Below are 57671 nucleotides of genomic sequence, written 5' to 3' on the forward strand. Positions count from 1 at the left end.
GCTTATCTGTGTGGAAGGATGAACTGCGATATGCTTTCTGCTGAGACAGATGAGGATCATATACACATGCTTATCTCCATGCCTCCGGATGTTGCTCCGGTAAAACTGATAAACACCTTAAAGTCCCAGCTCTCTAAAGAAGTCAGAATCAAATATCGTGAACATATAGAAAAATATCTGTGGGGAGATGCTCTTTTCTGGAGCAGGAGTTATTTTTGCGCCACAACCGGATCCGTTTCACTTGAGACAGTGAAAAAATATATAGAAAGCCAGCGCACGGATGACCACAAAAGAAAATATGAAAAGACAGGACGATATAGTAAAGCAAAGCACTGAGTGTCAGCGATTCATCCCCCACCGACTATGTAGGAAGGAGTTTTCTCGCTGATACATCATAAATATTGGACTATTTTTTATAGTTTTTTGTACAGTTAAATCTATGATATAGATATAAAAAGAATGCATTCAAAAAGGTATGACCGAAGCCATACCTTTCCATAATTAAATCCTTATGATTACTATGAATATTTATCAGCTATAACGATTATGCTGACATCTTATCAAGTGAGAAGAAATCCATCTTCTCATTAAGTGTTTCAGCCATATCACGAAGATCATTAGCCGCATTGCTTATAAGCGCAAATGTAGAATTAAGCTCTTCCATTGAAGCATTTGTTTCCTCAGTAGATGCTGCATTCTGCTGAGAAATAGCTGAAAGCTCTGAAATAATATCAGTAAAGCTTGCCTTAAGCTGGTTAAGGAGATGAATCTTTTCAGAAATCATTCTGGTTGAGTTATCAACGTTATTTACATTGGATACAACAACATCCATATCATCCTTTGTAGATGTAAGCTGTGCGTTCTGCTCCTGCATGCTTTCGCCAAGTCTCTGCATAGTCTCAACACTCTTTTTTGATTCTGCTACAAGAGTCTCAACTATCTGACTAATTGAAACAGCAGCCTTCTTTGACTCTGAAGAAAGAATACCGATTTCTGAAGCAACAACTGAGAATCCCTTACCATAATCTCCTGCTCTTGCAGCTTCTATTGTTGCATTAAGAGAAAGAAGATGTGTCTGCTCTGCTATCTGTGTGATTACATTTGACGCCTCGGCAATGTCCATAACTGAATCATTTGTAAGACGAATCTGATCATTGATATCCTTCATGGATGTCATAACATCCTCATTTTTATTCATAAGATCGCTAAGTGTATCAACTGTGCGATTTGCACCTGTTAACATCTCATCTGCTGCAGCTGAGAGACTCTCGATTCTATCTGTAATCTCATCGATACTGTCGCCCATCTCATTTGTATTGTTTACAGAGCTTTCCATGCTCTCAGCCTGTGAAGCTGCTCCGCGGCTGATATCTTCAACAGCGCATGTAACCTGCTCTGCAACACGTGAAGCTGACTCTGCTGAACTTGCAAGAGTCTCACCTGACTTAGTTACATCTTCAGAAAGCTTCTTTGTAGCGCTGATAACATCCTGAAGCTTGTCACGAACCTGCGCTGAACTTGCAGCAATAACACCAAGCTCGTCCTTACGGTTAAATGTACGATCTTCAATATAGAATGAAAGCTCACCATCTTCCAGCTTCTTAAGACCATCTGTGATGTCTTTGATGGAATTTGAAGTTTTTGTGATAAGAATACGTGCAACTATAAGATTAAATACAAAGAATATCAAAAATGTTGCTATTATTGCTAAACCTGCAGCTCTCATGTTACCGTCAACAATTGTTGTATCACGGCCGGCAAAAATCATACCAATAACTGAGCCATCAGCGTTTTTAAGAGGAAGATAATATGCATACCAGTTCTGATTTGCGATTTCAAAATTAGCAGCAAGATACTCATCACCTTTTCTTAATACTTCATCTACTACAACGTCTGATGCCTTAGTGCCTTCCATACGCACCCCTGTTTCAGCATCTTTAAGTGAAGTAATATAACGTGTATCACCAAAGAATACAGTATAGTGCATACCTGTCTTTCTATTAAGTTCATCAAGCTGTCCCTGATACAAATCATGTACAGGTGTCTCACCCTTTAAGAGCTGACCATCTTCTCCCAATGTCCAGTCTCCTGAAATCTGATTGGATAATTCATCTTCCAAAAGGATAGCTGCAGCATGCAAGCCTTCCTGGAAGGAAGTGAAATAAGCCTTCTTAATATGATTAAAGCCAATAAGGCCTATGAAAAATGACATAAGCAGTGCAAGGATAGAGGCTATGAGAATAATACGACGGACCATGTTTCTACTTTTTGTGTTCATAAAATACCTTTCCGATTGTCATTTGCAATCTTGAATAAAAAACGGTGCATTTGCCTTATAGAAACAGTAACGGCATTTCTATAACGCAAGTAGTTATAGCCACATATAATCATGTGACCAGATTTTTGCAGGCAGGATAACTCTCCCGCGATACATTTTTGCTTCAAAAAGAATAATCTCTTAAAAAGCAAAAAAAGCATGGAATCATGTCCCATGCTTCAAATCTTAATATTTAAGATGCAACTGGCTGACATTTTAAAGTCCCTATAGCTTTGCGCCACAGGCTTTCACCTGCTTTGCCCTGAATATTACAAATTGGAATTATAATTGAGAGTATTTGCTTGCGCAACAAAAAATTATATAAGATTTAATTTTTCTACCATATGTCACATTCGGTACCCTAAAACTACTATCTATTTGTTAAAAATGTATAAAACTTATATAAAATTTTTACTATGTTAACTTTAGACAACAAAAATAATCCGGCCCATGCTTCCCTGTCTTTCTGTAATTGCCTTATCTGTGACGTTATCATATACTAACAATATTAGCGTCAATTACTATTCTTACAGAATCAGGGCAGTATTTATAAAAAAATTCTAAATTCACATATTTGCATAGTAATAATAATTTTTAGAGCTATTTATAAATTTTTAAGCCTTCCGATGCAGAATCTACACAATTTGTGACTATGCTTTATACAACACAAGAAGTGTGTGCATTTTTACATTTTGAGGTATTTATCATGAAACCGTATGATAATAAAGATAAAATCATAGATACTATAGAATATAACGGAAAGTACAGAAATGTGAGCGACATCAGAAACAGAATACTCGCTGCCGTTGGTACGATTGTTCTTGTCGCAGTTTTCATTACTCTTCCTATACTTGTACTGTGAGTCTTAATATGAAAAAAACAAATGAAATAAGCTACAACATAACTGAAGATCAGATCCGGTATATCCAGGAGCATACTTTCAATATGCTCTACCAAGACACCATGTACTGGTTGTTTACAGAAAGAATGGCTATGTATTTACCGTTCCTGCAGAAAAAGAAGGAATCACTTATTTCTCTGCAGGAACTACTTACATATTGCAAAAATCACTATATTGAAGTTTATCCTATGCCCTTTAAAAAGGGAAAACTCCGTACAGCTATTGCTTCTTATATTGAGTCCTATAAGATGTACCGCGATGGATTACTCATAAAAAGCAATAAGGTTGCACGTCTTATAGTAGAATACTCCAAATTCTGCCTCGCAAATTTCCCGGCTGTTTAATTGTTATCTTTATCAATGGTAACATTCACTCCGTCCCCGCTAAGGTTAATGTTCTTGTTAACCTTGGCATCATACGTGCCGGCTCTCATGATTTCTGTGAAATCAACACCTGTTGCCTCTGACATGGTATCAAATACCTGCTTCATAACAATCGGCATGTTTCCTGAAATCTGACTTGCACCATTTGAGCCATCCCCTGTTCCATAGATGTTAATCTTATCAATCTGTGAAAGAGGCTTAGCAATCTCAGCAGCCATCTGAGGCATGATTTTGATCATCATCTCAGCCATAGCAGCTCCGTTGTACTTCTTGTATGCTTCCGCTTTTTTCTCCATAGCTTCTGCTTCCGCGATACCTTTTGCTCTGATTGCTTCAGCTTCTGCCTTACCTTTTGCAGCGATACCTGCAGCCTCAGCATCATATTTTGCCTTGATACCTGCAGCTTCCTGCTCTGCAGCGTACTTCTGAGCTTCAGCCTGTGCCTTCTTTGCATCAGCCTCACGCTCCTGCTCGTACTTGGCAGCCTCAGCCTTTTTCTGTCTCTGAACCAGCTCTGCTTCAGCCTTTTTCTCAGCCTGATATTTCTCAGCATCAGCCTTCTTCTCAATTTCAGCGGCAAGTTCCTGCTGTTTTACAATAACTTCCTTCTGTTTAAGTTCTGCTTCACGTTCAGCCTTTGCAATCTGAGCATTAACAGTTGCTGTCTGAATTGACTTCTGCTGTTCCTGAGTCTGAATCTCATAAGCTGCATCAGCTACAGCGCTTGCTGTATCAGCTTCTCTCTTAAGTTCTGCCTGCTTGATGGCAAGTGCATTGTTTTTTTCAGCAATCTCTGTCTGTGCAAGAACTCTTGCATCATTAGCTGCCTTGTCAGCCTCAGCTTTTGCTATAGCCACGTCCCTGTCAGCCTGAGCTTTCGCAATTGCTGCATCCTTCTTGATCTTAGCTGTGTTATCCATACCAAGATCACTGATAAGACCATTTTCATCTGTTACATTCTGGATGTTACAGGAAAGAATCTCGATACCAAGCTTATTCATGTCTCTTGAAGCCTTCTCCATAACCTGATCTGAGAAGCTGTCTCTATCGGTATTGATAGTCTTAAGAGCCAAAGTACCGATAATCTCACGCATATTACCCTGCAGTGAATCCTGAAGATCCATAGTAATCTGCTCAGGAGACTTGTTTAAGAAGTTCTTAGCAGCGAGTTGAATTGCTTCAGGAGTTGTTCCGATCCTTACCTTTGCTACTGCATCAACATTTACATTGATGAAGTCATTGGTAGGAACAGACTGCTCTGTTTTAATGTCTACTGTCATTTGTCCAAGATAGAGTTTATCAACTCTTTCGAGGAATGGAACTTTAACTCCTGCTCTACCAATAAGAATACGTGGAACTCTTCTGATACCGGATATGATAAATGCCTTATCCGGCGGAGCTTTCACATAGCCTGCTGCTATGATAAGAATTGCCAAAATAATAATGGCTGCAATGATGATTGTGACTGTTGTGTTTGTCAACATGGATTTCACCTTCCCTCTTAATAATAATATTGTCTTGTTACAGTTATTATTTTAACAATCTGTACTGAAACAATATATCACAGGTTTGGCGAATTTATGCATTTTATTTTCATCTTTTGGTGACTAATTGCATTATTAAAGGCTGCCACACGAATTACGCATGACAGCCTGAATATTTAAGGGAGGAGCTGTCTGGTTCTAAACCAGACAGCGTTATGAAAAAGATTATTGTTTCTAATTTCATCAAAGGTCTTCGTCCTTCGATATAGTTATCTTATCAGCACTTCCTTAACTCAAATTTAATAGGATGTTAACAGTTTGTGTACTTATTTTGAACAGGGTATGTCACAAACAGCTTAGCCCTAACCACTTTAATTACAGGGTACAACAGAAATGAGATATTGATTTAATCATGCTCTTATAAATCCTTCGTCTGATTCAGGCATAATGTCTGATGTATATCTTTCAACTCTCATGTGAAGATCATATTTTTCACGCAATTCAATTATAGTTTTCATCATCGGTGATTCATGATGAATATCAATCGCCTCCTGGCTGTCCCACGCATCGATCAGTAGCACTGTTTCCGGATCATTCATAGGGAAAAAGTATTCATATCTGACATTTCCCTTTTCAGAACGTATTTTTTGCGCAGTACCACTTTTCTCCATATCCTCTGCAAACTTGCGTGCACTTCCATTAGTTCCTGTGTAATAAATATTTACCGTGATCATATTCTCTCCTTTTACAAAAAAATGCGCTTAAGTGAACGGAAACATGTTTACCTTTAAGAATTCATCTCCTGCTCCAAACCCGGAAGATTGATAGTTGCGTCATTTAAGCTCTTTTTCCATGTCAAAACAGCTACAGGAAGTCCTAATAATTCCGCTATCACAAATGCTATCCACACAAAACTGATATTACCGAATTGACTGATTGTATATGCAAAAATCAAAGGTAATATTGCTTGTCTTATCATTGTAATGAACATGCTTCTGGTTCCGTAGGAAAGTCCCTGAAGACCTGCCGCGAACACAGTTCCGGGTATATACAAAAGATATGCTATCGCAAGAATTCTGATAGCTACTATTCCTATTCCCATCATGTGCTCAGAATTCTTAACCTTATCAGGTCTCTTTTCACCAAGTGCCTTGGATATTACTGCATTTAGTCCTACTGCATTTCCAAGTCCAAGCGATGAAACAATTAGCTGGACAGGGCCTGCAAGAGATAATGCTGTTAACGCATCTTCAGATATTCTTGAAACGAATACTGAATCCACAAGATTATACAGTGAATTTATCAAAAGACTCAGCATGAGTGGGATTCCGGTTGAGATAACAAGTTTGCTGACCTTTTCAGTACCCATGAAATTTTCTTTTACCTGTGCCCTCTTTGCCATTTTAACTCCCTCATATATGTACCGTTTGTGTCGTACTACTTATAGTGCCATTCCTTTTTAGATTTGACTTTTCATTACTCTGACTAAAGAGGGAATTGTTTTTAGAAACATTGAGCTTTACATTTTTTTCATCGCTTCAGAAAAATCAATCTGATACTGCTCGCGTTCTTTTCTGATAGTTTCTAAAAGTTCTTCATCCTGACCTGCATCAAAGGCTCTTTGCCAGACTAGCTGATCCAAAGCCTTCTGGGTCTTTATCACTACCTGAGTATATTCAGGACCGATCATCAGAAGAGAAAGAGCTTCGTCGCTGCTTAAAAAGCCGCTTCCAATAATCCCCAGAGTATCAAATAATGTGTCATTGGCGATGGGACCTATCACTATATCAGCAGGCAGAGTATCCTCAAGACGCCTGTTTTTCATGATTTTTTCAAACCAATCAGCATTCCTTGACAGACGGATTATCTCAAGACCATTTTCATCAAGTTCGTATTCGTTTATAAGTGAATCCTTTACAGCCCATCTTCTGGAAAACTCCAGGTCAGAAGATAAGTAGAAACCTTGCCCAAAGTCCGCATTTTTCCTGCCTCTTGTGATACTGGGATCTTTAATAATCACATCGCTTGTATGATAGAGTTTCATACAGTTCTCCTTTGAACAATTAATCTATTTTCATATTTTCCACAGCATCCTCTGCGGAGCGCATAATAGCATCCACGTCAGCGCCATAGATATCCAGGCCGACAGCCTTTATGAGACGTACATCCTCAATGCCATAATAGCTCTGTGCCAGCGCCTTAACATATTCGAAACCGTAGGCTTTGGGGACAAAATTCCCACCTGCTGTAGTCACATAGAATATTCTGGATGCTTTACACAGACCGATAGGAATGCCCTCTTCCGAATACCTGAATGTGATTCCTACGACATTAACCAGCTCCAGATACTGCTTTAACATGGCAGGGAAAGATAAATCCCAAAATGGAGCAGCTATAACAATGCACTCTGCCTCTGCGAAACGACGGGCAAGATCAAACATAGAATTATTAAAGTCACCCTCTGAAATAAGCTTATCGCGCTTACCAAGATAGTCCTCATTAACAGTAGGAAAAGTAAGACCTTCAAGTCTAACCTCATCATAAGGCTGCTCCAGCTTTTTAAGAAGCTTTTGAGCGAGGATAGCGGTTCTTGATTCTTTTCTTACACAAGCATTAATGTACAATATCGGATTTGCCATATTTTACCTCTAAGCTTGAATCAGTCAACGATCATAGCACAGTTCCATATGAAAAATTGAACCAGAATAGATTATAATGTTTCAATATTATTTTAATGACTATTTATAAGATGAGTGTTGATGTTTTCTTAATTAATTATTAACAATTATTTACCACGCATATTATGTATGGCTGAAAGTCATACTATTTTTATTACTTGATGGAAGCTTTCTTGGATTTTTAATGTAGGAATGTCATAATGTTAGATATAAATGTGAATTGCTTGGAGAGATAATATATGGAACTTAAAAGTCAGGAAATGAGGAAAAAAGCACCGGAAATGGACCCTTTACGCCTGGGAACAGGCTGGTCAAAGGAGGATTTGTCCAAGCCACAGATTTTTATCGAAAGCACTTTTGGTGACAGTCATCCGGGAAGCGGTCATCTTGATAAATTAGTCGAGATGGTGAGAAAAGGCGTAAAGGATGCAGGTGGATTCGGCGCCCGTTATTTCTGCACAGATATGTGCGATGGTGAAAGCCAGGGGACAGATGGCATCAATTATAGTCTTGCCAGCAGGGAGATGATCGCCGGTATGATCGAGATTCAGGCCATGGCAACTCCTTTTGATGCAGGAGTGTTCATTGCAAGCTGTGACAAGGGCGTACCCGGGAATCTTATGGGGATGATGCGAGTTGATATGCCTTCTGTTTTTATCTCCGGAGGAACGATGAATGCAGGCCCTGATATGCTGACTCTTGAACAGCTTGGTATGTATAGCGCAAAGTTTGAAAGAGGAGAAATAGGGAAAGAAGAGTTTGATTTTGCCAAACGTAATGCCTGTCCAAGCTGCGGAGCTTGTTCTTTTGTGGGAACAGCCTCAACTATGCAGATTATGGCAGAGGCTCTGGGATTGTCACTTCCCGGAAGTGCTCTGATGCCAGCCATGTCTGCAGATTTACTGGATTATGCATATGAATCCGGAAAAAGAGCTGCCCTGATAGCTGGAATGGATAACATGAGACCATCAAAAATTGTTACGATGGAAAGCTTTGAAAACGCTATCCTGGTTCATGCTGCAATATCAGGATCCACAAATTGTCTGCTTCATTTACCTGCCATTGCACATGAGCTTGGTATAGAGATAACAGGAGAAACCTTTGACCGATTACACAGAAATGCCCATTACCTTCTGAATGTAAGACCTGCAGGTAAATGGCCTGCAGAGGTTTTCTATTACGCGGGCGGTGTTCCTGCAATAATGGAAGAACTAAGGCCACTTTTACACCTTGATGCCATGACTGTTACAGGTAAGACTCTCGGTGAAAATCTCGATATGTTAAAAAATAACAACTTTTATGAAAAGTGTGCAAAGCTTCTTGCTGCTTTCGGAGAAAGATATGGTGTGAAGATTTCAAAGGAGGATGTAATAAGGCCCTATGACAATGCGATAGGAACGGATGGAAGCATTGCAATCCTTAAAGGGAATCTTGCGCCTGAAGGGGCTGTTATAAAGCATACAGCCTGCCCTAAAGAGATGTTTAAGGCTATATTGACTGCAAGACCTTTCGACTCAGAAGAGGAATGCCTTGATGCAGTGCTTCACCACAGGGTTAATAAGTCAGATGCGGTATTTATCCGATATGAAGGCCCTAAGGGTAGTGGAATGCCTGAAATGTTCTACACATCCGAGGCAATTAGCTCTGATAAAGAGCTTGGTAAAACTATCGCACTTATTACGGATGGAAGATTCTCCGGTGCATCCACCGGTCCGGTGATCGGTCATTGCTCACCGGAGGCTGCAGATGGTGGTCCCATTGCACTTGTGGAAGAAGGAGACCTCATAGAACTGGACGTATTTGAGAGAAAGCTCAATATCATCGGTGTAAAAGGTGAACGCAAAACCGAGAAGGAAATTGAAGACATTCTTATTGAGAGAAAGAAAAACTGGAAACCCAAAGATATGAAATATAAAAAGGGTGTTTTGAAGCTCTTTAGTGAACATGCCGTAAGCCCAATGAAAGGGGCATATATGGAATGAATCACTAAAGCCGACTGCATTGGAAGATGGTGTTTATCTCACACCATCTCCTCCACTTTTTTTCAGTTCATTTCTCTTATGAGATTCACCATCTCTATGGCTCCCTGAGCACATTCAAAGCCCTTATTTCCAGCCTTTGTGCCTGCTCTCTCCACTGCCTGTTCAATGGTATCCGTGGTAAGAACTCCAAACATTACAGGAACTTCCGAATTCAGACTCACCTGCGCAATGCCCTTTGATACCTCAGAGCAAACGAAGTCATAGTGGGAGGTCGCTCCGCGGATTACTGCTCCAAGGCAGATTACAGCATCATATTTCTTGCTGTCAGCCATCTTTTTAGCAATAAGCGGAATCTCAAAAGCCCCGGGAACCCATGCCACCTCAATATCCTCTTCCTTTACATTTTCACGCTTAAGGCCATCAATTGCACCTCCAAGGAGCTTGGATGTGATAAACTCGTTGAACCTTGCCACAACAATGCCGACCTTAACGCCTTCTGATACCAGTTTTCCTTCATAGATTTTCATACAATTACACCTCCAGTAAGTGACCCATGCGGATCTTCTTTGTTTTTAGATAAAAAATGTCATAGCTGTTGGCTTTTATCTCAATCGGAACTCTTTTTGTAATCTCAATTCCATAATCCTCCAGCTGATAAACCTTGTCAGGATTATTCGTAAGCAGCTCCAGAGAATGAATTCCCATATCTCTCAAAATCTGAGCGCCTGTATAATATTCTCTAAGGTCTCCGGGGAAACCAAGGGCTATATTGGCATCAAGGGTATCCATTCCGCCATCCTGAAGCTTATAGGCTTTGAGCTTATTAACAAGGCCGATTCCTCTGCCCTCCTGTCTCATATACAAAAGCACTCCTCTGCCATTTTGGGCAATTGCCTTCATAGCAGCATCAAACTGCTGTCCGCAGTCACATCTAAGGGAGCCAAATACATCTCCTGTAAGGCACTCTGAGTGCACTCTGCAGAGGACATCTTTGCCGTCACTTATATCTCCGAGTACCAGTGCTACGTGATGCTCGCCGTTTAGCTTGTTGATATAGCAGTGCGCCGTGAATTCTCCATATTTTGTTGGCATTTTTGCAATCGCAACACACTCAACAAGTTTGTCGTATACCTTTCTATATTCCACCAGCTGAGGAATAGTAATAAAAGTGATTCCCATGCGCTCAGCAAGCTTTCTAAGGTCATCTCCTCTCATCATTGTGCCGTCATCTGCCATGATTTCACAGCAAAGACCACATTCCTTAAGTCCTGCAAGTTTCATGAGATCTACTGTCGCCTCAGTATGGCCGGGGCGCTCTATAACTCCGCCCTTTTTAGCAACAAGAGGAAACATGTGTCCGGGTCTTCTGAAATGCATAGGATTTACATCATCCTGCACGCAGCTTCTGGCTGTAAGTCCCCTCTCCGCAGCTGATATTCCGGTGGTTGTTCCTACATAATCAATTGAAGTCATGAAGGCTGTCTCATGATTATCAGTGTTATGACTTACCATAGGCGAAAGTGCGAGCTTTACTGATATTTCCTCACTCATTGGCATGCATATAAGCCCCTTTCCCACAGTTGCCATTAGATTAACGTTTTCTGTAGTCGCATATTCTGCTGCACAGATGAAATCTCCCTCATTTTCTCTGCCTTCGTCATCCATCACCAGGATAACATTTCCATTTTGTAAATCTTTTATCGCTTTTTCGATTAGTTCTTTTTCCATATATTCCCTTCCTTAAAGCAAGTAATCAATATCCGTTTGCCATCAGAAATTCTTTGGTCAGACCGCTTTTTTGCGCACCTTCAACAAATTTCTTTACATATTTACCGACTACATCATTTTCAAGATTAACAGTGTCTCCATTTTTTCTATGCCCTAACACCGTTTCCTTTAAGGTATGAGGTATTATTGACACTTTGAAGCTGTTACTTGTCACATCTGCAACGGTAAGGCTTATTCCATCAATAGCAACAGAGCCTTTTTCAACTATTCCGTCAAGAATCTTTTTGTCTGTACTTATTTCAAACCAGACAGCATTTCCATCCTGCCTTATACTCTTTATTTTTCCTGTTCCATCTATATGTCCGCTGACGATATGGCCTCCGAACCTTCCATTTGCAGGCATCGCCCTCTCAAGGTTGACAAAGCTCCCACTAACCAGCGCTCCAAGCCCTGATCTGGAGAAGGTTTCATTCATAACATCCGCTACAAAATAGCCGTTGCCATGATCAACTACCGTCAGACAAACTCCATTGACAGCAATACTGTCTCCCAAATGAATGTCATCAAGTATTTTGTTGCAACCGATAAAAATCTGCTGTTCCTTACTTCCTCTGGTTATTCTCTGAACTTTTCCAAGCTCTTCCACAATACCTGTAAACACTAGTAAATCACCTCGTTTTCTATAACAAGATCATTTCCGCACCAGCTGCTATTAACAGGATTCAGCTTTATGGCATTTCCTATGTCGCTAATGCCTACACCTTCAACAGGAGATTTGCTTCTTCCTCCAAATATCTTTGGCGCCATGTGGATGTGAACCTCATCGACTATCCTGCTCTCAAGTGCGCTGAAGTTCACGGTTCCACCGCCTTCAAGTAAGACACTGTCGATGCCGATTTTTCCAATTTCCTTCATAAGGTAATTCAGATCTATTCCATTCTTTCCCTGAGGAACCCTTAAAACTCTGCATCCACGCTTCTCATACTCTGCGATTTTGACATCATCCTCTGATGAAGTCGCAATGATTGTCTCCCCCTCATTTGCAGTTTTTACAACAACAGAATCAAACGGTGTTCTGAGATTTGAATCACAGATGATCCTTACAGGATCTTTTGAAGGCTCGTCAAGTCTGCAGTTAAGGCTTGGATCATCAGCTATAACCGTAGATACACCAACCATTATTCCTGAGAGATTTTTCCTTAGCCTGTGTACATTTTCTCTTGCTTCATCCCCGGTTATCCATTTGGACTCTCCTGAGGTAGTGGCAATCTTGCCATCCGCAGTCATGGCATACTTCATAACCACGTACGGAAGCTTTGTAGTCATATATTTGTTGAAAACGCGGTTAAGTCTTCTGCATTCTTTTTCAAGAACTCCCACTTCTACTCTGATTCCGTTATCAGCAAGGATTTTAGCGCCTTTCCCTGCTACAAGTGGGTTCACATCAAGCGTTCCTATAACTACTCTGGATATCCCGCTTTCAATAATTGCCTCTGTACAAGGCGGTGTTTTTCCATAGTGACAGCAGGGCTCCAAAGTAACGTATATTGTGGCGCCTTTTGGCGATTCCTTGCAGTTTTTAAGGGCATTTCTCTCAGCGTGTAGACCGCCGTACTGTTCATGGTAGCCTTCACCTATGATTTTCCCGTTTTTCACAATTACAGCTCCTACCATTGGATTAGGATTAACAAATCCTGCGCCCTTTTTTGCAAGTGTAAGAGCTCGTTCCATGAAGCTTTTGTCTTCCATTTCTCCTCCTTTTCCTTACTTCATGCTCCACCAGCAAATGGACTTGCATGACTCGCACTAAGTTGCAAATAGCTCAGTGCAGAACAAAGAGTCGTTCGCAATTCTTTGCGCGCTGGTGCGCGCAAGCTTTAGCTTGCAAAATTCATCTGCGCACCAGTCGCATCCATAGCGGAGCGCTTTTTATTCAATAGGAAATCCGAAGGAATTTCTATTGAATAAAATAAGCCCCGGAAATAACTCCGGGGCAAACATGTTATATAAAACAAAAAACTCTGAGATATACAATCTCAGAGCAAATGTTCCTGGATTCCCGTTTTTATTCAGAAAAATTGGAATCAATACAAATATAACACTAATCTTCTTCCATCCAGACTATACTGTCGGCTTCGGAATCACACCGAATCTTGCCTTACGGCTCGTGGGCTATACCACCGGTAGGGACTTGCACCCTGCCCTGAAGATGCTATTCAATTGTGTACATGATACATCACAGCACCGCGTCAGTCAACTAAATTTTTTATTCACGCCATGACACGAGCCAGAGGGGATTTGACAAAAAAGATGTTGACACGGGTGTGTTATAGTTGTATATATAACACATGAACAGTTATATGTAACAATGTTTTGCTATCAGGAGGAAAAATGAAAATATTGCAATCGTCGGGAGTCCCGATTTATCAACAGATTGCTGATAGCTTCAGGACCGACATACTTGAAGGTAAGCTGCAACAGGGAGAGTATCTGCCTTCCATACGCGGACTTGCCAAGGACCTTAAGATTAGTGTTATCACTACTCTTAAGGCATACGAGCAGTTGGAACAGGAGGGGCTTGTTACAGCGGTTCAGGGCAAGGGATATTATGTTAATGCCCAGGACACACAAATGCTCATGGAGCAGCACCGGCGCAAGGTTGAGGATGCTTTATTAAGCGCAATCTACTCAGCCAAGCTCGCAGGTATGACTCAGGAAGAGCTTGTTGACACATTACAGACGCTATTGAGACTGGATGTTATGTGAAATCAATCATGCAAACATTATACTGACCTAAGGAATCAACGCAAACGATACTCCTTAGGACATTTGGAGGGATGAATTATGGAATGCAACTATGTTTTAGAGGGACAAAACATCATTAAGAAGTATAAGAATTTCACTTTGGATATTGAGAATCTGCAGATTCCCAAGGGCTTTGCCACAGCGCTCATAGGCGAGAACGGAGCCGGCAAAACTACCCTTCTTGATATCCTTGCCGGAATAAAGCTTGATTACAAAGGTAATTTAAAGTTTTTCGGACAGTACAATGATAAAGACAGAGAGAAGGATTCTGCTGTAAAAAGCAGAATCGGTTATACAGGAACAAATAATTATTTCTTCCCGCATTGGACTTTAAATCAGGTAGAAGATCTCCAGGAACTGCTGTTTGACAATTTTCACATTGACAGATACAGACAATTATGCAGAGAACTTGCACTCTACACCGGTGCTTCTTTTGAAAAGAACAGGAAGGTCAGCAGCCTCTCTGATGGTAACAGAGTTAAGCTGATGCTTGCCGGAGTCCTTGCAAGAGACACCGATCTTCTTCTTTTGGATGAGCCTGCATCTCCTCTTGATCCTCTTATGAGAGACAAGCTCTGCAACATGCTCAGAGACTATCTTAACGAGAACGAGGGTGAAAAGAGTGTACTGTTCTCCACCCATAACATCACTGATATGGAGAGCATCACCGACTACGTAATAATAGTTGAACAGGGAAAAATCGTAGAGCAGGGATTTGTTGAGGATCTTAAAGAAAAATATATCGTTGTAAAGGGTGAGAAAAAAGACGAAAGCTACGCTTCCAGGATCATCCAGAACATTTCCTCAAGCTCCTTTGGATTTGAAGGAATCTGCCTGTCAGATGATCTCGATAAGCTTTCAGGCATAGATATCGCTGTTGAGAGGCCGACGCTTTCTCAGATTTCAGTACATGTCATGAAAAAATACTCTATCCTTGGGAAAAACGATGTTGATAAGAGGGCCGCATCATGATCCAGACAATAAAAACTTACAATCTATTTCATAGCATATGGGATAAGCTTATTTTTGGATTTGCTGTTCCTGTGGTGATTATACTGTTTCACGCTCTGGTCTCTTTAGAATTAGCGGAGATGACAATTACCTTTACGGTTGTACATACAATGTATTCAGAGGTCATGAGGGATTATTTTATCTTTAACGGTATTTATTCCAGGGACTCACATCATTTAATCCTAAGAAGCTCCTACAATGGAAAAAAGCTCTTTTTAAGAGGTATCATGAGTGAGCATATGCGAAGCCTTATCCACTTATTCGCAGTTGTTATGATATGCACCGTTATAACATCAATTCTAAATAAGCCTGATTTGTATTACATTCCGGTGAACGTGATCATAACACTTACTGCATATGCTCTTTATACTATATCAATAAATATAGTTCGATATTTTGATAATTTTACACTATATCCATTTATTGCAACTCCTTTCATCATCTTAGCTATACTATGCGCCATCGCTTTGACATTCACCGGTATAAAGCTGGGAACTCCTCTGCTGATACTCTTTATTGTATTAGCAGTTGTTCTAAGCATACTGGTTACAGCGTTAAGCTATCTTCATGCTAAGCGCTGCTATGAGAATAGCTTTTATGATAAAGGCAACTGACTTTTTGGTAAGATGAGGTTAAAGAATATGAATACATTTATTAAATGCTTAAAGCTTATAAAATACGGAACTCAGGTAAAAACACAGCTTATATTCATGGCTATTTTTGCAGCGATAGGAATCTTTTTTGAGTTCTTTTCAGACTCGAATACTATGCTGGGAGGATTTTACATTTTCCTGCTCCCTGTAATATTGGGCCAGCTTTTAACAACACTATCAATTTCAGGTCTGGTTCAGTCTTCACCGCTTAAGAAAAAGCTTCAGACCGTCTTCCCTTATATGGTTTCAACTCCCTTTATGGCTCTATCATTGCTTATAATAATTGCGCATCGTGCATTTATGCTGCATACAGGAGTTGAAGGGATGACAGACGCTGAAAATTATACAATGCAGTCAGCATATGTAATGCAATTAGGAATTATGATATTCTTAGCCCTTATATATTTTGCATTTGCTTACAAATTCTTTCTTGTAGCCATGATAATATTTGTTTTATTCACTGTTCCCTCCATAAGTATTTTGTCGAATCCTTTTTTTGGAGCCTATTATTTTATCGGTCAGAATTTTACGGTATCTGTTATTGTAGCTATTTCATTATTTATCATAGGAAATATCCTTTCCTTTATTTTCACAGGCCTATGCTACAAGTACGATATATCTAAATACATGGCAAGAAGAATGTTAGGAAAAATGGCATGATACTGAATACTTTTAGTGAAAACAATCTTGAAAAGCTTTTATATGAAATTCATATGCCGGACGAAGTGACAAGTGATATCCTGAATTATGCAAAAACAGGCTCCTTCTCTCTTCCGGGAATAGACGAGCTGACACAGCATATTCTCAAATCCCTCGAAAGCAGAGAAAACGGTGAATGGCACAATTTACCTGAAGATATATTCATTGCCACCATGGGCTGCTTTTCCAGATTTGTAAATGAATATAAAGTCTCCTGCAACAGCTATGGCTTTGACAGAGCCTTTTGGACCACCAGGCAGGCAAGTGCAAAGCTATTCCGCATAGGAGAGCTTGAATATGAGTTTGCTGCTGATGATGCACATAATATCCATCTCCATATACCTTCCGATGCAAATTTAGATCCGAAGTATCTAAATGACTCTGTCCGTAAGATGAGAACTTTTTTGGGAAAATATTATCCGAAAAGAAAAGATGATCCTGTATGTGTAGATACCTGGCTCTTATCACCGGCTTTAAAGGAGCTTTTACCTGATGGCTCACGCATTCTCTCATTCCAGGCCGCCTTTGATATTACAAAATATGAGCCTGAGGCTATGGATTGCATTGAATGGGTTTTCAAGATTCCAAGTAGCGGAATAGGTAATGTATCAATATCTGATCTTCCGGAAAACACAACCCTTCAGCGAAATATGAAAGAATATCTGCTCCGTGGAAAAAAAGTAGGAATTGCCTATGGTATTCTTGTTCGGGATTTCTAGAAAAATTATTTAAAAACGCTGCCACATATGACCTATATGTGACAGCGTTTTAATATTTTAGCTTATTCAATTACGAAATATCGATATTCTCTTTTCCTTTGGACACCAATTCCAGTTTCTTCTTTCTGGGAAGCTGCTTTATGTGCCATTCCCGGCTCATAGCTTCTTCTTTTGTGTCAAAGGTTTCAAAATACACAAGCTTAACAGGAAGCCTTGGTTTTGTATATTTTGCGCCTTTTCCGGCATTATGGTCATCGATGCGCTTTTCCAGGTTGTTCGTCCACCCGCAATATAAAGTTCCATCAGCACATTCAACAATATACATGTAATTCATAGATTATAAGACCATTGAACCTGGCTCAGATCAGATAGCTGTCCATCCTCCATCAATATACAAAATCTGTCCCGTTGTGTAGGAAGAAGCATCAGAAGCAAAATAAAGAACTGCTCCATTAAGCTCTCCTTCTTTACCTGCTCTTCCCATAGGGCAATATGCCTGTGCCACCTGGTCAAATCCACCGGTACTAAGAATATCGTTTGTCATCTCACTTCCGAAATAAGCAGGTCCAATGGCATTGACTGTGATACCTTTTCTTGCCCATTCAACTGCAAGTGACTTTGTGAGCATCTTTACGCCGCCCTTTGCTGCCGTATAAGCAGGCACCGGCCATGTTCCCGGAGGCATAACAACCTCAGAATGAAGTGAACCCACATTCACAATCTTACCATAACCGTTTTTAAGCATTACTTTTCCGACTTCTCGTGCCACATAGAATACAGCATCAAGATTTGTGCCGATTACATTGCGCCATGTGTCATCAGTAAGCTCTTCTGAAGGAGTAGCATCACCTACTCCGGCATTGTTGATCAAAATATCAATCTTGCCAAAATGCTCTTCCACTGCATTTACCATTTCACGGATCTCATCAGTGTTCAGAACATCACATTTGTGAGCAAAGCACTTAACCCCGAGTGCTTCAATTTCCTTTTTTACAGCTTCAAGCCTTTCCACTCTTCTTGCGCATATAGCGATATCTGCGCCCTGTTCTGCAAGAGCTTTTGCAAACTGTACCCCTAATCCGGAGGAAGCGCCTGTAACCAGTGCTACTTTCCCACTAAGATCAAAATAGTTTTTCATTATACCTCCTTTTAATTGTAACCCCATTAGTTTTTATATTAATAATTCTAATAAGCAGCCATCATGCAGTCAACAATATAATTGGAGGTAATTAAATATTTACCTTCCGCAGGGACAAACAATATATCTTTTTGTGCGTATTCCGATAAGTCCAAGTAACATTCTGATTATTCTCATAATTCTGTCCTCCTACTCTTAGTGAAAGTGCGCTACATATGCGCCTTTACAGTAAAAATGTCATTTCCTTACTTCCAAGAATAGTTTATCAGTCAAATTATCACAGAATTGTCACTCATTATCCCTACTGCAATTTATTAATTGTAAACGACAGATATAGCTGCGTTTACTATAGCAATCAGCCTGTCTTAACTACCAGCTGTTCAAGAGACGCTCCCTGCTTATGGGCATGACTATATATCTCCGTGCACTTCTTATATTTATCAAAAGTCTTTAGTGCAGCGTCTTTATCCCCGTAAACCTTCCAGAATCCTGTGTACTTTACCCCTTCCTCAGGACTTTTCATGAATCCCAGCACATCCTCCACAGGATAGCCCAGGAAAAGTCCTATCTCATGAGGAAAAGACGGATCACTTGAAAGATGCCTTGCAAGCTGAGCCACGCACAGATCCGCGTTTTTGTAAGAATACCCCTTTTCCTTAAGAATCTTGCAGACCTCTTCATTTGCAAAATCCCGTTTCAAAAAGGAAGGTCTGTATAGATAAATAAGCACATGCCCCTTTGAGTATTTGACAGGTATCATTCTCAGACCTTTACCGCAAAGCCTTGAATTAAACTCCCTGACTTCACAGTTAAACCTGTCCCTGTCATCAATTTCTACAGAAAAAAGATTTCCTGTCTTAAGTCCCGCCAAGGTAGGCGAGCACAGCCTGATAAGCAGCTGGTCCCCCATTTTAACCTTCCTCCTTTAGTAAAACTCTACATTTATTCCACCCTGATACGGATACCGTAAACTTCTGCAAAAATGCATTCTCAGTATCCAATCGCTCTTTGTTAGTTATCGCTAACATCAGTTTTAAAATTCAGCTTCCTGTAACAAACAGGAAGCTTTTAATAGTCTATTACTCAACATTTTTAAGCGCTTCATTCATAGGAATTTTACTAATTCTCCTATATTCAATCACTGCCACAACTGCATATGTAATTACTCCCATAAAAAACATCTTTACATACACAGAAGGATCAAGCCAAATGATCAGCCACCCACTCATCATCTGCTTCAACATCGCCTTAAATATTCCCACCATAATAACAGACAGAATCGGATAAGAGATAAGCAGCGATAACACTATAACAATTGCAGTAGGTATTATATATAGCGCAGCTATTTCCTTTTTGGAATATCCAAGAATCTTGATCATGGATATTGACTGCACATTTCTTTCTATAATTAGTTTGGACAAGAGATAAATCAGCACTATAAACATGATCACTGAAAAACCATCAACCATGTACATCAGATTCCCCATAGATATCATTAGCTGCCTTGATACTCTGGTAAGAGCCTCTTCATCCACCGTGGTTCCTATATATTTACTCTCTATGTCAGTAATTTCCGTTTCTGAGAAATACCCGGAAAAGAAATCTTCATCCATTCCCAATACATCATTCAGGTGCTTTCTACTCATAAATACAGCTATACCGCCATCATAGTCATAGATTCCTGTCACCTTAAATCCGTAGTATTTATCCTCATAAGGTTCCTTTAAAGTTATGACCGAACCTTTTTTATAGCCATACTTATCAGCATAGGCTGAAGAGATCAGTACTGTCTTTTCATCAAAATCAGCGTTAATAAATTTGCTATTATCTGAAATCCCATATAAAGTGACATCCTCTATCCGTGTTCCATTGTCACCTATGGTCTTAAGACTGTTTGCGGAGAATTTTTCCGCAGTCTTATTATTTGTATTAATTTTGCCCTGCAGCGTTATATATGAAAAAGCTGCGGCCAACTCATTATCTGAATCTATTGCTCCTGCAGGTATCTGCAGTAAATATGTATGCTCCGCAAGCATATTCTTAGTGACAATCCCTTGATAATGAACAAGAAGTGGCGGCAACATCATTCCAAAAAACAGAATCACATTTGCAAAAAACAGTCCTGTAAAAAGAATAATATAGCTGCTCTTATTCTGTATAAGTACCCTGATTCTAAATCTGTCAAAAAAACCGATATATCTGCTCAAAGGTGCAACAGACCGCTGATTTTTTACGGCCAGGTCATGCCTTAGCAGTTTTAATGGATTCAGCGACAGCTTTCTTCTTAGTATGGTATAGGTTATGACAATCATTATAAATAGTGGTATGATAGTGGTTTTTACGAAGGCTCCCGCACTCCATACTGTTACATACGTAGGCAGTGAATAACTACCATAATACATTCCGGCACAAATATCTTTAAAGAAAGTATATCCAAGGATATTTCCTATTATTGCAGCTATTACCGTCACAATAAGTGGCATTGTCATATAATGCTTTATCAGCTCATTTATTGTATATCCCGAAGCACGAAGGGTTCCTATCACTGAGGCTTCCTTGTGAATTGTATTGTTGATCGTTACCCCAAAAACAAACGCCACTATGATGATAATGATATATAAAAGAACTTCCATCATAACTTTGTCTTTTCCCAGATCATCACCGGCAAAATCAATAGATTGGTTCAAATACCTTGGAATAAAGTTCTCTAAAGTGACTCTTTTGGATATCAGCTCCATCAGTTCATCAGAAACTTCTTTTTCTGCCACTTCATCTGTAGGTTCATCATCATATAACCAGGAATAATTGTAATAAATATCGTTCTCACCGTACTCATTAAATTGTCCCCTTGAAACTACTGCAACTCCGAATGCAGAGGAATCAAACATCATATCATTATTGCTGTAAAACAAAGCTGTATAATCAGAAAGAGCCACAAGTCCGACAATAGTATAGGATTCCGTACCACTCTTAAGCTTATCCCCTACTCTTAGACCATTATTGTCCGCATACATTCTGTCTATGGCTATTTCCAAATGTTCTTTCGGAAGACGCCCTTTCATCACGCACGCCCTGTCTACTTCATCCCTGTCTGCATAAATTCTGATTTTTGTATTATTATCAAATTCCTTTTCTACATAGAAATTCTCATATACACTGACTTTCTTTTTAGTGATATGAATTATATCTGATTCAGAAAGCTTTTCCTCTGTCATAAAATGTCCATTTTCCACGGAATATTTGTCAAAGCTCTCATTGTATGCTTTTATCATGCTCTCGTCTGCAACAATAAATCCCGACACAAAACCGATTGAAAGAACAAGTAATATAAAAATAACAATATATTTACCTATATCTCCTGTCAGTTCCCTATAGAGCCTTTTATTTAGCGGATTTTTCATACCATGTTCCTTTACCAGTCAAGCTCAGCTGCAGTCATTTTTTCTTCATTTCTATAGCTCTTCCTGATAACTCCATCCCTAAGCTTAACCACATAATCAGCCATATTTTTGATTGCATCATTATGCGTAACCATAATGATAGTATTGCCATATTTCTGATTCACTTCTTCTATTAAAGCAAGTATTTCCTTTGATGTATTGTAATCCAGCGCTCCTGTCGGTTCATCGCACAATAGAATATCCGGATTCTTTACGATAGCTCTTCCAATAGCACATCTTTGCTGCTGTCCACCAGATAACTGGCTTGGTATCTTATTTTGATGATCTTTTAATCCCAGTACTTCAATTAATTCATCTATATCCAATGGTCTCTTGGAGAGATATGCTCCAACTTCAATATTTTCCCGAACGGTTAGATTGGGTATAAGATTATACATTTGAAAAATGAACCCAAGATGCTCTCTTCTGTATAAAGTAAGAGCTTTTTCATCCATATCAGACATACTCTTATCTTTAATAATTATCTTTCCGGAATCAGCATTGTCAATTCCACCGATTATATTAAGAAGAGTTGACTTTCCTGATCCGGAAGGACCAAGAAGCACTACAAATTCCCCTTTTTCAATACTAAGGCTAATATCCTTAAGAACACTAACCCTACTTTCTCCCTCGCCATAGGATTTCTTAATGTTCTGCAATTCAAGTTGCATATTAATTCCCCTTTAGATGATCAATATCCCGGATTCCTCACAACGGGAAGTCCTCTCAGAGATTATAATCGAATTTCCAATGAAATCCAAGATTCTATCACTCACTGGAGCTTGATCATATCTATTCTTTCAACAACCCCTATGTCTTCTAAAGCCTTTATCATGCGATAAACTGTTGCTGTTCCGATAGTTTTATCCATATTACGAACAATACAGCAGATATCCTTGCATGAAGCCCCATCATTCTCGGCAATCACATTTGCAACAATTCGTCTTTGCTTTGTGATGCGCATGCCTTTAGCCCTAAGTGCAGTTATTATCTGTTCATTACTCATGCTATGTCCCCACCAATTCACTAGTCTGATATTACCTTCACTGTTATGTTAGCGAGCGCTAACCTTATATTTAAAAGTAAAGCCCTCTCAACAGGGCTTCTCTTTATTTGCTTTTCCATATTTATGACAATTGCCTGCCATAGGACATCCAATACAATGAGTGCCCTTCTTTTTTTCCTTATAAATATATCTGATTGCCAATCCTACAATCACTACAATCACTGCGCCTGCAACTATATTGACCATATTACTTCCATCCTGATTAAAACTTATGATAATGCTAATAGAATAACCTCTGATATATAGGATAAATTTAATTCACCGATATAACCTTGTAATCTAAAGCCTCTATCGCATTTATCAAAACAGCATCGTCCACTTCACGGTCATATTGAACTACTGCTTCTTTTTTTCTGAGATTCAGTTTTGCTGAAACTCCGTCAATTCTATTAATCGCACGTTTAACTCTATCTGTGCAATTTTCACAATGCATTCCATCAATCTTAAACACTTTACTCTTGATCACGGGACCATCAAGCTTTTTATCAGACTCCCTTACTGTAGAGCCTCCCCCACAGCATCCACCTTCTCCCTTAAAGTGTTTAATTGTGCCCCTTAGAGCTATAGCCAGTATTATCACCAACCCTATGATGATAAGTATATTAGATACCATATTTTTTCCTTTTTGATAGTCGTCAATATAAACAAGTCATATGAAAGTAAAGCCCGTATAAAACGGGCTTACTTTCGCTATTAACATTTTATCAATCAAGCTTGTACTCAAGTACCATTGCTTTCTGATTTCTTCTGATCAGATATACTATTATACCTGCAAATACTGCAATTGCAATAATTCCGTAGATAAATCCTGCACCTAAGCTGCCTGTTGTAACGAGTGTACCGATCTGGTATACAAGGAATCCAACTGTAAATCCTGTTGCAAGCTGAAGTCCGATTGCACCCCATAACCACTTTGCTGACTTCATTTCTGAATTCATGGCACCAAGAGCTGCAAAGCACGGAGGTGTATATAAGTTGAACATAAGATATGCAAGTGCTGCAACCTTTGTGATTCCCATAACTGCTGCAACTGCATTTCCTTCACCGATAAGCTCAAGTTCTTCTGTATCAATTAGGTTTGAAATTGCAAATACTGTAGCGATTGTTCCAACAACGTTCTCTTTTGCGATAAATCCTGTGATGGCTGCTGCTGCAAGCTGCCAGCTGGCAATTCCTACAACAGGAACAAGGAGATAAGCAAAAGGTCCTGCAACGGTTGCAAGGATAGATGTACTCTCCAAGCCTTCTTCCACAGGCTGGAATCCCAAAGTAAAGCTCTGCATTATCTGAACTACTGTGTTACAAACAAGAATAATTGTTCCTGCCTTTACAATATAAGCTTTTCCTCTTTCGAGCATTGATTTTACTGCAAACATAAGACTGGGAGCCTTATATTCAGGAAGCTCAATAATAAAGAAACTCTTTCTGTACTTCATACCTGTGATAGCCTTGATGAGAAGTGCTCCAAACAGGATAAGTAAAATACCACCCATGTAGCAGATAAAGCTTACCCATTTTGACTCAGGGAAAAATGCACCTGCAAAAAGTGCTATAACCGGAAGCTTTGCTCCGCAGGGCATAAATGTTGCAAGCATTGCTGTAGAGCGTCTTTCTCTCTCATTTCTGATGGTACGGCATGCCATGATAGCAGGTATTCCGCAACCTGTACCAATAATCATAGGGATTACTGATTTTCCTGAAAGTCCAACTCTCTTGAATATAGGATCAAGAACTACTGTTGCTCTTGACATATATCCGCAATCCTCTAAAAGTGCGATGAGGAAGTACATTACCATAACAAGTGGAAGGAAACCTACAACAGCACCTACACCACCGATGATACCATCAACAAGCAGTGCATAGAGAAGCGGATTGGCATCTGCCATCTTATCCCCTACAAAGCCCTGGAAGGTTTCAATCCATCCTGCAAGCAGATCAGCAAGCCATGTTCCAACTGTTGTCTGTGAAATATAGAATACAAGCCACATAATAGCAGCAAACACAAATATTCCAATAACAGGATGTGTTACTATATCATCTATTTTATCGCCAAAATTTCTGTCCTTTGTAAGAACCTTACGATTTTCAACTTCACTTACAATCTTATTAACGAATTCGAAGCGCTTTCTGTCAGCTGCTTCAACCGCATTCTTATCTGTTACATCTACGTTGCCCTGAACATAAGGCTCGCTCTGTCCTTTTCCATAAAGGTCAGCTGCAGCCTTAACAACATCCTTAAGACCTTTTTCTGATGTTGCTACGGTCTTTATAACAGGACATCCAAGTTTTTCTGATAAGAGCTTTTCGTCAATGGCATTTCCCTTTTTATCATTGGCATCATTCTTATTAAGAGCAACAACTACCGGAATCCCCAATTCCAACAACTGTGTTGTAAAGAACAAGCTTCTGCTGAGGTTTGTGGAATCAACTATGTTGATTATGGCATCGGGATGCTCATTTTTAACGTATCCGCTTGTGATGCTCTCCTCAGAAGTAAATGGTGACATTGAATAAGCGCCGGGAAGATCTACAGCGATCAGTTCCTTGTCTCCATCGTAATAGTTTTTCTTGATTACGCTCTCTTTTTTGTCAACTGTAACACCCGCCCAGTTACCAATTTTCTCGCTTCTACCAGTCAGGGCGTTGTACATAGTGGTTTTACCACTATTGGGATTACCCGCCATTGCGATTCTCATAATTTTTTCCTCCTACTTTCTTCTCTACATTTATATATATTCAAAGTCTGTGAATATGGGATTTAATCTTTTGGATTTTCTCAGTTCAGACTATGGAATACCGTTAGATCTTGATAGCTGAAGCTAACTCAGGATCAATATTATATCTTGCATCCTTAATAGCGACTACAAGATTGCGCTTCTTATCAATAACAGTAATATACTCACCACTATAACAGCCAAGAGAAAAGAGAAAGTTCTCCATCTCATCGTCCCCATCTGTGTCAATAGCTTCAATTTTATATTCTTTGCAGAGTTCTGCATCATTAAGTGTCATATAATTCCTCCTATAAAAGCTGTTAGTCTTATATAATTCCCATTAGCATAGGCTAACTTTTTGTCAATAAATAGAATATGCTTAATAATAATTATTGTCAATAAGAAAAATAAAATTTTAATTATTTTTATAGATTATTTGCCTTAACCATCGCATATTCAAGTGCTTCACATTTGATTGTGCTAAATTCAAATATGCTCTGCTCATATAAAATGCCGCATTGGCAAGATGCGGCATTTCAGGTAGGAGATTTCTTATGACTATGTATGTCATTTGTTAGTTATATCTAACAAGGCTATGTTAGCATTGTCTAACTATTGTGTCAACATTTATTTCACAATTATTTTCACTTTTATTTAATGAGATTGCCTGGCGAAGTAATATCGAGCCTGACGGGGATTATTAGCCTAAACTAACAGCATATATCAATAGCGACTATTCTATCTATTCTTTAAGTTGTTTTTATTATCGTACATATTCTTGTCAGCGCGCATAAATACTGCGTCTACATTAGGATCCTTAGCAAATTTTGACATGCCGCAGGCGATCACTATACCGCCAGCGGTAATAGCTTTTTCATTGTGCTCAGAAATGCTTTCTACAAGCTTTTCAATATCTCTATAATCATCCCCCTGCGATATAACTGTAAATTCATCCCCACCTACGCGATAAACCGGACTGAATTTAAAGATTCTGCATATCATCCTGCAGGCATCAAGAATATACTCGTCTCCGGCTTTATGTCCCTTTGTATCATTGATTTTCTTGAGATCGTTAACATCAAGTATCGTAATGGCAAATTCCGGAGCTTTGTCCTCTTTAATTAGAAGGTTTAACTTTTTCTCTTCCTCCTGATATGCATTCTTGTTCTTAACCCCAGTTAGAGAATCTATATTTGCCTGATTATAGGCCTCTGCAAGTCTTTCCACATATTCATGTTTTATGAGCATTGCATCTGTTACATCCTGGCTAAGGCCAAGAAGGCACTGTCTGCCTGTATCGTCAGTAAAGTTCAGCTTGGTCGTCTGAAAACGGCGCATATTACCCGCAGCATCATGAACATCCTCAAAGAAAATATATGGCTTGTTCATTGCCCATGCCTTTTTATCATCATCCACAAAATGCTTGGCCGTGTCCCAATCAAATATCTCAAAATCTGTCAGCCCCACAACCTCCTCCGGGCTGTCCTTATGGGCATACTCAGCAAATGCCTGATTACAAGCCAGATATTTTCCCGAATTAATATCTTTGGAAAATGTCATGGCAGGCATGTTTGTCAAAAGAGCTGAAACCGACTCCCTAAGCTCTGTTATTTTCCTGTTTGCTTCCGCTTCCTTTCTAAGGCGCTCATTTTCCTCCAGGAGTTCTTTATATTCCCCTGTGATTTTGTGTGTTGTATCACTGTTTCTTGCTTCACTCTCTAATTCATAACCGTTATTATCGATTTCAGTAGACGACAGAACAGCTATCATCACAGCAGCACTGCCCGTGAGCGGATTAATGGCTATCCTCCAAATCAATAATTTTATCTGTTTTCCATCATGTGTTATATCTTCAAGAACAACCTTCTTACCGTCTTTAGCGCACTTTAATACAGCATTTAATGAGTATCCTCCCTGACCATCCAAAAGATCTGCTACATCATACTCTGTCTTCGAATAAGAATCAGGAAAATTAATTCTTAGGAACTCTTTAAAATATTGATTATGCCTTATAATTGATATTCTCTTGTTCTTGCATTCAACCATCAGCATAGGCCATGTATCAAAATAGTTCCTAAACTGGCCTTCACCTGTGCCGGTCATGGAAAGATCATACAGATTGACGTTTCCAAGCCTTTCATAATAGTCTGACTCCTCGGGATTTTCATAGCATATAGCAGTACCATTCTTATTTCTTTCAACTATCTCCTCATAAGGAATGGGCTTACTATAATAAAATCCCTGAAGCATATTGCATCCTATATTCTTAAGGAAATCAGCCTGTTCTTTTGTTTCAACCCCTTCAGCCACAGTACTAAGCCCCAGAGACATCGCCATACGTATTGTTTCTGTAAGGATAATCCTGGTTTTTTCTTCTCTTTCAAGCTGTCTTACAAAATCCATATCTATTTTAATCAGGTCAAAGGGTACTTTTTGCAATATGACAGGTGATGAGTATCCACTTCCATAATCGTCCATCCAGACATTGAATCCCAATAGCTTTAACCGTTCGATTATGTTTATCATATAATCAATATCATCTGCTATAGCACTTTCTGTAATCTCAATAACAATCTTGTCCTTTGAGATGCCGCTGGCATCAACACGCTCCCGCACCTCTTCCACAATATCACAGGCATAAAAATCAGCCCTTGAGAGATTAACTGATACCGGTACAACATAAAGACCATCATCTGCCTGCATCTTCATTTTCTTAAGCACTGACTCCAAAACATATAAGTCGAGCATATAAATCATATTTGTATCTTCAAGAGCCGGTATAAACGCACTGGGATTAAGGAATCCTTTTTCAGGATCTATCCACCTTGCCAAAGCTTCTTCATGGCAAACCTTTCCGTTGGTTGTTCTGATAACAGGCTGATAGTATACCTTTATCCAGTCTTCCCTTATGGCTTTATCGATATTTTCAACCACATATCGCTTTTCCTCGATAGTGGTCATCATCTTATTATCAAAAAGATATATCTTGTCCGAATAGTTATTCTTTTCTGAATCACAGGCAATCTTAGCCCTGTCACATGCCCCGCTTATACTGATATTTTCATCATCATAAATATACATGCCTATGCGAAGCGGCATACTTCTGTCAGCATCTTCACTATTATCATCCGCAATCAGCTTTAAAGCGCCTTCATGAGCTGCTTCTTCATCTGAATATATGCAGAAATGATCCGCACTGAATCTGCAGCAGTTTTCATGACTGAACATGGCTATGATTTTTTCCGAAAAGTCTTTTAATAATCTATCGCCCTCCTCAAGGCCATATTTCTGGTTAAACACCTTCATTCCGTTAAAATCAATAAAAAGAATGGCAGGTGTCTTCCCTTTACTACGAATTTCCCTGCATCCCTCTTCAGCAAGTTCAAAAAAATAGGTCATAGACGGTAGTCCCGTCAGATAATCATGATTGAGCCTGATATCATGGCTTCTCTCCTCAAGAGCCTTCTTTGCTGTCCCAATAAAAATATCCCTGGAGGTTTTCCCATCTTCAATATAGGCTCCCTGATCCATATAGAATACAAAAGCAAGCCTTACTCCGTTTTCTTTATAAATATGCCTTCCGGTAGCATGAATGATCCTATACTCATTGCCCTTTTTGCTTCTGTAGAGCACATCATACCTCCCGCCTTCGGTAGCAAAGCGATATGCTGCATCTCCAAGAACCGCCATATCGTCAGGATGCGTTCTATGATACATATTTTTATTCATCAGAGAATAAACTTCACTCCTTGGAAGATCTTCATATCCAAACAGTTCTACAAACCCCTGCGATATAACTACCGTGACAACTCTTTTATTTATGAACTGATAAATTGCAAAAGGTACTTTACTATTTTCCAAAAAATGCATTTCTTCAGCACTATAGGTATACTTATCCAACTAAATTACCTCCTTAGCCGGCTTTATTCAGTTTACAGATAGATAACTGCTTACATTTGAATACAAACATCATACCCGACATCATCTCTTTTCTTGCTCATTATCAAAGAAGATTGATGTTCCAATATCTTTAAGTTTAGTTCATCTATAAATGTATCGCTTAATGGATCAATGTCTAAATCCGGAAAACCAAACATTAAGTAATGTGATCTGCTGGTTTCACTACAGATAAGTCTCATATCCATACTTACGGGAGCCTTTTCTCCGGCATTGAATATCGGATAAAGAAACTCATCACAAATAGTGGAAATAAGCTTATCGTGATTACTGTCATTTTGAAATCTTGATATAAATTTTCGTAATTCACTGGCAAGGGCTAAGATATCTATGGTATCTGACTCAAAGCTTCTTTCAAGCATTCTTGAATTATACAGAAACTTCTTAGTTAACACCTTTTTAGGTTTATCAAAAAATTCAATTGGCTCACCCTGTTCATATATGCCTTTTTCCGCAAGAAAAACCACCTTAGTCGCAGTATTTCTTGCAAAGTTCATATCATGTGTCACTATTACACTAGTCTGTCCTTCATTGCAAAGATCACTTATAACCGCTTTAACTTCGCCTACCATCGTTGGATCAAGTGCACTTGTTGGCTCATCAAAAAGAATAACATCCGGATGCATGGCAAGCGCCCTTGCTATAGCTATTCTCTGCTTTTGTCCACCCGAAAGCCATTCCGGCATGGAATTTTCACGTCCGGACATACCTACTCTTTTTAAAATTTGCCTGGCATCCTCTATAGCCTCTTCTTTTGACTTATTTAATACTTTCATCGGTGCAAGTATCAGATTTTCAATAACATTAAGATGTGAAAACAGATTAAAGCTCTGAAATACCATGGCCATACTGCGACGTATTTTGTCGATGTCCGCATCCGGCTTTAAGATATTCTCGCCATTTATATATATTTCTCCAGCCGTAGGTGTAATAAGTCTGTTTATGCATCTAAGAAGAGTACTTTTCCCGCAGCCGGATCCCCCGATCAAAAAAACTGTCTCCCCTTTTGCAACATCAAGATTAATATCGTTAAGTATAATGCCCTGACCATAATCCATTGTAAGATTCTTAATATTTATCAAATCCATATTTATACCTCGATATGCTCATTTGCCTGCAACAGATTCAACAAATTCTTCGCAATATATCCAATCAGGAAGTAAATTATTGTGATCGTAATAAGTCCAAAAAATGCGTCCATAGTTCTGGCAGCTACTATACTGGCAGCTCTTGTAAGATCCACCATGGCAACATAGCCTACAACTGCAGTTTCCTGCATACAAATGACGAACTGGTTTTTATATAACTCGAGCCCTGTTGAGATTACATGTGGCATGATTATATATCTGAATGTCTGCCTCTTACTCATTGCCAGGGTTCTCGCTGCCTCTATTTCTCCTACATCTACTGCATCAAGAGAAGTATTGAGTATTTCACAGATATATGCTCCTGTCTTCATAGTAAGTGCAATAATAATAATTATCGTAAGTGGAGCATGGATTGATCCGAATATCACATATACAAATGCCAGTAGCAGTACCATGGTTGGAATATTTATAAGAATTGAGGTTATCAGATTCCCGATCTTTACAAGTGACTTGTTCCCTGAACGTTTGCATGCACAAAGAAGCACTCCAAACAAGGTTCCAAGGATAAAGCTTGCAATTGACAAAAGTAGTGTATTACCAAAGCCTCTTAAAAAGATTATGTATCTGTCTTCATTAACAAATGTGTAATAAAGCATTTTTCTCGTATAATCCATAATAAATACCCCTCAGCATATCACTAGAACTCTTCATAAAGCCCATAACTTGTCGATATTCCGTTTTTACTTTTTACTAAAAAATAAATGCCTATGGGATTTAATGGTATAGAATGATTGATTCCAAAGGTATCAAAGTCATCTTGATACAACTCACTCAGAAATCCGATTATCATCTCGTATCTGCCTCTGAAAACGCCCATAATCATGTCTTCATATACAGTTCCTGTTATTTCAACTTTATAATTTCTCGCATTTGCCCATGTGATAAAAGGTTCATAATCACTACCGACCCAGCAATCATTAGCATAATCATAGTACGTAGATGGAAAACCACTTTCATTACATGCTACAGTGATGGTTCTGCCCGTTCCTGTTGGTCTTATTATCTTTCCGTCGAATTTATGACCGTCAAACTCGCTAATTCTTCTCTGAAGATCCTGATATTCATCTGTCCTGATGTACTCCCTTAAAAATGCATCGTAGTCATCACATAGTTCCTTTTCATTTCGCCCAAAAGCAGCTACATACCCATATTGTCCGTAAATCGGCGGCACAATCTCCAATCCATCTGTCATGAAAAGTACGGTTTTTGCAGTCAACGCATCCAATGCAATAGCATCTATTCTGTCATGCTGAAGTGCCATAACCATATCCGGTAACTGATCATATCTTAAAATATTAAGATCCTTTCTTGCTGTCAGAGCATAATCTGACTCCCAGGCCAGCATTACTCCGACAGTTTTTCCGGAAAACTGATCGACCTTTTCTGCCCCGGACAAATTATTGTAGTTACTGTTGTTTGTTATAATAAAAACAATAACCGCTGCAACCACTACTCCCAAAAATGCCATTAAAAATTTATGTTTATTAACCATACCCATCACATCAGACTCTTAGACAACTACACTGATTCTTTGGAACTTTCCTAATGGATTATCTTATAATTTATTTTGCCTTTTCTAAATCTCATATCTCCTACAGATTCATAGGAAAAATTCCTATTCTTATCATTCCAGGAAAAATCTGTAATAACATACTCTCCGTTTTCATAGCCGTAACCGTCCCCGGCATCTTCATATAATCTGAATTTCGTATCAGCTCCGGGATAGATTACAACTTCTATATCATCCCCATCCATATATTCTGTACATCCGGCAGGCTTCCCTGTGGGTATAATCGCCCCTGCTCTTACAAATACCGGGATACTTTCAAGAGGACTGGTATATTGAATGGTCTGACCACCATTAAATACTTCATCGGTGTAAAAATCGTACCAATCACATTCTGAAGGCAGATAAACTTCTCTCCTGTCAGACTCACTTATCACAGGGCATATCATAAGACTGTCACCAAACATAAACTGATCTGCAATATCTACAGCTTTTCCATCAGATGCAAAATCAAACATAAGTGGCCTTATGATCATCGCATCATCAAAATGAGCCGCAGCGCCAATGGAGTAGATATATGGAAGAAGTTTGTATCTGTTTTTTATGGTATCGCAGATAGCTTCATAGTACTTATCGCCTCTATCTCCAAATGCCCAGGGTTCTCTGTCCACATCAGTACCATGAGCCCTGAATACAGGGAGATATGCGGCAAATTCAAGCCATCTTACATATAGCTTCTTATATGCTTCATCTATTCCGTCACTAAAATCACCATTCCAGAACCACTGTATTCCTTTTTTTACAAAAAAGGCTCCTGCATCAAGGGTCCAATAGGGCATTCCGCTTGAAGCAAACTGCAACGCGGCTCTGACCTGGTTTTTAAGTGTATTCCAGCTGGCAGCAATATCTCCTGACCAAAGTATGGTTCCATACTTCTGACTTCCAGACCATCCGCTTCTTGTCAGGTTTACTACTCTCTTTTCTAATGAACTGCTTCTTTGCCCATCCCATATGGTCATGGCATGATATTTACCAAATGCATTTGCAAGCTCAAAGGGCATCATTTTTGATGCATCCTGCTTATACTCATAGTATTTTTCCCCATCAGAGGGTTCTACCAGATGTGTCCACTCAGGGGTTATGGGTTCGCTTGAATCACACCACCAGGCATCAACTCCATGAGGATACAGTGCCCTTTGGGCCTGTGACCAGTAAAGATCTCTTCCTTCTTTGGAAAACGCATTGTAAATATCAGTTCCCGGAAACAAAAGATCTTTCTTCTTAAATTCTTCATTATTCTCTGTCCCTGCACTCATATTGGGCCAAATGGACATCATAAAATGAATTCCCTTCCTATGAAGCCCTGCTATCATAGCCTTCGGGTCAGGAAACCGCTTTTTATCAAAACTCTTTTGCCCCCATTTGTTATCCTCCCAGCTCATCCAGTCAAGCACAAGGCAGTCAACACCTATATCCCTTTTCCTGAATTCCTCCGCTGTTTTCAGGATTTCTTCCTGATCACAATATCGCTCCTTTGACTGAATGTAGCCGTATGCCCACATTGGCAGCATGGCAGCTTTTCCTGTTATCCTTCTGTAATTTCTAACTACATCAAAAAGATCTTTTCCAAACAGGAAAAAATAATCCAGATAATGATCAGCTTCTGTCTGAATATATGCCTTCTCTTCATCCTCACAGAACATAAAAAGAGAATTTGTGCTTAAAAGGATTCCATATTTCCTGCTGGAAACCATCATTGGAATCCCAATTTTCTTATTTGCCTGATGTACATAGTAAGTGCGTTTCCTTAAATTCCACTCACCATGCTCTCCCTGTCCAAATCCTGTTAAAAGCTCGTTCTCCTGAAAATCAAAGAAAATCCTTGTCTTGTATGCCACACCATACTGTTCTTTATCAGCCGCCTTGATCCTTTTCTTTACTCCGTCTGCAGTCACAACCTCTTCGATCTGCACCCTGTCGGCTTTAGCTGTCCTAAATAACGGGATTTTCTCAAGCTCTCTTGGATGTTTTTTATCCTCTGAAAGCAGGAGCTGTCCTTTATTATCATAAAATGAAATAACTCCGGACTTTTTATGTACTCTGACAGTTCCTTCATCTGTCTTTATGCTGATATATTCCGTATTTTCATCAGTTACATCACCCAAAATTTCATAATTTAAGCTTCCGCGATAGTCCAAAAAGTCTTTTCCCTGCTCCTCGTTAAAGCTCCCGTCACCGGAAAAAGAAACTCTGACTATTCCTCCCTTTTGTGGAATAATCCTCAAAACACCGGCTTCAGACACCATAAAAACAGCATCATTTTCTTCATATACTTTAGAAATGCTTCTTCCCTTTGCAGGCACAACGTCCATCATAATTCAAATACCTTCTTTCCCCACTTTTCTTCAATTTCTGAACATGGTCATTACAAATGATTATGAACGGAATACCATCCAAAGTATATATTCAATTTTGTTTATCTATTTGCAATTATTGCTTACCCTATTATCTTTTATCTCTGTCAATGAACTCCAGTAATATTGTGGCTAAAATAATATATATTACTGTCCACAAAATCAGCCAGCTCCAGGCTCCTAACACTATATCTTTGTCAAAATTGTATTTCGGTTCCTGGTTCTGCTGGGCACATCTCATTAAAAGATCATCTCTCATATTGTTTTTTTCAATATAGACCAGTGCCTCCTGAAAAGGCTTTTCTCCTTCTATTTCAACATTTTTCATCTTAATGGCACTATTCCAGATAGATACCATCGGCAGGGAATTATAGTCCCCCTGGGCGCACATTGCCGTCAGCCCCCATTTGGTTGCCGTAAGATATGTAAATGGCATTGCTTTTTCAGGAAGTGAAAAGAATGCACCGGAAAATAAGAGCTGAACTATGAGCAAAAACGGCATGATAGTCATAGCCGCGGTAGGCGTTGTTGCAAAGGCTGAGATTAAAAGCGCACACATATCAGCGCAATATGTAATAAGAAAAAGCGTAAGTCCAAAATCTATGATTGGCCATTTTGTAATAAGACTCCTTTGTGGCAATTGGATTTCCATAAGATGACAGACGCCAATCATAATCGCAACCTGTAAAATGCATAGAATTGCCTGATAAATCATATGCGAGGCTACATATGCACTCATGTGAAGTCCTGACCTGTGCTCTCTTTTGATTATCGCACGCTCTCTGCATATTACCTGGATGGAATTGAAAAATCCATTCCAAATACATACACATGCCAGGGCAAAAGTTCCCATCAGCGTGCCTTCCATTGTTTTAAAGAGATTCCCTCCAACCGCAAAATAAACAAGACCTGCAATTACTGCCGACATCGGCAGAACCTTCCAGTCATTCTCAAAAAGAAACATTCTGAAATGTTTTCCCAAATAGATGATAGTCTGAGAAAATCTTCCTCTATGCCTTTTTATCTTAGCAGCCATTTTTTTCACCCAACCTTTTCTATGATTCGTTTAGCATATTCCTCGACAAATTCGTCTGCTCTTCCCTGACCACCTTCCTCTTTCTGGTTAATCGTAAGAAGAACATCCTCCAAAGAATCAGCTCCAAAGAACTCATAGGCTTCCTTTAACGGCCCATACCACGCCAGTCTTCCGGCTCTTGTCTTATCCTTTGCAAGAACTATAAGATCATCAAACAAATCTGCAACTCTGTCGGGAGTGTGGGATATTACTATTACAATTTTTCCTTCATCCGCTATCGCTCTAAGCTTTTCAAAAATGCTCCTTGCTACAACTCCGTCAAGCCCCGAATCAGGCTCATCAAGAATAAACAGGGAGGGATCGGAAATATACTCCATCGCTATGGACAATCGTTTTCGCTGTCCTCCTGAAAGCTTCTCAACAAGGCTGTTCTTTACGGATTCAAGACCAAACTCTTTTAGTACATGATTGATTCTTTCGTTTATCTCAATAAATCCAACGCTTGATGGAAGCCTTAATGAAGCAGCATCCGATAAAGTAAGAAGAACTGTGTCATTATCCCTCATCAAATCCTGTTGGGGGACGAATCCAACATCATAAATCATCTTGGAGTATTCTTCATAAATATCATTCCCATCAAGCTTAACCGTAGCATCTGCCTTTTCGTAGCCTGTAACAGCATTTACAAAGGTGGTTTTTCCTGCACCGGACCCTCCCAGAAGCAAAACCATGCGCCCCCTTGGAATAGTCATGTGGATGTCCTTAAGTAGCATAATTTTCTTAAAAAACTCAAATGTGGTTCTTTCGTTTATATTTACAGACAGTCCGCTATCCGTATCCTCGGTCTCTACTCCGCTGACCATAGCGCCATCCAGCTTTCTGTAATCTATAAACTTTTTGTTAGGCATGCATTTTTTGGAAAAACCGAGATATAAAAGAGCAGGAACTTCAAATATGACCAACAGCCATATGAAGTTTTTCTTTCTTTCAAAGACTTTTATAAGACCCAGGTATATTCTTATCTGATAAACATATCTTGATATATATACCGCCAGCAATACGATTGTAAGAAGAGCAACCGCCATCTCATTTTTAATGATATGGTTCAGGGATAAAATGACATAAGCAATAGCGGAATGGATAGTATATACCCGTCCCTCAAGCTCCCTGTCTGCGCACAAAGATATATGATATTCCCTTGCAAAAGGGATAAACGCCCAAAAAGACTTAATCCCACATTTATTGAAGATTTTCCAGTATCCTAGAGATATCAGGAAAAATAACAATAAATCAAGAATTGAATTGAACATATTTTGCCCCCCTCTTCATAAGACTCTCATTAATAATAACAAGTTATTATGAAGCCCTCATAAACATAATATAACAATTTCAGAAAAAAGGAACATCCGTAGTATCAACAACGAATGTTCCTTTTTATAATCACAAAATATACCCTACATATAGGACATTAATTTATCTATATCTTCTTTTGTTGTAGCCCAATCTGTTGCGAGCCTTATAACAGTGTGAGTATCATCAAGTTTCTCCCAGAATCCGTATACTACGTTCTCTGAAAGTGCTTTTAGCTTGTCATCCTCAAGAACAATAAACTGCTGGTTCGTAGGAGAATCGATATAAAGCTGATACCCCTTGCTTATGAGTCCTTCCTTAAGCATATTTGCCATATCAATAGCATTTTTACTGATATCAAAATAAAGATTGTCAGTAAATAATGTATCAAACTGTAGTCCCAACAGCCAGCCCTTGGCAAGAAGCGCGCCATGCTGCTTAATTACAGGTATGGGATGCTTAGTGGTAACTCCTTTTGTAAATACCACAGCCTCTCCAAACAAAGCTCCGACCTTGGTTCCTCCGATGTAAAAAACATCAACAAGACTTGCAATATCCTGTATTGTAACGTCCGTTCTGTCGCTCATAAGACCATAGCCAAGCCTTGCTCCGTCAAGAAATAGCGGAATTTCAAACTCTTTGCAGACATTGGAAATCTCTGTAAGCTCTGACTTAGTGTAAAGAGTTCCGTATTCTGTCGGATGTGAAATATATACTGCTCCGGGAAAAACCATGTGTTCATGGTTATCATCAGCATAAAAAGCCTTGATAAAAGCCTTAAGATCTGCGGCATCAATTTTACCAATCTGATCGGAATATCTGGTTTTCTCACCTGCCATGCTGTCTTTGACGCTTGGAAGTGTCAGTACTTTATGACCGGAAAACTCTATCGCTCCCGCTTCATGGGCTGCCACATGACCTGTCTCTGCTGCAACCACTCCCTCATAGGTATTAAGCAGCATGTCTATAATAGTCTGATTTGTCTGGGTTCCACCTACAAGAAAGAAAACATCCGCATCAGGACAATTACATACTTCCTTTATCTTACCGGCTGCGCTTTCACAATATTTATCCGTACCATAACCGGTATTTGGCTCAAAATTAGTCTGACTTAAGCGCTCTAATATTTTTGGATGAGCTCCCTTAGTATAATCACTGGAAAAAGATATTTTGTTACTCACGTTGTATGCTCCTGTCAAAAGTGATGATCCTTAAACGCTTTTCTTTATTGCGTTCAGAAATTACATCATTATATTTTATTCTTTGCATCCTCTAATGCTGCAATGACCTTATCACACCAGCTGTCGAATTCCGGATCTTCCTTCTGACACTCAGGATGTGAAAGTATGTAGTCAATAGCTATGCGTGCTCCCTCATCGAATCTGACTGTAGTAGTCATTTTGGGAACAAGTCTCTTTAATTTACTGTTATCAAAAACTACGGAAACAGCTTTATCTCCTATAAGGCCTCCCTCGAAGTCATAGCCGTATTTTTCACCTACAGCACTTAAGAATTCTGAAGAAACATGATAAAGCTTCGGCTCTACTGAAAGGATATCCGCAACTGTCTGATGTATCTGATCCCAGGTAAGAACCTCATCTCCGGTTATCTGGAAAGCTTCACCAAAGGCATGTCTGTTGCCCATAAGGCCTGTATATCCAATGGCAAAATCCTTATTAAAGGTTAGATGCCACAAAGATGATCCGTCTCCGTGAACAATTACCGGTTTTCCCTCCATCATACGCTTTAATACCTGATAGGAACCGTATTGTCCGTGAACACCTACAGGAATACTTCTCTCATCATAGGTGTGGCTGGGTCTTACAATTGTTACAGGGAATCCTTCCTTGCGGTATTTCTCCATAAGAAACTCCTCACAGGCGATCTTGTTTCTTGAATATTCCCAGTGAGGATTGGCAAGGGTAGTGCCTTCCGTAATCACATAATTTGCTGCGGGCTTGTTATAAGCTGATGCAGAACTTGTGTATATGTACTGCTTTGTCTTTCCCTTGAAAAGTCTGTAGTCACGCTCAACCTGCTCTACGGTAAAACCGATAAATTCGCATACACAGTCAAACGTAAGGTCTCCAATCTTTTCCAGAACCTCTTTTTCATTATTGATATCAGCTGTGATAAAATGTGTATCCTTCGGGAGGACCTCTGAGCGGTTTCCACGATTAAGAACCCATACGTCCCAATCAAGCTCATTGACAAGACGTTTCACGATTGCAGTACTTATTGTACCTGTTCCACCGATAAATAATGCCTTTTTCTTCATCCGTAAATCCTCCTTATTTGGTCCGATGCTTAAGACATTTTGGATACATGTTCAAATTCGTCCAAAATATCCTGCTCTGGTGCCTTTGTTAAAAGGCTTACAATTACTATAAATACTAACGCTACAATAAATGCAGGTGCAAGCTCATAAAGATCCCAGAAGCCACCGATAGGTCTTACATAATATTTCCACAAAAATACCATGCTGCCGCCAGAAATCATGCCTGCCATAACACCGAATTTATTTGTTCTTTTCCAATACAGTGACATAATCATTGCAGGTCCGAATACCGCACCAAAACCAGCCCATGCAAATGATACAATACCAAATACCGAACTATTGGGATTCCATGCAATTAATACACCAAATACTGCTACAACAATAAGTGTAATGCGGGCAGTAAGCATAGCAGCTTTCTCATTAAGCTTAATACCAAAGGTCTCCTGAATAATATTTTCAGAAACCGCTGAAGATGCTGCAATCAGCTGAGAATCTGCCGTAGACATAGTTGAAGCAAGAATTCCCGCCAGTACTACACCAGCTAAAAGTGCAAAGAAAAAGCCATTTTCACTTATCTGATGAGCTAAAACAACTATCAGAGTCTCTGCTTTGGAAGAACTTCCGGGATTCTCAGGATCAATAAGAGATTCCAGAACATTTGCCTCTGTCATTGCTCTTCCGACTACTCCAAGGAATACTGCTATAAACAGTGAAAAAACAACCCATACAGATGCTATTCTTCTGGATAATTTTAAGTCAGTAGCCTTACGGGCAGCCATAAATCTTAAGAGAATATGTGGCATTCCGAAATATCCAAGTCCCCAGCAGAACATCGTAATCTTATTAAATAAGCCATACGCATCAGCGGCATCTGTTATATTGTTATGAGTTTCACTGAGCTCCAAAAATCCTGATATGCTTTTTGAAATATCGATTACGGAAGATATACCTGCGACAGAATATATACCATATCCAAGTACAAAAAACAGTGCAATGGTCATAACGATTGACTGGATAAAATCAGTCTTTGAAGCTGCAAGAAAGCCTCCCGTTGTAGTGTAGCCGATAATGATTACAGCCGAAACAATCATCGCAAGCTGATAATTCACACCAAAAAGTGATGAGAACAATTTTCCGCAGGCTGAAAATCCTGAAGCTGTGTAAGGAATAAAGAAAATAATGATAAATATAGCTCCGAGACACAGTAAAATGTTGCTATTATCGCGAAATCTCTTTCTGAAATAATCAGGAATGGTAATAGCATCAAGCTTTTCAGTGTAATTCCTGAGTCTCCTTGCTGTGAAGAGCCAGTTCAGATATGTTCCTACAATAAGCCCGATTGCAGTCCATCCTGCATCTGCTATTCCTGAAAAATAAGCCAGACCCGGCAGACCCATGAGCAGATAAGAACTCATATCTGAGGCCTCTGCACTCATGGCTGTCACAAAAGGTCCAAGCTTTCTTCCTCCCAGATAAAAATCACTGACATCATTAGTATCTCTGGCGCTTACAAATCCCACCAGCAACATCATAGCTAAGTATGCCAAAATTGAGATGATAATACCTATTTGTGCTGTTGTCATATTTACTCCCCTTTAGTCTTCGACCTAAGGGGTACCGTTTGCGATGGATTCCTTAGGTCAGTCCTCTTTTTTCATTTTTTTATATATACTTTATGATTTTATCACACTAAAGGACTAAAGGGAATATCTATTACTTAAGCTCTTCCTGATATTTATCTATGATTTTGTTAAGCTCATGATATGGATTGTCTATGAGTTTTATCTCATCATTTAATTCTAAGAGTTTATCCTCTGAAGAGTTCCACACAGGCCAATTAGGAAGTTCGCTGCCTGTGCCATTGGGATCTCCGTATTTTGCAAAGTTTGTCCAGTATTCCTGCATGGCTTCAGAAACCTTGTAGTCATCCTCATCATATAATCCGGGATAATAATCCAGATTGCCGTAAGCATATATGAGTTCACCCGCGTGATGATTACTCAGATGATTGTTGGTTTTGGTAAAGAAATACTGATAAACCGGCTTATTCTGCGCCTCCATGTATCTGCTCCAAACATTATGGCTGTAGGAAAACCATGCATCACTATAAACAAATGCCATGCTTCCCTTGGCATCTCCTCCGGCATCTACTATAAATGTCTGATCTCTTGTTACACTTCCTGCAGGTATCAGCTCTGCCGCTTCTGCTGCGTAGGGACCAAGAATCTTTGAAAGCTCCTCTTCATAGTTCTCCTTAGTCACTTTTCTTGGCATAACAAAGGCATCTGCTTCTTTCATGTTAGACCCGTTAAGAAGAGCCTGTTCGTGATTTTCACCTTTTTCATAAGTAAGATAAGGCTGTTCCGTAATGGCATAGCCGTCAACGCACATACTGTCATTGACAGACTTTGTGGTGAGAATAGTTGTTGCATCAATATCTCTTAATTCTTCAATATTATTAGCAGAAAACTCCTGCATTACCTCTTCACCTGTTGAAAGGGCTTTTTCCATCTCTCTGAAGGTATGATAGGGCTTGTAAGCATTTATTCCGCTACTCTCTGCTATTGCTCTTACAAATAACCCCTCTGAAAGAGGTGATACACAAAGAGCATTTACAGAAGATGAACCTGCTGATTCACCGGCTATTGTAATGTTATCGGGATCCCCGCCAAAGGCTCCGATATTTTCATGAACCCACTTAAGTGCCTTGATCTGATCCAAAAGTCCGTAATTACCGGTGGTATTATTAGGAGACTCAGCCATAAGCTCATCATTTGCCATATATCCAAAAACACCAAGTCTGTATGCAAAGTTAACTAAAATAACTCCTTTTTTTGCAAAGCTCTCTCCTCTGTACTTTGTATAATAAGATTTTCCTGTATTAAGAGATCCTCCATGTATATAAAATACAACCGGAAGCGGTTCTCCCTGGTAATCTGCAGGACGGTACACATTGAGATACAGGCAGTCCTCGCTCATGGCTTCTCTATATTCGTCGCCCATTGTAAATCTATACTCATGGGTTCCAAGTATATCTGACAGTGAAGAGTACCATACCTGCTGTGTGGGCTGCATAGCCATAGGAGCATAGGTATCACAGGCTCTTACGCCTTTCCAGCCTTCAGGATCCTGGGGTTCTTTCCATCTAAGATCTCCCACAGGCGCTTTTGCATAGGGAATTCCTGCATAAATCTCTGTTAAATGATCCTTGTCATAAACACCTGTAATGTCTCCCTGCTCAACGTGAATTGGTGCTGTTACCACAGGATTTTTATATGTAACTGCAGGAACCTGCTTATAAGGCGGTTCAGTAGCCTTATAGTTGAACGCAAGGCATATCAAAAGGATGATCATTGTGCATACGGCACTAATTCCACTCCACTTGTTTTTCTTCTTAAGAGTGTGCCTTACACAAAATGCAATAATAAATAGAACTATTCCTATGCACCAGCCTATAATAAGGTTCTTCGAAATCTCAAGGAAGAACAGATAGGCAATAGCAAGAATCAATAATAAAAACAACATATCTTTACCTCTTACAACAAAAAATAACTAAATATCTTTCGAATAAACATAAAAATCCCGGATACATGTGACTATGTCGTGCATCCGGGATTCAGCTCTCTGTTAGTGCTAATATATTCATTTCTCGTAATTCCTTTATCTACAGTAAATATCGCTCCACACACCTACGTAGTTCTGAAGAGCCTGCTCAGCCCGAACATTTTGTGTGTTTCCATAGCCTGCAAAAAAAGTTACTACAAGGCAAATAAACATAATAATTACGCACTTTTTTGTTTCCATAAAACTATCTCCCCCTCAAAGAAATTGTCCTCATAAGAAACATGATAAGTGTTTTTCATTTATCATGTTTTCATTATAAGTATCTTTGTCCAACAAAAGTCCAACAAAAATATAAACTAAGTATAAACTTTTGTTTCAGGGAAGGCTTTTTTCTTTTCTCATTTACATATTTGTAAATGTTTTAAGTCTTATTTGAATTGATAACGATGTTGACCTTACAGTCACCTATCTCTTTTTCAATTCCGGAAGCAATATTTTCTGCAGCTTTTTTTATTTCTTTAAAGCTTTTATCTTCATCAAACATGAGCTCAAGATCAACATATAAAAGATTACCGTTTCTTCTGCTTTTAACTTCTATAAGCTGCTCATATTCTTCATAATATGAGGACAAAACCTTTAATAGTTTAAGCTGCGTATCCTCATCCAGTGTCAAATCCACAAGCTCATAAATTGCATCTGTCAGATGATGAAAACAAATAACAAAGAATGGTATTGCAAATATCAGACACAGAATCGGGGAAAAATAATTAATCCATTTACTTTTTCTATATACATAGCTAAAAATCAGGGCAAGTGAAGCAACTATATCAAATACAAACTCTTTTTTTGCTCCAACATAGGCTGAGTGAAACATTCTGCTTTTTACTTCATGCGCCAGCTTCTTTTGCTTGTTGAGCAGGAATAAATCTATCACAAGCCCGACAAGTTTTAATAAAAGAGCCGTAAGTATAAAGTGGTGTTCCTCCTCTGGCTTTATCAGCTCTCTTATTGAAAAGAGAACTATGCAGCAAAGTCCGGCAATATCAAATATCTCACAGCACATTGCTGTTATTGCTTCCACTTTTCCTGTACCATAATTAAATTGGAATTTCAGATTTCTGTTTAGCTTAACAGAAAGGATTATCAGAATTATTCCGGGAATGATTATACTGGCGCTCTCTACAAACTCCATCCAGATTATCATGTATCCACTTGCAAGCGCCGCAAGAAAAGATGTGATAAAATCCGGAAGACGCCATATCACCAGCAATGTTGCAAGCTTTTGTTCTTCAACTAACCCCTCTTTGTTCATTCTGATATCCTTTTCAAAATTTATTCAGCAGTTATATCTGCACCAAAATATTTATTGGATATTTCTGTAAGCTTACCTTCTTCTCTAAGTTCCTTAATAGCATCATTTATAGCTGCTCTTAAGGTATCATTATCTTCGCCCTTGGAGAGCGGTATTGCATACTTTGTAACCTCTTTATCAACAGCAGCAACCTTAAGGTCTGTTGTTCCTGTTGTGTTGAAATAATCCTGTGCAGATGTGTTTGCATTTATTGTAGCATCTACTGTTCCATTTTGCACAAGTGTCATTGTCTCACCAAGAGTATCTACATTTTTAACTGTAGCACCATACTCAATACCCATTGCTTCATAAGTGGATCCTGCTGAATTAGCAGTTGTAAGTCCGTTTAAATCCGCAAAAGAAGTAATGTTATTATTTGATGCAAGTGTCACAACTACAGCGTGATCATAAGCGTAGGGATCAGTAAAATCATAGGTTTTACCACGTTCCTCGGTAACATCCACACCATTTGCCATCATATCAAAGGTTCCGGTAGACACACCTGTCAGACCTCCGTCAAATGCAACCTCCTGGAAATCAGCTTCCACACCAAGTTTTTCGGCAATTGCTGCAGCTACCTCAACATCAAATCCGATAAGCTCATCTGTAGATTCATCGTGGTAGGTAAAAGGTGCCCATACTCCTTCTGTTGCAATTGTAATCTTACCTGCCGCCTTTATTCTTGCAAGGTGGTCATCAGAACTGCCAGTAGCTGCTCCCTTTGAACCGCATCCAGCGACCGCCACAGTCAATGCAGCTGTCATCATCATTGTCACAATTTTCTTTCGCATTTTGTCCTCCTTGTAATAATTCAAGTCTTAAGTAACCGAAATAGCAGGCTTTACACCCGCAAAATATATATCAGGAATTTGTAAGTCTTAAAAACTCCCTTGTTCTAGGTTGTTTAGGATTATCAAAGAATTCGTTTGAATTTCCCTCTTCGATAATTCCGCCATCAGCCATAAAAACCACCTTTGAAGAAACATCCTTCGCAAATCCGATTTCATGAGTTACAACAATCATCGTCATGCCGTCCTCAGCAAGTCCTCTCATAACCTCAAGAACTTCAGCCGTAAGCTGCGGATCAAGCGCAGAAGTAGGCTCATCAAAATAGATTATCTTGGGATTTGTAGCAAGCGCTCTGGCAATTGCTACTCTTTGCTGCTGTCCGCCTGAGAGCTGACTGGGATAAGCAGATGCATGATCCTTCATTCCAACCCTGGAGAGTACCTCGTAGGCCTTCATATCAGCCTCTTTGTGAGGAATATGTCTTGCAGCTGTAAGTCCCAATGTCACATTTTGAAGTACGGTCTTATTAGCAAAAAGATTATAGTTTTGAAAAACAAAACCTGTATTGTTTCTGATTCCGGAGATCTCTGCTTTGCTTATCTTGGAAAGATCATAGCTTTTACCATCAAATATAAGCTCTCCGTTATCAGCTTTTTCCAGAAAATTTATACACCTTAGAAGGGTCGTCTTTCCTGAACCGGATGGTCCAAGTACTGAAACAACGTCTCCTTTTTCTATTTTCAGATCAATTCCACGAAGTACCTGTGTTGTACCAAAGGTCTTGTGTATGTTCTTAACTTCCAGTAATGACATGTAAGCCCTCCCTTATTTTCTGATTCCATAGCTTCCAAGTAACATCTCTCCTCTACCCTGTATGTATGTGAGTACAGTACAGAAAATGAGATAAACAAGAGCCACTTCTAAATATAATGGAAGGTAGTTATAGGACTGTCCTGCTATCTGCTTAGTTCTGGTAAACATTTCAACAACAGTTATGCTTGATGCAAGAGATGTGTCCTTCACCATGCTTATCAGTGAATTAAACAGTGACGGAAAAGCGGTCCTGAACGCCTGTGGAAGTATGATATGCCACATAATCTGCATATAGCCCATTCCAACGCAGTATCCCGCTTCCATCTGTCCCGCAGGCACTGCCTCCATGGCAGCTCGCATGGTCTCGGCACTATATGCGCCTTCATTTATTGTAAAAACAATAACCGCCATCAAAAACGGATTAGAATGAATTCCAAGAAGTGGTAATCCATAAAAGGCCACCATCAATTGTACAAGAAGCGGTGTTCCTCTTATTATCCATATATAAAATCTACAGAACTGTCTAAGTACAGGTACATTCGCATATTGTACCATCGCTACAAACACTGATAATATTGTAGATAATATAAATGCTATTGTTGCCAGCGGCAAAGTAACCTTTAAACCATATTCCAGTATCTTAGGGAACGAACTTACAAGTAATTCTATAGTGCTTTGTTCCAACATAATTAATCTTAAACCTCAATAACCTATTGCATGCGACATTGTTGTGTCCAATCTATTACACCACTCAGTCGGTTTTTAGTCAACTACTTTTTGTTTCTTCTTTATTTAATATGATGATAGGTACTAAATATACTTCTGACCCTATCATCTTTAATATAAAAGCCAGATAAAATCATGGGCAGGTACCACCAGATCCTTTGCCTCACACTTCTTACCGGTCAGAAGGTTTTTGTAGTTCCCCTCCTCATTGATCCAGGCAGTTTCTTCGTAATCTCCAAAGTTAAACAGTGCTATCAGTTTCTCTCCGTTATAATATCTGCCAATGCCAAGTACATGCTCATTCCATGTCTCAACAATCCACACATCTGCAGCGCAATCAAAAACACGATGTTTTGCCCTGAGTCCTGCAAGCTTTTTTATGCCATCGAAAATACGCTTTTGCCTTGTACCGCTTTTTCTTCTTTGCGCCGCACTTTTCCAATCAAAATTACCTCTGTGAAGATATCTGCTATCTGAGCATTTTATCGGATCTTCATGGTAGGAATAATCATTTAACTGGCCAATCTCATCTCCGCTATATAAGACAGGAATTCCGCTCTGCGTGAATAAAAACGCATGGAGCATGATATCAAGCTTAATTGACCAATCCAGTTTTCTCTCATCCAGCTCATATTCCGCAGCTTCAATGCCGCAAAGAGACGCTGTGGTTCCGCAGAGTCTTGCATCCCCGAGCTTAGGATCATCGTTGTACAGTTCTCCTCTGTGGGATGAACCCGGAAGTACTCCCCTTAATGTATCATTAAGAAATTTCTTATGTGAGACCTGCTCAACGCTGAATTTTCTTAAGAAATCATAATCAAGTCCCCAGCCTATATCATCATGACATCTCAAATAATTGAGGAATATGTACTGCTTAGGAAGAGCAAATGCTATCCCGAGCTGATGTTTCAAAAGCCTTACATCTTTAGTTGCCACCGTATGCCAGGTGCTCGCCATTGTTGTAACGTTATAAAGCATATGACATTCCGGTTTCTCGACTGTTCCAAAATAAGGTACTACCTTGGATGGCTCCATTACAACCTCTCCCAAAAGAATCGTACCGGGACAGACTATCTGCGTGGCAATGCGCATTATTCTCACCAGAGTATGCACCTGCGGAAGATTCCTGCAGCTTGTTCCGAGAGTCTTCCATATATAAGGGACCGCATCAAGCCTTATAATATCAACGCCCTGATTACATAAGAACAGCATATTGGCTGTCATGTCGTTAAATACAGTCGGATTTCTATAGTTAAGATCCCACTGATAGGGATAAAAAGTGGTCATTACAACTTTTCCTGCTTCAGAACACCATATAAAATTCCCGGGTGCCGTCTGCGGAAATACCTGAGGAACTGTCTCCTCGTAGTCATTAGGCTCATTCCAGTCATCATAGAAGAAATATCTGTCCTGAAATTCCTTCTCCCCTCTTCTTGCCCGAACTGCCCACTCATGATCCTCACTTGTGTGATTCATGACAAAATCAAGACAAAGACTCATATCTCTGCTGTGAAGATCAGCTGCAAGCTCGTACAAATCATCCATCGTTCCAAGCTCCGGCTGCACTTTTCTGAAATCAGCCACAGCATATCCGCCATCACTTCTATCCTTAGGACTCTCTAAAAGTGGCATAAGATGAATATAATTAACGCCTACAGATTGAACATAATCCAGGTGACTTCTTACGCCCTGAAGAGTACCTCCAAAGCATCCTGTATACATAAGCATGCCGAGCATGTTGCAGCCTGTGAACCATCCGGGATTTTTCTCTTTCTTTTCATCCCACTCTTTAAGACTTTTATCTCTGGTATCATAAAAATGTCTGAGCATTGTAATAAAGTAGTTAAATGCCTGCTCATCACCGTGATACAGTTCTCCGTAGAGCCATTTGAGCTCATCATAGTAATTTTCCAGTCTTTTATCAAAAACTGATTCTTTTTTCTTAGCCATATTTTCCCTCTTGAAACCTTATTTGATGTTATGATGTATTGATGTCATGTTGCTAATTATTCATGTCATCCTATCATCAGAAATGGGTAAGAAGTCATGCTAAGCTTTATACAAGTATAATCACATCATGACCCTTTGCCCCTTTCATATAATTATATTGGTATTTAACAAAAAAAGCGAACAAAATGTATAAGATTTACACTTTGTCCGCTCATTTTTTTTTCAGCAAAAATACTCCACCTGACTTGGAGATACCTGGTCGGGTGCTCTGCTCAATTAAAAACCAGCATTTTAATGAACAACAACAGGGGTTCCGACTCCAACGCTGTTAAAAAGTGAAACTGCTATGTCATGTGGCAGGTTAACACATCCGTGAGAGCCATTAGACTGATAGATGTCACCACCAAATGAGCTTCTCCAGTTTGCATCATGAAGTCCAATATGGCAAGGATTAGGTGTGAACTGCATCCAGGTATCAACCCAGACATTCCATGTAGGTCCAATTAGTCTTTTTCCGGCAACATGGGAATTGATGGCAAACGTACCTGTCGGTGTTCCATTTCCACGATTGGGATTTCCGGTAACAACAGGAGACTGTAGTTTTACCTGTCCATTTTCATAAAAAGTCATCGTCTGCGATGCAATGTCGATATCAACATATGTGCTGTACGGCAAGCCATTTACAGGCTGATTAACAACAGCCACAGCTGCCACAGGTGCTGATGCCGGGGGAGCAGCCTGTCCATCAAGGATTGCCTGATATTTTGCGGAATCCTCCTGCTGATTCTGTGATCTTCCCTCTTTAGCACCAAAATTCACATAGTGATTATAGAGTGCTTCCGGACTGTTTCCAACAACGGCAACTACATCAGGATATTTTCTTGCATAGAAATTCGCATCAAATCCATCTGCCCTTACGCTCAGGTGTAAAACACCCAAAAGTATCAGTGACATAAAAAATATCGCTAAACCATTCTTCATTCCTCGCATATTGCTTTCCCCCTCATGTTTAGAAAACGATATAGTGTGAATGAATATATTTTATCACATTATTTTGTACAGATATCAATTTAATTGTTTTTTTATAATTTAATATACTGCTTTATTACTTGAATTCCTGCATTGCTTTTATAAGCTCCGGATAAGGAAGCTCCAAAGTCCTTCTGTCTATGATACCGAAGTTTTCTCCACTTCCGTTAAACTGGCCGTTATCCCACCATACGCAGGGAATATTCATCTCTCTGGCCTTTTTCAGATAATATGTAACCCATTCAACGCGTTCTGCTTCATTATCCTTATTAAGCGCGCCATACTCGCCAATTATGACAGGAACATTTTTTAAGAAGAAAGTGGTTTTAATTGTCTGTAAAAGTCTGTCCAGATCGCCATGATCGTTATCATAGGTACTTCTTCCGTTAATATTCAAAGCAAATTCGTAAGGTGTGTATGCATGAACTGAAACAGCAACACAGTCATCATTTTCAGGAAGCTGGATAGCTCTTAAGGAATTTGCCTGTGAACTTGCAGCATAACCGGGGAACATTATCAGGCGTTCTTTATTGTTTCCTTCAGCTGCCCTTATAGCCTCATAACCAGCCATATTTACGGCGTTAACAACGTCTCTTCCCTCTTTATCTCCGCCATTCCATTCAACATCTGTTCCGACCTTTCTAGGCTCGTTCTGAAGTTCAAAAATAAGATGTGTGTCATAATCCTTAAATCTGTCGGAAACCTGTGTCCAGATAGCGGCAAGCTCTTCGGAAGCCTTTTCCTGATTATCATAATAAGGATAATTCCAATCCTCATGATGAACATTTATTATGACAAATGCACCTCTCCCATAAGCGTAATCAACAACCTCCTGCACTCGGTCCATCCAGGCTTCATCAATGTTGTAGTTCTCATCAAGATGAGCCTTCCAGGTTATTGGCACTCTTATAGTGTTAAAACCAAGATCCAGCACTGCATCTATTATTTCCTGGGTAGTTTCGGGATTCCCCCAGCAGGTCTCCTGCTTTGACGGCGGATCTGTGATCTTCAATCCATCAATATGTGCATCCAACGTATTTCCCAGATTCCATCCTATTGTCATCTGGTTTACTATCTCCCATGCAGGAGTGTTACGTTCATCCTTTTCCATATCTTCCTCCTTATTCTCATCGGCAGATTCATTTACGTCTTCAGTAGTCGCTTCGGAATCTGCATCCGTATCAGCATCTTCTTCGACGCTTACTTCATTTTTTGCTTCATCAGACGTATCCTCCTTTACATCATTTTGAGCTGTATTCTCCACATTTTCCTGTGAAACGGCTGTGGTCGCATCAGATACATTTGAAGCATTTCCACAACCTGTTACAAGAATGATGGAAAATGCCATCATCACTGACAAAAGTTTTTTCTTCATAAATCTCATTACTCCTCTTTAAAATCCTGCCTTCGGCAGGACACGCCCCTCGCTTCGCGAGGACCTGGTCCAATACGATTCCCGTTTTTCTGAGGAAAAACAGGAATCTATGACTTTTTGTGGGCAAAAGCGGAAATCGCCCACAAAAATCCTGCCTTCGGCAGGACACGCCCCTCGCTTCGCGAGGACCTGGTCCAATACGATTCCCGTTTTTCTGAGGAAAAACAGGAATCTATATCATTATATATGACTAAAAGCTCCCGATAAACGAGAGCTTTTAAAGTTTTTAGCCTATACTGATAAAAATCACAATCTGATATCCTGTGATATACATTTATGACCAGTTAACTGCTCTGAACGGCTATCCGGCTGGCAGGTTCCGGCATAAAGCACGAATGTTTCTGAGAAAATCTCTCTGTTTCCATCATCATCGACAGATGTAAATGCTCTTGATGCTACATGAACAGTGATTTCCTTCTCCTCGCCTGCTTCAAGGTGTACTCTCTTAAAACCGCAAAGGCAGGGATTAGGAATAGCCTTATCAAATCCGGTATCCTTAATGTAGAGCTGTACCACATCATCAGTTGCTACTGTTCCATTATTTGCTACTGTTACTTTTACATCTACACCGCTGAATGCATTTCCATTTTTTCTGTTGAATGAATCAACTGTTTTTCTTTCCTGTTCTTCATTCTTACTGCTGTAGCCATACTCAGCGCCTGTAGCCTCGTTAACACTTACGCTCTTAACCTCACAGTCACCATAGGTAAGACCATATCCAAATGGATACAATACTTCGCCCTCAAAATATCTGTAGGTGCGGTTTTTCATGGAATAATCCCTGAAATCCGGAAGGTCTTTTGATGTGTTATAAAAAGTCACAGGGAGCTTACCTGAAGGAGAAAGCTCGCCAAAGAGTATTTTTGCTACCTCTACTCCTCCTCTTGCGCCCGGATACCAGGTCTGCAGGATTGCACCCGCCTTTTTCTCTGCTTCAGAAAGGTCTATAGCACTTCCTGACATATTTATTACAACAACCTTCTTACCTGCTTCGAGAACCTGATGCATAAGCTGTCTCTGAGGAAGCGGAAGTTGTAAATCAATCTTATCGCCTGATGCAAACTGGTTACCTGTATCACCCTCTTCACCTTCAAGAGTTTCATCAAGTCCGACTACAAGTACAACAACATCAGAATAATCAACTACCGTAAGTGCCTCTGACATTCTGTCCGGCTTATTGGGATCGGCAAGACCACTGATATTGTCTTTCCAAAGATCACAGCCCTCAGAATACAATACTCTTACATCCTCACCTACATAATCCTCAATAGCCTCAAGTACTGTCACATATCTTGAAGATGTTCCGTGATAGTTACCAACCAGTGCTGATCTGGAATCTGCATTAGGTCCGATAACACCGATTGTATTAATGCCTTCCTTCTTTAAAGGTAAAAGTCCATCGTTTTTAAGAAGTACAATACTCTCAGCTGCAGCTTTGTGAGCCACGTTAATGTGGTCCTTACATTCAACCACGGTGAAAGGAATCTTATCATATTCTGTCTCATCAAACATTCCAAGAAGGAATCTTGTGGTAAACAGTCTCTCACATAAAGTTGTGAGCACGCTTTCATCTATCATTCCTGCGCGATAAGCATTCATTATCTTCTGATATGTGCAACCGCAGTTTACGTCGCAGCCTGTCTCAAGAGCCAGCTTAACTGATTCCTCAGGTGCACCTGTAACATGATGATTTTCATGGAAATCCTTAACAGCCCAGCAATCAGATACATAGTGTCCCTGGAATCCCCATTTTCCGCGAAGATATCCATTCATAAGAGGCTCGTTGGCACAGCAGGGTTCATCATTTGTTCTGTTATAAGCACCCATAACTGCCTCAACATCTGCTTCCTTAACGCATGCTTCAAAAGCTGGAAGATAAGTCTCCTCCAGGTCTTTCTTGGAAGCAATGGCATTAAAGTGATGGCGCTCACCCTCAGGACCTGAATGTACAGCAAAATGCTTTGCGCAGGCTGCAGCCTTAAGATATTCACCGTCACCCTGCATACCCTTTATAAAAGGCACAGCCATGCGGCTTGTAAGGAAAGGATCTTCTCCATAGGTCTCATGTCCTCTTCCCCATCTGGGATCGCGGAATATGTTTACATTTGGAGCCCAGAAAGTAAGTCCTTTGTATATATCTCTGTCCTCACGTTTACTCTGCTCGTTATACTTTGCACGGCCTTCTACAGCAATGATTTCACCAATGCACTCCATCAGTTCTTCGTCAAAAGCTGCGGCAAGTCCTATTGCCTGCGGAAACATTGTAGCGGTGCCTGCTCTTGCAACGCCGTGGAGTGCTTCATTCCACCAGTTGTACGCGGGTATTCCCAGTCTGTCTATTGCAGGTGCATCAAATTTAAGCTGCGAGGCCTTTTCCTCAACAGTCATCTTACTAACTAATTCTTTGGCTCTTTCTCTCGCTTCTTGTCTGTTCATACTTTACCTTTCTTAAAATATATCTCTTCCCTTTTCATCAGGTATTCCGCTTTTTCTGTAAAAATAGGAGTTTACCTGATCTCTCCATTCCTTTGCATTTGCTATCTGCATTTCAAATCTGTGACATACAAGCGCAAAAACCTCAGAAGGAATTTCCTTTTCCATGCTCTTCCAGTTTTCGTACAATTCCTCTGCCTGTGCCTCTCCTTCGAAGTGGCTGTCATAGATATACTGTATCACTGTTCTTCCGTCTTTTAACTTCCTGTCGTAGGCAATATGATGGAAAAACAGTAACAGTTCTTCCGGACAGGTATCAGAATCATTGTACATATCAGCATTTTCAGGATAGTACTGCTGAGCATAGCCGGTACCCTTATCTGTTCTGTCAACACCAAGTCCAAGGTGATCTGCTCTATGATAGGTTCCCCATCTGGAATATTCATAACCATCAACACTTGGTCCGTAGTGCTCATGAGGTGTTACCATCCAGCCTATTCCAAGAGGACTTGTGTACTTTTCATAAATTTCTCTTGATCTAAGGAGCATGGATACCAGTTTTTCTTCATTTTCTTTGCTTAAATCAAAGCTAAGCTGTATCCACTCTCTCGCAATATCTTCTGAAGACAGTTCTGTATTATATGCCAGTCTTCCAAATCCATAGAGGTTTGCGGCAGCCAGATAATTACCTGTCCAGTTCGCGTCATCACCGGTATTTATTACTGCAGCCATTCCGGCATTTTTGTTATTTAAAGCTCTTCCGCTTACAACATCAGCAACGGTGTCGCCTTCGCTCTTGCAATGGGTATGGAAGTCCAGTACTTCCTTGAACATGGGCATCAAATAACATAAATCTATCTGATGACCTGTATATTCCTGCGCAATCTGTACCTCCAGCATCTGATTGGTCTTTGTAAGACCTCCTAAAAGCGGTGAAACAGGTTCTCTTATCTGGAAATCCATAGGCCCGTTCTTTATCTGAAGTATAACATTATCCAGAAATTCACCATCAAGTCCCTTAAAGTAATCATATCCGGCTCTTGCTCTGTCTGTTTTGTAATCTCTCCAGTCCTGAGTGCAGTTATATACAAAACATCTCCAGATAATGATTCCATTATAGGGAGCAATGGCTTTTGCCAGCATATTTGCACCATCTGCCTGATTTCTGCCATAGGTAAACGGTCCCGGTCTTCCCTCAGAATCAGCCTTTACAAGGAAGCCTCCAAGAAATGGAACATTTTCATACACTTCCTTGAATTTCTTATCCCACCAGCTGATTACATTTTCATCGAGAGGGTCACATACTTCCAGTCCGCCAAGCTCTATCGGTGATGCAAAATTAAGAGATAAGTAGAGCTTTATACCATAATCTGCAAACAACTCTGACAGTTCACTTACCTTATCAAAATATCTCTCAGTAATAAGGTAAGAAGCGGCATTTTTGACATTGACGTTATTGATAACAATGCCATTTATGCCTATACTTGCCATCATCCTTGCATAATCACGTGTTCTGTCATTTATATAAAAATTATCATTTTCGAAGAAAAATGATCTTCCGGAATAACCGCGCTCGATACTTCCATCCATGTTATCCCAGTGATTCATCATTCTAAGAGGATTAGAAGGCACTTCATCAGCCTTTATATTAGCAAAGCCGGTTCCTCTCAAAAGACTTTTTATTACATGAAAGGCACCATATAATACGCCATTTTCGTCAGATGCTTCAATTGTCAGCTTTGAATCATCTGCGGATATTCGATATCCTTCATTTTTTATTTCGTCTGATTTTTTTATGCAGACTGATTTTCCGGCATTTTCAATTTCCGTTGTATACCCGCCTTTAAAAAGCTTTGAAAATACCTCTGTAAGTTCGTTCTTTGCACTTTTTATAACACGGTTATCCTCAGAAAATCCATCAAATGCTACACTAAAGGAATCTTCAGACTGTTCATTACTTAGCTTTTTATCATAATCGAGCCATAGTTTGCTCCAGTTTTTATCATTCATCTTGTTCTCCAAAACTATCTATGCCTTTTATAAAACAACGCCAAAACCTAAAATAGTGAACTTTTTATGCTCGTGACCTTTTGCCATACGGATTTCTACTTCATGCATGGCTACTTCTGCTCCGTTGAGTATTATCAGTGGATTGCAGTGAGTCCATCCGTTAACAAGCGGGTCTGCATCAAGCACTTTTCTTCCGTCAACAAATACTTCTGCTGTTCCGAAAATATTTTCTCCTGAATCCTTCATAACAAGCAATAGCTTTGTGCAGCTGATTTTCATGCAGAAAGGCTTCGGATCGTCACTTTCTCCATCATAGTGCCAGTTATTGGGAAACTGTGCTACAGGAACTACTTCGCTGTCCATCTCAACCATCTGCAGTATATTATCTGTTCCTGTAAATGAACCTTCTTCAATAGTTGCACTGCTTATATCTTTTCTATCAAGCAGATAAACTTTTTCAAAGTCAGCGCCGATGGCAGGAGTTCTTCCAAGAAGATCGTCCTCTTTTTCAAATTCTGTCTGAGCATCAGCTTCGGCAGTCATCTTCATGAGGCAGTCGCACATAACCTGGTGTCCAAGGTTGCTGGGATGATATATATCATAGAAAAACTGCTTCTTTGAGATAACTCTGCCTTCGCCCGGCTTGCAGGTAAATTGCGGTGATACAGCATCAAGTACACTAACCATTGGAAGGTCATAGCGCTCACCTACAGGACCAAGTCTGTCCTGAAGGTTCCAGTCGTAGGAAAATACCGCAAAAAGCAGTACTACTGCCGGCTTCCAGGGAAGTGCAAGACATTTTCTTACAAGACTCTCGTAGCATACGCCCTTGGTCTCATCACCTTCATCATTAACAGCAAACTCGATAACGATAAGATCCGGCTTTTCTTTACCATCTCTGAGAATATCTCTCTCAAAACGAATCATTCCAAGCTCTGAAGGAGTACCGCCAACTCCGGCCTTTATGAGGTTTACTTTTCCGCCATTAGCGTACTTTTCCTCAAAAGCATCTGCATAAATACGTGCATAGCTTTTTTCATGAATCGGGATTGCACCTGCGCCCTGGGTAATTGAGCCTCCGATAAAGGAAAGAGTTACATCTTCACCATTCTTCGCCTTCTCTGTAACCTTGTGCAATCTTTCGAGATTGCCCTTTTGCATAACAGATCTCTCTATCATCTCTTTATAGGCATCTGAGGCAAAATCCACTGCACTATCTGTTATCTGCTCAGGTGCTTCAAAGCCATCATTTAAGTAGAGGCAAACATCTGCAATAGCCTGAACGCGTGCTTTATCGAATTCAAATCTGATCTGACCAACAACCTTATCAGTGTCGCACCAGTCAATCTCAGCAAGGTCTATAATCTGCTCTGATCCATCCGCAAGAAATCTTTTGCTCACGATAGTTGCAGGATCTCCCTGGTTTTGTCCATACATCTGCAAAACAAAGTTTACTTCCTCTTTGCCTGACTCTTCTGTTACACAGACACCTATGCTGTGCACCAGCTTTCTAAAGCCTTCTGCTGTAGGAAGCAGGTTGAGAATTTCTTCATCTGTAACATTGCCCTGAAGCTTTGCAGAATCAGGAAGTCTGCCCATATCCTCATATATGAACTGAATTCCTCTTCCATCAGGCTGAGGTGCTGCAAATATCTGCTTATCCTGCATAATATAGAAATATGGTCTCTTTTTAGTTGGGTCTTTTGGGGCTACAGGGCCCTTTCTCTCTTCAATACTCATCATGTCCTCTTTTCAAATTGTATGGTTTAGTTTTCATGCGAAAGTAGCACATCACGGCCATCTACCCGGTCTTGGCTTATTAACCGTTATTATTCCTGAACTCTCAAGATTTCTAAGAAGCAGTAACCTGGCTTCTCCAACCTTTTCAGGCTTGAGCATATAAAAACTATAGGTTTCTATAAGCGAGAAAAGATTACCTGTTCTTCCTTCAATCTTAAAGTTATTTATTCCCATAGGTACATATTTCTCCCAGATCATCTCCGGTGAAACAAATGTAGAGTATTCCTGGATAGTATAAATACAGTTTTTATCTCCGTATTCGCATGTCCAGGGCTTTATGGGCTTTTGTTTATCCTTGGGAAGCTTTCTGTTCTCAAGGGTTGTTCTCTGATTTATGGCTATATTTTTATAATGGTCTCCTCT

The 57671-nt window shown here is 39.8% G+C and carries 52 protein-coding genes and 2 riboswitches (1 of these 54 running past the window's edge); of the genes, 9 read left to right on the plus strand and 43 right to left on the minus strand.

The features are described from left to right. Positions 1-336 (plus strand): IS200/IS605 family transposase (gene tnpA / locus T501_RS09150; protein ID WP_044914454.1); only part of this gene is annotated, 336 nt, incomplete at its 5' end. A 208-nt stretch (positions 337-544) separates the two neighbouring features. Here the strand turns inward: tnpA and T501_RS09155 are convergent. Beyond that, positions 545-2278: a methyl-accepting chemotaxis protein gene (locus T501_RS09155; protein ID WP_044914456.1), complete on the minus strand. Its 1734-nt coding sequence runs from the start codon at positions 2276-2278 to the stop codon at positions 545-547. 235 nt (positions 2279-2513) lie between these two features. Continuing rightward, positions 2514-2589: riboswitch (cyclic di-GMP riboswitch) on the minus strand. 434 nt (positions 2590-3023) lie between these two features. On the opposite strand from T501_RS09155, the gene T501_RS21270 reads away from it, so the two are divergent. Further along, positions 3024-3179: a hypothetical protein gene (locus T501_RS21270; protein ID WP_155831461.1), complete on the plus strand. Its 156-nt coding sequence runs from the start codon at positions 3024-3026 to the stop codon at positions 3177-3179. An 8-nt stretch (positions 3180-3187) separates the two neighbouring features. Then, positions 3188-3562, plus strand: a complete 375-nt coding sequence (locus tag T501_RS09160) for a hypothetical protein (RefSeq protein ID WP_026510701.1) — start codon at positions 3188-3190, stop codon at positions 3560-3562. On the opposite strand, the gene T501_RS09165 is transcribed toward T501_RS09160, so the two are convergent. The 5 genes from T501_RS09165 to T501_RS09185 all read right to left on the minus strand — a co-directional run bounded on the left by T501_RS09165 (position 3559) and on the right by T501_RS09185 (position 7724). Next, positions 3559-5085, minus strand: coding sequence for a flotillin family protein (locus tag T501_RS09165; RefSeq protein ID WP_196814203.1), 1527 nt, complete (start codon positions 5083-5085; stop codon positions 3559-3561). The genes T501_RS09160 and T501_RS09165 overlap by 4 nt on opposite strands. A 410-nt stretch (positions 5086-5495) precedes the next feature. Next, positions 5496-5819, minus strand: a complete 324-nt coding sequence (locus tag T501_RS09170) for a putative quinol monooxygenase (protein WP_044914458.1) — start codon at positions 5817-5819, stop codon at positions 5496-5498. Between the two features lie 53 nt (positions 5820-5872). Further along, positions 5873-6487 (minus strand): MATE family efflux transporter, encoded by a 615-nt coding sequence (locus tag T501_RS09175; RefSeq protein WP_044914459.1) that lies wholly within the window; start codon positions 6485-6487, stop codon positions 5873-5875. A gap of 117 nt (positions 6488-6604) precedes the next feature. Then, the gene (locus T501_RS09180; protein ID WP_044914461.1) at positions 6605-7129 is read right to left on the minus strand and encodes a DUF3990 domain-containing protein; all 525 of its coding nucleotides are present in this window, start codon (positions 7127-7129) and stop codon (positions 6605-6607) included. 19 nt (positions 7130-7148) lie between these two features. Then, positions 7149-7724, minus strand: a complete 576-nt coding sequence (locus T501_RS09185) for an NAD(P)H-dependent oxidoreductase (protein WP_044914462.1) — start codon at positions 7722-7724, stop codon at positions 7149-7151. A 278-nt stretch (positions 7725-8002) separates the two neighbouring features. Between T501_RS09185 and ilvD the strand changes: the two genes are divergently transcribed. Continuing rightward, the gene (ilvD, locus tag T501_RS09190) at positions 8003-9745 is read left to right on the plus strand and encodes a dihydroxy-acid dehydratase (RefSeq protein ID WP_044914464.1); all 1743 of its coding nucleotides are present in this window, start codon (positions 8003-8005) and stop codon (positions 9743-9745) included. A 62-nt stretch (positions 9746-9807) separates the two neighbouring features. On the opposite strand, the gene ribH is transcribed toward ilvD, so the two are convergent. The 4 genes from ribH to ribD are packed head-to-tail and all read right to left on the minus strand — an operon-like array spanning position 9808 to position 13222. Next, complete coding sequence (ribH, locus tag T501_RS09195; RefSeq protein WP_044914466.1) at positions 9808-10272, minus strand: 6,7-dimethyl-8-ribityllumazine synthase; 465 nt, start codon at positions 10270-10272, stop codon at positions 9808-9810. 4 nt (positions 10273-10276) lie between these two features. Then, positions 10277-11473: a bifunctional 3,4-dihydroxy-2-butanone-4-phosphate synthase/GTP cyclohydrolase II gene (locus T501_RS09200; protein WP_044914468.1), complete on the minus strand. Its 1197-nt coding sequence runs from the start codon at positions 11471-11473 to the stop codon at positions 10277-10279. Positions 11474-11498: 25 nt separating this feature from the next. Further along, positions 11499-12134: a riboflavin synthase gene (gene ribE, locus T501_RS09205; protein ID WP_026510693.1), complete on the minus strand. Its 636-nt coding sequence runs from the start codon at positions 12132-12134 to the stop codon at positions 11499-11501. Beyond that, positions 12134-13222, minus strand: coding sequence for a bifunctional diaminohydroxyphosphoribosylaminopyrimidine deaminase/5-amino-6-(5-phosphoribosylamino)uracil reductase RibD (ribD, locus tag T501_RS09210; RefSeq protein ID WP_044914470.1), 1089 nt, complete (start codon positions 13220-13222; stop codon positions 12134-12136). The genes ribE and ribD overlap by 1 nt, the downstream gene beginning before the upstream one ends. 351 nt (positions 13223-13573) lie before the next feature. Next, positions 13574-13688, minus strand: a riboswitch (FMN riboswitch). A 176-nt stretch (positions 13689-13864) separates the two neighbouring features. Here ribD and T501_RS09220 point away from each other — a divergent pair. The 5 genes from T501_RS09220 to T501_RS09240 all read left to right on the plus strand — a co-directional run bounded on the left by T501_RS09220 (position 13865) and on the right by T501_RS09240 (position 17360). Next, positions 13865-14239 carry a GntR family transcriptional regulator gene (locus T501_RS09220; protein ID WP_026510691.1) on the plus strand — a complete coding sequence of 125 codons (375 nt, stop codon included), beginning with the start codon at positions 13865-13867 and terminating at the stop codon, positions 14237-14239. Between the two features lie 78 nt (positions 14240-14317). After that, entirely contained in the window at positions 14318-15250 is a 933-nt protein-coding gene (locus T501_RS09225; protein ID WP_044914472.1) for an ATP-binding cassette domain-containing protein, read from the plus strand. Then, positions 15247-15903 (plus strand): hypothetical protein, encoded by a 657-nt coding sequence (locus tag T501_RS09230; RefSeq protein ID WP_044914473.1) that lies wholly within the window; start codon positions 15247-15249, stop codon positions 15901-15903. Before T501_RS09225 ends, T501_RS09230 begins: the two co-directional genes overlap by 4 nt. Before the next feature lie 27 nt (positions 15904-15930). After that, positions 15931-16602, plus strand: a complete 672-nt coding sequence (locus T501_RS09235) for a hypothetical protein (protein WP_044914474.1) — start codon at positions 15931-15933, stop codon at positions 16600-16602. After that, positions 16599-17360, plus strand: a complete 762-nt coding sequence (locus T501_RS09240) for an acyltransferase domain-containing protein (RefSeq protein ID WP_044914475.1) — start codon at positions 16599-16601, stop codon at positions 17358-17360. Before T501_RS09235 ends, T501_RS09240 begins: the two co-directional genes overlap by 4 nt. Before the next feature lie 70 nt (positions 17361-17430). On the opposite strand, the gene T501_RS09245 is transcribed toward T501_RS09240, so the two are convergent. From T501_RS09245 to T501_RS09395, 33 genes are all read right to left on the minus strand, one after another. Beyond that, a complete protein-coding gene (locus T501_RS09245) occupies positions 17431-17694 on the minus strand; it encodes a GIY-YIG nuclease family protein (protein WP_026510688.1) in 264 nt (87 codons plus the stop codon). A 30-nt stretch (positions 17695-17724) separates the two neighbouring features. After that, positions 17725-18498 (minus strand): SDR family oxidoreductase, encoded by a 774-nt coding sequence (locus tag T501_RS09250; protein ID WP_044914476.1) that lies wholly within the window; start codon positions 18496-18498, stop codon positions 17725-17727. 355 nt (positions 18499-18853) lie between these two features. Beyond that, the gene (locus tag T501_RS09255) at positions 18854-19408 is read right to left on the minus strand and encodes a DUF3793 family protein (protein ID WP_026510686.1); all 555 of its coding nucleotides are present in this window, start codon (positions 19406-19408) and stop codon (positions 18854-18856) included. A gap of 169 nt (positions 19409-19577) precedes the next feature. Then, entirely contained in the window at positions 19578-21899 is a 2322-nt protein-coding gene (locus tag T501_RS09260; protein WP_044914477.1) for an ABC transporter permease, read from the minus strand. Positions 21900-21910: 11 nt separating this feature from the next. Beyond that, positions 21911-22609, minus strand: coding sequence for an ABC transporter ATP-binding protein (locus T501_RS09265; RefSeq protein ID WP_044914478.1), 699 nt, complete (start codon positions 22607-22609; stop codon positions 21911-21913). A 101-nt stretch (positions 22610-22710) separates the two neighbouring features. After that, positions 22711-22944 (minus strand): Fur family transcriptional regulator, encoded by a 234-nt coding sequence (locus tag T501_RS09270; RefSeq protein ID WP_026510684.1) that lies wholly within the window; start codon positions 22942-22944, stop codon positions 22711-22713. Between the two features lie 87 nt (positions 22945-23031). Beyond that, a complete protein-coding gene (locus tag T501_RS20775) occupies positions 23032-23190 on the minus strand; it encodes a FeoB-associated Cys-rich membrane protein (RefSeq protein ID WP_081675265.1) in 159 nt (52 codons plus the stop codon). A 67-nt stretch (positions 23191-23257) separates the two neighbouring features. After that, positions 23258-23617: a heavy-metal-associated domain-containing protein gene (locus tag T501_RS09275; RefSeq protein ID WP_026510683.1), complete on the minus strand. Its 360-nt coding sequence runs from the start codon at positions 23615-23617 to the stop codon at positions 23258-23260. A 91-nt stretch (positions 23618-23708) separates the two neighbouring features. Further along, on the minus strand, positions 23709-25700 hold the full coding sequence (gene feoB, locus T501_RS09280) for a ferrous iron transporter B (RefSeq protein ID WP_026510682.1): 1992 nt from the start codon (positions 25698-25700) through the stop codon (positions 23709-23711). A gap of 103 nt (positions 25701-25803) precedes the next feature. Beyond that, a complete protein-coding gene (locus T501_RS09285) occupies positions 25804-26016 on the minus strand; it encodes a FeoA family protein (RefSeq protein WP_026510681.1) in 213 nt (70 codons plus the stop codon). A 440-nt stretch (positions 26017-26456) separates the two neighbouring features. Next, positions 26457-29618: an EAL domain-containing protein gene (locus T501_RS20180; RefSeq protein ID WP_050008230.1), complete on the minus strand. Its 3162-nt coding sequence runs from the start codon at positions 29616-29618 to the stop codon at positions 26457-26459. A gap of 50 nt (positions 29619-29668) precedes the next feature. Beyond that, positions 29669-30763: an amino acid ABC transporter ATP-binding protein gene (locus T501_RS09295; protein WP_197027943.1), complete on the minus strand. Its 1095-nt coding sequence runs from the start codon at positions 30761-30763 to the stop codon at positions 29669-29671. A 2-nt stretch (positions 30764-30765) separates the two neighbouring features. After that, complete coding sequence (locus T501_RS09300) at positions 30766-31437, minus strand: amino acid ABC transporter permease (protein WP_044914479.1); 672 nt, start codon at positions 31435-31437, stop codon at positions 30766-30768. Positions 31438-31460: 23 nt separating this feature from the next. Beyond that, on the minus strand, positions 31461-32291 hold the full coding sequence (locus T501_RS09305) for a substrate-binding periplasmic protein (protein WP_197027944.1): 831 nt from the start codon (positions 32289-32291) through the stop codon (positions 31461-31463). Between the two features lie 74 nt (positions 32292-32365). Beyond that, positions 32366-34705, minus strand: a complete 2340-nt coding sequence (locus T501_RS09310) for a glycoside hydrolase family 31 protein (protein ID WP_050008231.1) — start codon at positions 34703-34705, stop codon at positions 32366-32368. A gap of 130 nt (positions 34706-34835) precedes the next feature. After that, positions 34836-35780 carry an ABC transporter permease gene (locus T501_RS09315; RefSeq protein WP_044914482.1) on the minus strand — a complete coding sequence of 315 codons (945 nt, stop codon included), beginning with the start codon at positions 35778-35780 and terminating at the stop codon, positions 34836-34838. Between the two features lie 5 nt (positions 35781-35785). Further along, positions 35786-37090 carry an ATP-binding cassette domain-containing protein gene (locus T501_RS09320; protein WP_026510675.1) on the minus strand — a complete coding sequence of 435 codons (1305 nt, stop codon included), beginning with the start codon at positions 37088-37090 and terminating at the stop codon, positions 35786-35788. A 144-nt stretch (positions 37091-37234) separates the two neighbouring features. Beyond that, positions 37235-38311: a threonine aldolase family protein gene (locus tag T501_RS09325; RefSeq protein WP_044914540.1), complete on the minus strand. Its 1077-nt coding sequence runs from the start codon at positions 38309-38311 to the stop codon at positions 37235-37237. A 68-nt stretch (positions 38312-38379) separates the two neighbouring features. Beyond that, entirely contained in the window at positions 38380-39408 is a 1029-nt protein-coding gene (locus tag T501_RS09330) for an SDR family oxidoreductase (protein ID WP_044914483.1), read from the minus strand. A gap of 29 nt (positions 39409-39437) precedes the next feature. Further along, the gene (locus T501_RS09335; RefSeq protein ID WP_026510672.1) at positions 39438-40991 is read right to left on the minus strand and encodes a sodium/proline symporter; all 1554 of its coding nucleotides are present in this window, start codon (positions 40989-40991) and stop codon (positions 39438-39440) included. A gap of 130 nt (positions 40992-41121) precedes the next feature. Continuing rightward, the gene (locus T501_RS09340) at positions 41122-42933 is read right to left on the minus strand and encodes a carboxylesterase/lipase family protein (RefSeq protein ID WP_044914484.1); all 1812 of its coding nucleotides are present in this window, start codon (positions 42931-42933) and stop codon (positions 41122-41124) included. 135 nt (positions 42934-43068) lie between these two features. Continuing rightward, positions 43069-43212: a hypothetical protein gene (locus T501_RS21275; RefSeq protein WP_155994825.1), complete on the minus strand. Its 144-nt coding sequence runs from the start codon at positions 43210-43212 to the stop codon at positions 43069-43071. A gap of 181 nt (positions 43213-43393) precedes the next feature. Then, positions 43394-44284 carry a cation efflux transmembrane domain-containing protein gene (locus tag T501_RS09345; RefSeq protein WP_044914486.1) on the minus strand — a complete coding sequence of 297 codons (891 nt, stop codon included), beginning with the start codon at positions 44282-44284 and terminating at the stop codon, positions 43394-43396. Between the two features lie 20 nt (positions 44285-44304). After that, positions 44305-45114, minus strand: a complete 810-nt coding sequence (locus T501_RS09350) for a transporter substrate-binding domain-containing protein (protein ID WP_044914488.1) — start codon at positions 45112-45114, stop codon at positions 44305-44307. Between the two features lie 70 nt (positions 45115-45184). Then, positions 45185-45925, minus strand: coding sequence for an amino acid ABC transporter ATP-binding protein (locus T501_RS09355; RefSeq protein WP_044914489.1), 741 nt, complete (start codon positions 45923-45925; stop codon positions 45185-45187). A gap of 12 nt (positions 45926-45937) precedes the next feature. After that, positions 45938-46612, minus strand: a complete 675-nt coding sequence (locus tag T501_RS09360; RefSeq protein WP_044914491.1) for an amino acid ABC transporter permease — start codon at positions 46610-46612, stop codon at positions 45938-45940. A gap of 150 nt (positions 46613-46762) precedes the next feature. Next, positions 46763-48601: an alpha-amylase family protein gene (locus tag T501_RS09365; protein ID WP_044914494.1), complete on the minus strand. Its 1839-nt coding sequence runs from the start codon at positions 48599-48601 to the stop codon at positions 46763-46765. A 291-nt stretch (positions 48602-48892) separates the two neighbouring features. Continuing rightward, positions 48893-49591: a L,D-transpeptidase gene (locus T501_RS09370; RefSeq protein WP_044914496.1), complete on the minus strand. Its 699-nt coding sequence runs from the start codon at positions 49589-49591 to the stop codon at positions 48893-48895. A 115-nt stretch (positions 49592-49706) separates the two neighbouring features. Next, positions 49707-51005: a glycoside hydrolase family 5 protein gene (locus T501_RS09375; protein WP_044914542.1), complete on the minus strand. Its 1299-nt coding sequence runs from the start codon at positions 51003-51005 to the stop codon at positions 49707-49709. A gap of 306 nt (positions 51006-51311) precedes the next feature. Continuing rightward, entirely contained in the window at positions 51312-53501 is a 2190-nt protein-coding gene (locus tag T501_RS09380; protein ID WP_044914498.1) for a glycoside hydrolase family 3 C-terminal domain-containing protein, read from the minus strand. A gap of 12 nt (positions 53502-53513) precedes the next feature. Continuing rightward, the gene (locus tag T501_RS09385; protein WP_044914500.1) at positions 53514-55508 is read right to left on the minus strand and encodes a glycoside hydrolase family 20 zincin-like fold domain-containing protein; all 1995 of its coding nucleotides are present in this window, start codon (positions 55506-55508) and stop codon (positions 53514-53516) included. Between the two features lie 27 nt (positions 55509-55535). After that, positions 55536-57251 (minus strand): SGNH/GDSL hydrolase family protein, encoded by a 1716-nt coding sequence (locus tag T501_RS09390; RefSeq protein WP_330377033.1) that lies wholly within the window; start codon positions 57249-57251, stop codon positions 55536-55538. Between the two features lie 48 nt (positions 57252-57299). Then, positions 57300-57671 carry the 3' portion of a hypothetical protein gene (locus T501_RS09395; protein WP_026510660.1) on the minus strand. 585 nt of this gene lie beyond the right edge of the window, so the window shows 372 of its 957 coding nt (coding positions 586-957); its start codon lies beyond the right edge, outside the window — the gene reads right to left on this strand; its stop codon occupies positions 57300-57302.

Source organism: Butyrivibrio sp. WCE2006, from assembly GCF_000701985.1.
Taxonomy (GTDB): domain Bacteria; phylum Bacillota; class Clostridia; order Lachnospirales; family Lachnospiraceae; genus Butyrivibrio.

Excerpts from the sequence above, each read along its gene's own strand:
- T501_RS09155 (WP_044914456.1), bottom strand. The coding sequence starts at position 2,278 with ATGAACACAAAAAGTAGAAACATGGTCCGTCGTATTATTCTCATAGCC.
- T501_RS21270 (WP_155831461.1), top strand. The coding sequence starts at position 3,024 with ATGAAACCGTATGATAATAAAGATAAAATCATAGATACTATAGAATAT.
- T501_RS09160 (WP_026510701.1), top strand. The coding sequence starts at position 3,188 with ATGAAAAAAACAAATGAAATAAGCTACAACATAACTGAAGATCAGATC.
- T501_RS09165 (WP_196814203.1), bottom strand. The coding sequence starts at position 5,085 with ATGTTGACAAACACAACAGTCACAATCATCATTGCAGCCATTATTATT.
- T501_RS09170 (WP_044914458.1), bottom strand. The coding sequence starts at position 5,819 with ATGATCACGGTAAATATTTATTACACAGGAACTAATGGAAGTGCACGC.
- T501_RS09175 (WP_044914459.1), bottom strand. The coding sequence starts at position 6,487 with ATGGCAAAGAGGGCACAGGTAAAAGAAAATTTCATGGGTACTGAAAAG.
- T501_RS09180 (WP_044914461.1), bottom strand. The coding sequence starts at position 7,129 with ATGAAACTCTATCATACAAGCGATGTGATTATTAAAGATCCCAGTATC.
- T501_RS09185 (WP_044914462.1), bottom strand. The coding sequence starts at position 7,724 with ATGGCAAATCCGATATTGTACATTAATGCTTGTGTAAGAAAAGAATCA.
- ilvD (WP_044914464.1), top strand. The coding sequence starts at position 8,003 with ATGGAACTTAAAAGTCAGGAAATGAGGAAAAAAGCACCGGAAATGGAC.
- ribH (WP_044914466.1), bottom strand. The coding sequence starts at position 10,272 with ATGAAAATCTATGAAGGAAAACTGGTATCAGAAGGCGTTAAGGTCGGC.
- T501_RS09200 (WP_044914468.1), bottom strand. The coding sequence starts at position 11,473 with ATGGAAAAAGAACTAATCGAAAAAGCGATAAAAGATTTACAAAATGGA.
- ribD (WP_044914470.1), bottom strand. The coding sequence starts at position 13,222 with ATGGAAGACAAAAGCTTCATGGAACGAGCTCTTACACTTGCAAAAAAG.
- T501_RS09220 (WP_026510691.1), top strand. The coding sequence starts at position 13,865 with ATGAAAATATTGCAATCGTCGGGAGTCCCGATTTATCAACAGATTGCT.
- T501_RS09225 (WP_044914472.1), top strand. The coding sequence starts at position 14,318 with ATGGAATGCAACTATGTTTTAGAGGGACAAAACATCATTAAGAAGTAT.
- T501_RS09230 (WP_044914473.1), top strand. The coding sequence starts at position 15,247 with ATGATCCAGACAATAAAAACTTACAATCTATTTCATAGCATATGGGAT.
- T501_RS09235 (WP_044914474.1), top strand. The coding sequence starts at position 15,931 with ATGAATACATTTATTAAATGCTTAAAGCTTATAAAATACGGAACTCAG.
- T501_RS09240 (WP_044914475.1), top strand. The coding sequence starts at position 16,599 with ATGATACTGAATACTTTTAGTGAAAACAATCTTGAAAAGCTTTTATAT.
- T501_RS09245 (WP_026510688.1), bottom strand. The coding sequence starts at position 17,694 with ATGAATTACATGTATATTGTTGAATGTGCTGATGGAACTTTATATTGC.
- T501_RS09250 (WP_044914476.1), bottom strand. The coding sequence starts at position 18,498 with ATGAAAAACTATTTTGATCTTAGTGGGAAAGTAGCACTGGTTACAGGC.
- T501_RS09255 (WP_026510686.1), bottom strand. The coding sequence starts at position 19,408 with ATGGGGGACCAGCTGCTTATCAGGCTGTGCTCGCCTACCTTGGCGGGA.
- T501_RS09260 (WP_044914477.1), bottom strand. The coding sequence starts at position 21,899 with ATGAAAAATCCGCTAAATAAAAGGCTCTATAGGGAACTGACAGGAGAT.
- T501_RS09265 (WP_044914478.1), bottom strand. The coding sequence starts at position 22,609 with ATGCAACTTGAATTGCAGAACATTAAGAAATCCTATGGCGAGGGAGAA.
- T501_RS09270 (WP_026510684.1), bottom strand. The coding sequence starts at position 22,944 with ATGAGTAATGAACAGATAATAACTGCACTTAGGGCTAAAGGCATGCGC.
- T501_RS20775 (WP_081675265.1), bottom strand. The coding sequence starts at position 23,190 with ATGGTCAATATAGTTGCAGGCGCAGTGATTGTAGTGATTGTAGGATTG.
- T501_RS09275 (WP_026510683.1), bottom strand. The coding sequence starts at position 23,617 with ATGGTATCTAATATACTTATCATCATAGGGTTGGTGATAATACTGGCT.
- feoB (WP_026510682.1), bottom strand. The coding sequence starts at position 25,700 with ATGAGAATCGCAATGGCGGGTAATCCCAATAGTGGTAAAACCACTATG.
- T501_RS09285 (WP_026510681.1), bottom strand. The coding sequence starts at position 26,016 with ATGACACTTAATGATGCAGAACTCTGCAAAGAATATAAAATTGAAGCT.
- T501_RS09295 (WP_197027943.1), bottom strand. The coding sequence starts at position 30,763 with ATGGATTTGATAAATATTAAGAATCTTACAATGGATTATGGTCAGGGC.
- T501_RS09300 (WP_044914479.1), bottom strand. The coding sequence starts at position 31,437 with ATGGATTATACGAGAAAAATGCTTTATTACACATTTGTTAATGAAGAC.
- T501_RS09305 (WP_197027944.1), bottom strand. The coding sequence starts at position 32,291 with ATGGCATTTTTGGGAGTAGTGGTTGCAGCGGTTATTGTTTTTATTATA.
- T501_RS09310 (WP_050008231.1), bottom strand. The coding sequence starts at position 34,705 with ATGATGGACGTTGTGCCTGCAAAGGGAAGAAGCATTTCTAAAGTATAT.
- T501_RS09315 (WP_044914482.1), bottom strand. The coding sequence starts at position 35,780 with ATGGCTGCTAAGATAAAAAGGCATAGAGGAAGATTTTCTCAGACTATC.
- T501_RS09320 (WP_026510675.1), bottom strand. The coding sequence starts at position 37,090 with ATGTTCAATTCAATTCTTGATTTATTGTTATTTTTCCTGATATCTCTA.
- T501_RS09330 (WP_044914483.1), bottom strand. The coding sequence starts at position 39,408 with ATGAAGAAAAAGGCATTATTTATCGGTGGAACAGGTACAATAAGTACT.
- T501_RS09335 (WP_026510672.1), bottom strand. The coding sequence starts at position 40,991 with ATGACAACAGCACAAATAGGTATTATCATCTCAATTTTGGCATACTTA.
- T501_RS09340 (WP_044914484.1), bottom strand. The coding sequence starts at position 42,933 with ATGTTGTTTTTATTATTGATTCTTGCTATTGCCTATCTGTTCTTCCTT.
- T501_RS21275 (WP_155994825.1), bottom strand. The coding sequence starts at position 43,212 with ATGGAAACAAAAAAGTGCGTAATTATTATGTTTATTTGCCTTGTAGTA.
- T501_RS09345 (WP_044914486.1), bottom strand. The coding sequence starts at position 44,284 with ATGAACAAAGAGGGGTTAGTTGAAGAACAAAAGCTTGCAACATTGCTG.
- T501_RS09350 (WP_044914488.1), bottom strand. The coding sequence starts at position 45,114 with ATGCGAAAGAAAATTGTGACAATGATGATGACAGCTGCATTGACTGTG.
- T501_RS09355 (WP_044914489.1), bottom strand. The coding sequence starts at position 45,925 with ATGTCATTACTGGAAGTTAAGAACATACACAAGACCTTTGGTACAACA.
- T501_RS09360 (WP_044914491.1), bottom strand. The coding sequence starts at position 46,612 with ATGTTGGAACAAAGCACTATAGAATTACTTGTAAGTTCGTTCCCTAAG.
- T501_RS09365 (WP_044914494.1), bottom strand. The coding sequence starts at position 48,601 with ATGGCTAAGAAAAAAGAATCAGTTTTTGATAAAAGACTGGAAAATTAC.
- T501_RS09370 (WP_044914496.1), bottom strand. The coding sequence starts at position 49,591 with ATGCGAGGAATGAAGAATGGTTTAGCGATATTTTTTATGTCACTGATA.
- T501_RS09375 (WP_044914542.1), bottom strand. The coding sequence starts at position 51,005 with ATGAAGAAAAAACTTTTGTCAGTGATGATGGCATTTTCCATCATTCTT.
- T501_RS09380 (WP_044914498.1), bottom strand. The coding sequence starts at position 53,501 with ATGAACAGACAAGAAGCGAGAGAAAGAGCCAAAGAATTAGTTAGTAAG.
- T501_RS09385 (WP_044914500.1), bottom strand. The coding sequence starts at position 55,508 with ATGAATGATAAAAACTGGAGCAAACTATGGCTCGATTATGATAAAAAG.
- T501_RS09390 (WP_330377033.1), bottom strand. The coding sequence starts at position 57,251 with ATGATGAGTATTGAAGAGAGAAAGGGCCCTGTAGCCCCAAAAGACCCA.